Raw genomic sequence first — 55734 nt, forward strand, 5'->3', positions numbered from 1 at the left:
CGGGGGAGGGGTCAGTCGTCCGCAGCGCTCTTGGGTGCGAGCGTCTGGATCACGATCGCCGCTCCGACGAGCGCGGCCGCAAGCGGCATCGCGAGGCTGTGCACCAGCGTCGATACGTACCCGAACGCGTAGAGCGCGGGTTCCGCGTTCGCCCCCACCGTCCGCTGGAACCCGAGCACGATGTCCGTGCCGTAGGCGAGCCACAGCGCGCCCAGCCCGGCCAGACCAGCCGCCCACCACAGACACCGCTTCGCCGTCCGATGCATCGTTGCCCCCCAAGTCTTCTTTCCCCCGGATCAACGTAGCACCAGGTAGAGGAGCAGGTCAGGGAAATCCCTCACGCCGCGTCGGCGCTCGCCGATAGGGGCGGTGAGCACGGATCGCTCTTTCGCGCGCCACGGATCGGCCGACACGACCGCTACCGGAGGTGTGCCCATGAGCCCCATCGAATCCGTCGCCTCGATGCAGGTGCGCATGGCCCAGATCTCGACGCTCGTGTCGCCCACCTCCGCAGCCACGTCGCGCGCGGGGGCCACCGGGTCAGGCACGGGCGCAGAGTTCGCCTCCTCGCTTGCGAACGCCGTCGGCCTGTTCAGCGGTGGAGCGTCGGCCTCCGGCATGGGATCGCTGGCTGGTGCGACCTCTCCCTCCGGGATCGCCGCGATGCTCGGCGGTGGCAGCTTCCTGGGCGGCGTCAGCGGCTCGTCGCAGCTGTCCTCCCTCGCCTCGCTCTTCCCGACCTCACCTGTCGCCGACGCGCCGACGACGCGGACGCCGGAAGGCCCGACGGGCAAGGACCTCGTCGAAGCGGCGCGCGAGTATCTGGGCGTGAAGTACGTGTGGGGCGGCGAGTCGCTCTCCGAAGGCGGCCTCGACTGCTCCGGCCTCGTCCTGCGCTCGTTCACCGACCTCGGCGTGGACGGCATCCCCCGCGTCGCCCGCGACCAGGGAAAGATCGGCACCGCCGTCGAGTCCATGGACGACGCGAAGATCGGCGACCTCCTCATCTTCGATGGCGGATCCCACATCGGCATCTACATCGGCGACGGGCAGATGATCGACGCGCCCTACCGCGGCAGCTACGTGCAGGAGCGGAAGGTCTACGAGACTCCCACCGCGATCCGCCGCGTCCTCGGCTGACACGGCTTCCGAGCCGCCCAGTGAGCAGCGGCGCGCCGAGCGCCGGGCTGCGGGTAGGGCGACCGACCTTCCCGCCCGAGGGAGGCTTTGGCGGCACCCCTCACGGCTGAGACTCTCCTTCCGCGTGCTGGATGCGCGAGGCTGAGCGGGTGAAGCCGTGGGCGTTGACATCGGGAAGGTCGGGCATGGGCACTCGCACGTTCCGGAGCGACGCATGGCGCCGACGCGGGTTCATCCCAGCCTTGGCCGTGAGTGTGGTCGCACTCATCGCCCTGACCGCTTGCAGCGCCGGCCCCGAAGGTGTCACGGCCGCCGAGCCGACGACCGCGCCCGCATCGTCGGCCGCGACCCAGAACCCCTCCACGGACGACGAGGTCGTCGCCCCCACCCTCGAATGGGCGGGAAGCGCGAGTCCCGACGCCGACAATCACGCACAGCAGGAAGCGGAGAACACCATGCAGCTCACGATCAACGGCCGGAGCGTGCCCGTGACGCTCGAGGAGAACTCGTCGGTCGACGCGCTGCGCGAGCGACTCACCGACGGACCCGTCACTCTCGAGATGGCCGACTACGGCGGCATGGAGAAGGTGGGGCCGCTCGGCTTCGACCTGCCCACCAACAACGTCCGCATCACCACCGCGCCAGGCGACGTGATCCTCTACCAGGGCAGCGCGCTCGTCATCTACTACGGCCCCAACACCTGGAGCTTCACCCGGCTCGGCCGTCTTGAAGGTCTGTCGCAGGCCGAGCTCGAGAGCCTGCTGAACGCGGGCGGCGGCCCCATCACCGTCACCCTCTCGCTCGACTGAGACTGGACGCATTCCCGTCCCGGGTGGCTCTGCTGGGGCCCCTCCTGGGGGAGACTCGGATGCCTGCCGTCGTCGTTCTAGCGTCGGCATATGACTACTACCGAGCACCACGCACCCCGTGAGCTCGCGGAGGACGCCGTCCGCCGCTACGCCACCGCCATGTCCGCACGCGACGTCGACGCGCTGACCGCCCTCTTCGCGGCCGACGCGACCCGCGAGGACCCGATCGGCACGCCTGTCGCGACCGGAGCCGACGAGATCCGCAAGGCCTTCGCATCAGTCCTGCCGTCAGACGGGACGACCGTCGAGTTCGCGCGCGGAGACCTTCGCGGCGCAGGTCCTGCAGTCGCGTTCCCCTTCACGTACACCGCGACCCCGCCGCGAGGCCCCATCGCCCGCCAGCGCGGCATCGATGTGGTCACCGTGAACGAGGACGGGCTGATCCAGAGCCTCGTCGCCTACTGGGGCGCAGAGGACGCGGACTGACCCGGGTCAGGCGCGTGGAGGCGTCGGCCTGACGTCGGCGGTGCCGAGCTCGTCGTCCAGGCGATCTCGCCACGACGCGTCGGCCAGCCCCGCGCGATCCAGAAGGTCCCGCCAGTCCGACGCCGCATGCTCCAGCGCGTCGGCCAGCATCGAGCGATTGCCGCGCGCGACCAGCAGCACCGCCGCATGGACCCGTTCCGCATCGGTGTGGACATCCACCGGCAGTCGCTCGAGCGCGCTCAGCACCTGAGGCGCGGACGCACCGAAGTCGTCAGAGATGCGCTCGGAGACACGATCGGAGACGACAGGCATGCGGGCGATTCTCGCACGCCCTGCCGCCCCCGCCGCGCGTACGCTGGAGATGTCCGGAGCGACGGCTCCCACGCCCGTGCGAGCCGACCCGGCCCACCTCGGAGAAGAGGTGCATGGACATGAGCACAGCAGTCCCGCATCCCGCCGCACCGCATCACGCGCGCGGTTCGGCGATGCACAAGGCATGGTGGTCGCTCGGGCTCATCCCCGTCGGCCTGCTCGCCGCGTTCCTCGTGGGTGAGGCGATACCCGCCCTCCTCGGATACGACATCGCCAGCACCACCCCGCCCTGGTGGGTCATGGCCCTCGCGCTGCTCGGCTCGCTGATCGCGCTCGCACTGCCGTTGCCGATCACGTGGCGGTTCAGCCGCGCGGCCCGAGCCCAGGGCGAGCACGGGTCGAGGGAGCCGTTGATCGTCGCGGGTGCATTCGTCGGGATCTTCGCGGCGGTCACCCTCTTCAGCGGGCTGGTGCGGCTGGCGCTTGAGTAGTAGTCAGGGAGGAGACCGGCAATCCGTCTGGCTGCTGGTCCGCGCTTGCGCGTGCCCGTGCCCGCGTGTGCCGCTCCGGGGGACTGGCACCGTGCACAACTGACTGAGAATCGGGCACGAGAGGGTCAGTGACCTGGAGCCTTGCACGCTCCACTTCGCTTCTCCAGTCACTTCTGCACGCTCGAGCGTGCAAGCGCGTTCTTGACAAGCTAATGCGGTACCGGTTGCTTCGTCGGCTAGAAGTCTTCTAGGTCGAAAGTGAAGGTGAGTTCGCCAAGAATCACCGGCTCGTCGACATAGCTCTGGATCTCGAGGCCGATGACGTCATCGCCGCTGTTCCAGGCGATGAGACCCGCCACGATCTCGCCGCTACTGTCGCATGCCTTTGCCGACACAGGTAGCCGTGACAGCTGGACGTGGGACCGCTCGATTCGCACCGGTGAGAGGTCGAAGTCCGCGCATGTGCCGCACGAGCATGTGGTACGCGCTCGGGCCGTTGGTGCGACCTCACCGGTGTCGCCAGTGAGCCGGTTCCACGAGTCGAGCCACGCCTGCAGCAGCGCTCGCTCTTCGGCTGTGGGCTCTCGCCAGGTGCCCTTCTCCATGGCGAAAGGCTAGCTTGAGCGCTGCGTTGAGCCCACGCATCAACTGGTCCGGCAAGCCCGCTAGTTGTTAATCCACCCGGTTAGCTGTCGGCCGACCCAAACTCGGATTCGAGGCGTGAGGCCCAGTCCTCGTTCGCGAGTCCGCTGGCCGCGAGAATGTCCCGGTAGTCAGTCTCGGCAAGGTCCACAGCGTCGACGACCCTGTCGAGTTGCCCCCTTGCGGCGAGCACAACGGCGGCCTGGACGCGCTCATGGTCGACCGAGCCCATCAGGCGCATGGTGGAAAGCAGTTCGGTCACACCTTCCGCGTCTCGGCTGAAGTCCCGTGAAATGCGGCGTGAGATGCGCTGAGAGACATCGGTCATGATTCGCAGTCTTGCATAGCGGCGGCTTGGTCCGGCAAGCCCTCTGCGCTTCAAGGCACCCAAATTGTTCTATGCGGAGAGGCCCTCGCACGCCGTCTGTCCGGCATGCTGGACCTATGCGCCGATGGTTTGCACGATCAACCCGAAGTCGAGACTGGGACCGTAAGGTCGAAGCGGTTCGAGCAGAGAGTCTCGCTCGGGAGCGAGCGCTTGTTGGCCAGGAAGAGTTGGTCGCGCGTGTCGAAGAGTTGCTGTTTCGACATGACCCGATCGGAATCAACTTCGAGGAGAACACTGACGAGTATCGGGCTGAGGCACAGACCATTGTGATGCGCTTGCCCGAAGCGGCAGACGTCGATGACCTCCGCCGCATCGTCCACGAGGAGTTCGTCCGCTGGTTCGATGCTCAGGTTGCTGGGCCACCGGAGCGCTACGCTGCGATCGCGCGCGAGATATGGGCGCTCTCCGAAGGCACTGTGTCGGAGTAGAGCTCCGGTGCGGCCCAACGCGCGTGGCGCGTTCTTCACTTGAATCTGCAACGTAACTGGTCAGCCACCCAGACCCCTCCGGCCATTCGATAGCGGCTAGCCCCAGGCGGTTCCGGGTTCGGTCAAGCCCGATCACTCAGAGGCAACGTAACCATGTGCATGCGCGGCGAGCGCATCCCACAGCCCCGCGCTTGCGCACGGGCTTGACGGGTTCCGGGTTCGCCGGAGACTTGCCTGCTCGGGTGGCAGGATCTCGAAGGTGCCGAGCGGGGGCCGGGTGCGCCAGCGGCGCGAGCCGCGCGCCACCCGGCCTCGCCGGCCCTCTCACAGTGCGTACCGGGTGGGGGTGGATTAGCGCATAGTCGGCAAGCCGGCCTGAGTCACGCCCAAGGGCACTCAACTACCCGCCAGATGCGCGCACTTCCGAGAACGGGCACTGGCCATCCCGAAACAGCCGACGCGGGTGGTGACGCGGCGGTGGGTGACCCGCAAGGCGTGACACGCCGTGGAAAGCGACGGTGGGTGACCCCGGAGCGGCGAAACGGCGCTGAAAGCGGCGGTGAGTGACCCGCTTGGGGGAGAGGGCGTTAGAGCTCCGGCGCGATCGTCTCGCGGCCTTGCACGTAGACGCCGGCGATCGCCGGCTGGCGCAGGCCGACGAGGAGGGTGAACAGCTCTTCGAGCGTCGCCTGCTCCTCGTCATCTGAGCGGATGCCCATGGTGAGCATCCCGTCCAGCGGCTCCCACAGCGCCTTGTCGATCAGCAGGAAGTCCGCGTCCTTGCCCGGGTCGAAGTTGCCGAACGCATGCTCCATGTCGAGCGCCCGCGCGCCTGCGAGGGTCGCGGCGAACAGCAGCTCGGCGGGATGCAGCGCCGTGCCGTCGTCCCCGGGCTCCGAGATGTGGACCTTGTAGCAGTCGCCCGCGACGCGGGAGATCAGCCACTCGTCACCCGCGCCGATGTCGGTGCCGAGCGACACGTTCACTCCCGACGCGACGGTCGCCCGCCACGGCATCGTCCCCGAGCCCAGGAACAGCTGGGAGGTGGGGCAGTGCGCGATCGACGTGCCCGTCTCCGCCATGCGGGCGAGCTCCTCGGGCTGGCAGTGCACCGCGTGGGCGAGCGTCGACCGCCGGCCCAGCAGCGAGGAGCCGCCCACCTTGGAGCCCTCCTCGAACCGGCCGTCGTACGTGTCGAGGTACGTCTGTGTGCCGTAGGCGCCGAGGACGGCCGCGATCTCGCCGTCGCCCTTCCGGTTGTTCTCGTTGAGGTGCGAGTGGAAGTAGACGCCCTTGCCGCGCGCCTCGTCGTACAGCTCGCCCATGGCGGCGAGCGTCTGACGCGTGACGGACAAGGAGAAGCGGGGCACGATGCCCACCTGGACGCGTGCGGTGCGGGGGTCGCCGGTGTCGACGGCGTGCCAGCGGTCGATCTCGTCGGCCACCATCGAGATGGCCTCCTTCTCGCCGGTCAGCAGGGCCGACGCGGCGGCGGGGCCCACGGTCTGCACGCCACGGCCGGAGACGACGCGCAGGCCCGCCTTGAGCGTCTCCTCGTACAGCGCATCCTGAGCCACGGGGAAGGCCGAGCCGAAGACCATGGCTGCGGTCGTGCCGGCCGCGATGCGGCGCCGGGTGAAGTAGCGAGCGGCGCGGTGCGCGAAGTCGGGATCGGCGAACTGGCCCTCGGTGGGGAAGATGCAGTGCTCGAGCCATTCGAGCAGCTGGCCGCCGCCGTGCGCCGCCGTCGCGTACGACTGCGGGTAGTGCACGTGGCCGTCCACGAAGCCCGGCAGCAGGTAGTCCGCGCGGGTCACGGGAGCGTCGACGTGCTCCGCGGGCAACGAGGCGAAGTCTCCGATCCAGGCGACCCGGCCGTCGGCGTCGACCACGAGAGCGCCGTCGGGGAGGGAGACGAGGTGCGAGGCGACCTCCTGCTGTGCGGGAGTGCCTGCGATGTGGAAGATGTGTGCGCGGTAGACGCGCGTCCGCCCGGGCGCTGCGGGGCCTGAGGGGATCTGCATGCGGGGCTGCTCCTGCGAGTCGACGGACGGGTCCAGGGGTCCGGGTCGTGAGGGACGGCCCCGGTGCGCCCCAGGGGGCTCGGTCGCAGGGCCGCGGCCGAGTCGCGCAGGAACACGCTATGCGATGTTGATTTCCTCGACATTACGGGGGTGGCGGTGGGGTCTCTGCGGACGCTGCGACACGCCGAGGCCGCCGATCTGGCGCAGATTCGTGAGCCGTTTCGCGCGTCCCGAAACGACCCACGGGGAACGTACGCAGGGCCTCCGGCGTGTCGCCTGCGTGTCGTCGGCGTGTCGTCGGCGTGTCCTTCTCGGGGTCTGCCAGGGCTGGAGTCGCGTTTGTCAGACCCCGATGCAAGAATTCTTCTACGACACACCATGTTGTGTCGGTTGACGCGTCATCACCCCATATATAGTGTTGCTCGCCCCAAGGGACTCATCCTCGAAAGGAACCGCTCATGACGATCTCGGTCTACTCCAAGCCCCAGTGCGTGCAGTGCACGGCCACCAAGAAGGCGCTTGAGCGCGCTGAGATCGAGTTCGAGATCTTTGACGTCACCGAGGACCAGGACGCCTACAACACCGTCATGGACCTGGGCTACTTGCAGGCGCCCGTCGTCATCGCCGGCGACGAGCACTGGTCGGGCTTCCAGCCGGACCGCATCGCGGCCCTCGCCGAGCGGGTCGCCTCCTAGCGGAGCCCTTCGTCATGGCCTCGCTGGTCTACTTCTCCTCGACCTCGGAGAACACCAAGCGGTTCATCGACAAGCTCGGTGTCCCCGCCGACCGGATCCCGCTTCGGCCCAAGGACGAGCCCCTCACGGTGGACGAGCCCTACGTGCTCGTCTTGCCGACCTACGGTGGCGGCAACGAAGGGGGAGCCGTCCCCAAGCAGGTCATCAAGTTCCTGAACGACGAGCACAACCGCTCGCTGATCCGGGGTGTGATCAGCGCGGGCAACACCAACTTCGGCACGGCCTACTGCATCGCCGGCGACATCGTCGCCGCGAAGTGCCACGTGCCACACCTGTACAAGTTCGAACTCTTCGGAACTCAGGACGACGTCACCGCCGTCCGTGAGGGATTGGATGACCTGTGGAAGCAACTGTGATCGAGAAGCCCAGGACGGGCATGGACTATCACTCGCTCAACGCGATGCTGAACCTCTACGACACTGAGGGGAAGATCCAGTTCGACAAGGACCGCGAGGCGGCCCGCGAGTACTTCCTGCAGCACGTCAACCAGAACACCGTCTTCTTCCACTCCCTCAAGGAGCGGCTCGACTACCTGGTCGAGAAGAAGTACTACGAGCCCGAGATCCTGGACCAGTACGACTTCTCGTTCGTGCAGGACCTCACCGAGCGCGCGTACTCCAAGAAGTTCCGGTTCCCCACCTTCCTCGGCGCCTTCAAGTACTACACGTCGTACACGCTCAAGACGTTCGACGGGAAGCGCTACCTCGAGCGCTACGAGGACCGCGTCGTCATGGTCGCGCTCACCCTCGCCGCGGGCGACACCGAGCTCGCCACCAAGCTCGTCGACGAGATCATCGCCGGCCGCTTCCAGCCCGCCACCCCCACCTTCCTCAACGCCGGCAAGGCGCAGCGCGGCGAGTTCGTCTCCTGCTTCCTGCTCCGCATCGAGGACAACATGGAGTCCATCGGCCGCTCCATCAACTCCGCCCTGCAGCTGTCCAAGCGCGGCGGCGGTGTGGCCCTCTCGCTGTCCAACATCCGCGAGTCCGGCGCGCCCATCAAGCACATCGAGAACCAGTCGTCCGGCATCATCCCCGTGATGAAGCTGCTCGAGGACTCCTTCACCTACGCGAACCAGCTCGGCGCGCGTCAGGGTGCCGGCGCGGTGTACCTCTCCGCGCACCACCCCGACATCATGAAGTTCATGGACACCAAGCGTGAGAACGCGGACGAGAAGATCCGCATCAAGACTCTCTCGCTCGGCATCGTCGTGCCCGACATCACGTTCGAGCTCGCCAAGAACAACGAGGAGATGTACCTCTTCTCCCCGTACGACGTGGAGCGCGTCTACGGCGTCCCGTTCGGCGACATCTCGATCACCGAGAAGTACCACGAGATGGTCGACGACCCGCGGATCCGCAAGACCAAGATCGCAGCCCGCCACTTCTTCCAGACCGTGGCCGAGCTGCAGTTCGAGTCGGGCTACCCGTACATCGTGTTCGAGGACACGGTGAACAAGGCCAACCCGGTCCAGGGCCGCATCAACATGTCCAACCTGTGCTCCGAGATCCTCCAGGTCAACACGCCCTCCAAGTTCAACGAGGACCTGACCTATGCCGAGACCGGCAAGGACATCTCCTGCAACCTGGGCTCCATGAACATCGCAACCGCGATGGACGGTGGGAACCTCGAGCAGACCGTCGAGATCGCAGTCCGCGGCCTCACCGCCGTCTCCACGCAGTCCAGCATCGACTCGGTTCCGTCCATCAAGTACGGCAACGACCGCAGCCACGCGATCGGACTCGGCCAGATGAACCTCCACGGCTACCTGGGCCGCGAGCGGATCCACTACGGATCCGAGGAGGGCGTCGACTTCACCAACATCTACTTCTACACGGTGCTGTTCCACGCCATCCAGGCCTCGAACAAGATCGCGATGGAGCAGGGGACCGCGTTCGAGAACTTCGAGAACTCCAAGTACGCCACCGGCGAGTTCTTCGACAAGTACACGGACCAGGAGTGGAAGCCCGCCACCGAGCGCGTGGCCCAGCTGTTCGCCGATGCCGGCATCCACATCCCCACGCAGGACGACTGGCGCGAGCTCAAGGCCTCCGTCCAGGAGCACGGCATCTTCAACCAGAACCTGCAGGCCGTGCCGCCCACCGGATCGATCTCGTACATCAACAACTCCACGTCGTCGATCCACCCGATCGCGTCGCGTATCGAGATCCGCAAGGAAGGCAAGCTCGGCCGCGTCTACTACCCGGCGCCGTTCATGGACAACGACAACCTGGAGTACTTCCAGGACGCGTACGACATCGGCCCCGAGAAGATCATCGACACCTACGCGGCCGCCACGCAGCACGTGGACCAGGGTCTGTCGCTCACGCTCTTCTTCCCCGACACCGCCACCACGCGCGACATCAACCGCGCGCAGATCTACGCGTGGCGCAAGGGCATCAAGACGATCTACTACATCCGCATCCGCCAGATGGCGCTTGAGGGCACCGAGGTTGAGGGCTGCGTCAGCTGCATGCTGTGATGTGTGACCTCAAGGAAGCGAAGAAGGAACAGATATGAGTGAGAAGCTGACCCTCGTCAGCCACGTGGACGCGATCAACTGGAACCGCATCCCTGACGAGAAGGACGTCGAGGTGTGGAACCGCCTCACGGGTAACTTCTGGCTGCCCGAGAAGGTGCCGATCTCTGGTGACGTGCAGTCGTGGAACACGCTGACGCCCGAGGAGCAGACGCTCACCATGCGCGTGTTCACCGGCCTCACGCTCCTGGACACCATCCAGGGCACCGTCGGCGCCGTGTCGCTCATCCCCGATGCGCTCACGCCGCACGAGGAGGCCGTCTACACGAACATCGCGTTCATGGAGTCGGTGCACGCCAAGAGCTACTCGTCGATCTTCTCCACGCTCTGCTCCACGCCCGAGATCGACGCCGCGTTCCGCTGGTCCACCGAGAACCAGAACCTGCAGCGCAAGGCCAAGATCGTCATGGACTACTACCGTGGCGACGACCCGCTGAAGCGCAAGGTCGCCTCGACCCTGCTCGAGTCGTTCCTGTTCTACTCGGGCTTCTACCTGCCCATGTACTGGTCCTCGCGAGCCAAGCTCACGAACACTGCCGACTTGATCCGCCTCATCATCCGCGACGAGGCCGTGCACGGGTACTACATCGGCTACAAGTACCAGAAGGGCCTCGAGAAGGTCACCCCCGAGCGCCGCGAGGAGCTCAAGGCGTACACCTTCGACCTGCTCTACGACCTCTACGACAACGAGGTCCAGTACACGCAGGACCTCTACGACGGCGTCGGACTGACCGAGGACGTCAAGAAGTTCCTGCACTACAACGCCAACAAGGCCCTCATGAACCTGGGCTACGAGGCGCTGTTCCCCAACACCGTCACGGACGTCAACCCGGCCATCCTCTCGGCCCTGTCGCCCAACGCGGACGAGAACCACGACTTCTTCTCAGGCTCCGGCTCGTCCTACGTGATCGGAAAGCACGAGGAGACGACGGACGACGACTGGGAGTTCTAGTCGTCAGGTCCATCAGCACCCGAGGGCCCCGCACCGCAAGGTGTGGGGCCCTCGGCGTCTCTGCAGGTTGAGGGGGAGTAGAGGCGCGCCTAGGGTCGCGCGAGCAGCGTGCCCGTCACGCCCTCCGTCGCACCCTCGCCGTGCACCACGGTGCCGCCCAGCCACGTGGTCCGCGCGCGGCCGCGCAGCGTGTGCCCATCGAACGCGGTGACCGCGTTCTTGTGGTGCAGCTCCCCGGCGTGGATGACGCGCTCGTCGTTAGGGGCGAAGGCCACCAGGTCGGCGTCCTTCCCGACTGCGATGCCGCCCTTCGAGTCCAGGCCCGCCCAGGCAGCCGTCGACGCCGACATCCAGCCCAGCACGTCCGCCAGGCTGCGCTCGCGTGCCGACGCTCCGGTCCAGATCGCGCTGAGGCTCACCTCGAGGCCCGCGATGCCGCCCCACGCGAGCGCGAAGTCACCCTCGCCCGCGAGCTTCAGGTCGGCGGTCGCGGGGGAGTGATCCGAGGCGATGATGTCGATCGTGCCGTCGAACAGCGCCTCCCACAGCGCCTCCCGGTTCGCCTCGTCGCGGATCGGCGGGCAGCACTTGTACTGCGTCCCACCAGCAGGGATGTGGGCTGCGTCGAAGGTCAGGTAGTGGGGGCAGGTCTCCACGGTCAGCGGCAGCCCCTCCGCCTTGGCCGCGCGAATCTCTGGCAGCGCAGCCGCCGACGACAGGTGCAGGATGTGCGCCCGGACACCCGTCGCGCGCACGCCGTCGATGACCGCTTGAATGGCCGTCACCTCGGCCGCGTCCGGGCGGGTGGAGGCGAAGGCGACGGGATCCGTCCCGGGGATGCCGGCGTCGTCCAGGTGACGCGGGTCCTCCGCGTGCACGATGAGTCGACCGCCGAAGGACGCGATCTCCTCCATGGCTGCCCGGAGCTGAGAAGCGTCGAGCTCGGGGAACTCGTCCACGCCCGAGGGCGCGAGGAAGCACTTGAAGCCGAACACGCCCGCCTCGTGGAGCTCGCGCAGGTGCCCAAGGGACGACGGGATCGCCCCGCCCCAGAAACCGACGTCCACGCGCGCCTTGGCGGCCGCGACCGAGCGCTTGACCTCGAGCGCCTCCAGGGTCGTGGTGGGAGGGATCGAGTTCAAAGGCATGTCGATGATCGTCGTCACTCCGCCCGCTGCCGCCGCTGAGGTGGCGGACGCGAAGCCTTCCCACTCGGTGCGGCCCGGCTCGTTGACGTGCACATGCGTGTCCACCACACCGGGGATCAGCACCTCGTCGTCAGGGAGCGTCACGGTCGACTCAGCATCCCAGGACGCGTCGACAGCGCCGACGCCCACGATCACGCCGTCGGTGACGGCGACGGACGCGGGCCTCTCCTCTCCGTCGATGAGCGCGCGGGTGGCTCGGATGACCAGGTCGATGTCAGGCATGGAGGCTCCTTGAAGGGGTGGCGCGCGGTCCTACACTGGCTGGCAGTTCCCAGACCCGGAGGTGCGCGTGTTCGAGATCGCCCGCGAGATGCTCGCCGAGCTGGAGGCGGGCGCCCCGCTCGGTGTGGTCGTGGTGACGGCGGTGCACGGCTCGGCGCCCCGCGCCGTCGGCTCCGCGATGGCGGTGACGCGCGATGGCCGCGCGATCGGCTCGATCTCCGGCGGCTGCGTCGAGGGCGAGGCCTACGACCTCGCGACGCAGGTCCTCGCCGAGGGTGGGCTCGTGGATGTGGATCTTGGCGGCGAGGGAGACCTCTACGCGGCGGGACTCGCATGCGGTGGCTCGCTCGGCGTGGTCGCCTTCCGGCTGTCCGAGGATGACGGCGCGGTGGTGCAGGCCCTGCGCGAGTCGCTCGTGCCGAACGAACGGGTCGAGGTGCGCATCCCGCGCCATCCGGAACGCGCAGGAGGGCCGTTCTCCCTGGTACGGGAAGCTGCGCCCGCCATGGTGATCGTGGGCGCCGTGGATTTCTCGGGTGCTCTCGCGTCGGCTGCGAAGGCGCTCGGCTACCGCGTCACAGTGGTCGACGCGCGCCCCGTGTTCGCCACCCAGGCGCGGTTCCCCGAGGCGGACGAGGTGGTCGCGATGTGGCCGGATCGCTACCTCGCGGGAGTGGCTCTGGACGAGCGCGATGCCGTCTGCGTCCTGACCCACGAGGAGCGCTTCGACATCCCCACCCTCGAGATCGCGCTGCGATCCGAGGCCGGCTACGTCGGGGCGATGGGCTCGCGGCGCACGCATGAGCGACGCGTGGCCCGGCTCCGCGAGGCGGGGCTCGGCGAGGAGCAGATCGCTCGCCTGCGGTCGCCGATCGGACTCGACCTGGGTGGCTCGACTCCCTCGGAGACCGCCGTCTCGATCGTCGCGGAGATCCTGCGCGATCGCACCGAGGCGAGCGGAGCACCGCTGAGTCAGCGAGAGGGCGCGATTCACCCGTCCCAGCGGACGTGAGGTTCCTGTAGGAGACACTCGCGGCTCGAGAGCGGTCATGAGTCTCCTACAGGGCGCCGCTGGGGGCACGATCCGAGGCTGACGCGGCCAGCCGCCAGACGCGGTCGCGGCTCATGGGCGTCGAGTAGGGGCGTGCGCCCACCGCGCGCCTGATCGCGTTCGCGAGTGCGGGCGCGACCGGGTTGTAGGGCGACTCGGACATGGACTTGGCGCCGAAGGGGCCGAGCTCGTCGGAGGTCTTCGCGAAGTAGACCTCCGTCTCGGGCACATCGGCCATCTGAGGCACGCGATAGACACGGAACGCGGGGTTCTCCGGCGCGCCATCGTCCCCGATCATCACCTCTTCGTACAGGGCGGAGCCGATGCCCTGGGCCACGCCGCCCTCGATCTGGCCGCGGCACTGGGCGGGGTTGAGGACGACGCCCGCGTCGGCTGCCTGGATGGACTGGAGGATCTTCACGGAGCCGGTCTCGAGGTCCACAGCGACGCGGAAGGCCTGGACGTTGAACGCGAGCGAGCGGATCATGCCGTCGGTCGATCCTTCGCCTACCAGGCCTGATGCGGGGATCGGGTCGCCCGCGTCGAGGCGGTCACGGAGCTGGACCGCCGCGGCGTGCACCGCCTTTCCTGCAACGGTGATGCCGGTGGAACCGAAGGCTCCGGTGTCGTAGGTGGTCGCATCGGTGTCGGATGCCCGGAGCGACACGGACGCCACGGGAACTCCGAGCGCCTCGGCGGCGATCTGGGTGAGCACGGTGTGGGTGCCGTTGCCGAACTCGGCGGTGCCGGCGGCTACGAGGAACGTGCCGTCGGGCCAGGCGGTCACGGACGCGGTGGCGTGGTGGCCGCGCGGCGGGATCGTGGCGATCATGCTGAGGGCCATGCCCTCACCGACGCTCCAACCTTCGGGAGCCTCGACGCCGTTGCCGCGTGCGAGTGCCTCGTCGGCGAGGTCGAGGCACTGGTCGAGCCCGTAGGAGCCGAAGATGAGCCCGTCCTGGTGCTTGCGCTCGGTGACTCCGAGCGGGTCGCCCTCCTTGACGGCGTTGAGGCGGCGCATCTCGAACGGGTCGATCCCGAGCTCGAGTGCGAGCTCGTCGATCGCGGATTCGACGGCGAAGATCACCTGGCCGAGCCCGTAGCCGCGGAACGCGCCAGCGGGGGTGGTGTTCGTGTAGACGACCTCGGCGTCGAGTCGCTTGGCAGGGGAGCGGTACGCCTCGAGCGACTCGGCGCAGCCGTGGAACATCACGCCGATCGAGTGGTTGCCGTAGGCGCCGGTGTTGCTCAGCACCTGGATGTCCATGGCGGTGAGCATGCCGTCCGCGGTGGCCCCGAGGGTGGCGGTGACGCGGAAGGGGTGCCGGGTGGCGGTCCGGGTGAACTCCTCCTGGCGGGTCATCTCGTAGGCGACGGGGCGGCCGGTCTTCAGCACCGCGAGGGACACGAGGTCCTCGGTGAAGATCTCCTGCTTGCCGCCGAAGCCTCCGCCGACGCGCGCGGTGAAGACGCGGACGGACTCGGGGGCGCGGTCCAGGATGACGGCGAGCTCGTCGCGCACCAGGAACGGCACCTGCGAGCTGGTGCGGACGGTCAGCCGGCCCAGGTCGTCGATCCAGCCGATCGCTCCGTGCGTCTCGAGCTGCGCGTGGCTGACGCGGCCGTTGGACCACGTACCGGTGGCCACGGCCGACGCCTGGGCGAGGCCCTCGTCCACGTCGCCGTAGCCGCCCTTCCAGGACGCGATGAGGTTGCGCGAGGAGTCGAGCACGCCGTCATCCGGGGTGCGGTCCGGGTGGAGGGCCGGAGCGGCGCCGGAGCGCGCCTCCTCGGGGTCGAAGACGGCCGGAAACACCTGGTATTCGACGGTGATCGCCTCGACGGCGGCGTCGGCGATCGCGAGCGAGTCGGCGACGACGGCCGCCACGCGCTGACCCTTGAACCGGACCACGTCGTCGAGGATGCGTGTGTCCCGCGGGTCGTCCATGCGGTTGTCGTGACGCGCGGAGGAGAAGAGCGTGGCCGGCGCGTCCTCGTGGGTGAGGACGGCGTGGACGCCCGGCATCGCGAGCGCGGCGGAGGCGTCGATCGACACGATGCGCGCATGCGCGTGGGGTGAGCCGAGCACGCGGAGGTGGAGCGTGCCGTCGGGCACCTCGTCGAACGTGTAGGGCTCGCGTCCTTGGACCACCCGGGTGGCGGCGGGCGGTCGCGCGGAGCGGCCCACGCTGGAACCGGTCTCCTGAGACACGGACGAGTCGGCGGGCGCGGATCCGCAGATCCCGTCGCACGAGCCTCCGCAGCCCCCGCGCACCGAGTGCTCGACGGCCTCGCGGATCGGGCGATATCCGGTGCAGCGGCACAGTGAGCCCTTGAGCTTGCGGTCAAGGTCGGGCAGGTCGTCCTCGGTGAGGGACGACGCGGTGACCACCATGCCGGGAGTGCAGAAGCCGCACTGGAAGGCGAAGCGGTCGGCGAACTCCTGCTGCACCGGCGAGAGGTCGTCGCCAGGGGCGAGGCCTCCCGCGGTCGTGACCGCGCGTCCCTCGGCGCGGACGGCGGGGTAGAGGCACGAGTGGACCGGCTGGCCGTCGACGAGCACGGCGCACGCGCCGCAGTCCCCGGCGTCGCAGCCCTTCTTGACCTCCGTGGCCCCGTGATCGCGCAGATACGTGCGCAGGCACTGGCCCGGCGCGGCCTCGCCCTCGACGGGGGAGCCGTCCACCTCGATCCTCATGCGTGGTCCTCCTCGAGGTCGGCGATCACTCGCGTGGCGAGCACGCCGGCGACATGCTGTCGCCAGTCGGCGCTGCCGAGAGCGTCGTCGTAGTAGCCGTCGGCGGCGCGCACCTGGGCGGCCACCGCGTCGGCGTCGGGCATGGACGGGAAGCGCAGCACGACCGGCGTGAGGGTCGCGGCCGTGACGACAACGGTCACCGCCCCGTCCTCGTCGCGCCTTCCTGTGACGACGGCGCCGGAGCGTCCCAGCTCGGCGAGCGCGATCTTGTGAAGCGAGGTGCGTGCCCCCATCGCGTGCGCAGGGATGTCGACGGCGCGCACCACGTCTCCGGGCTGCAACGTGTTCGTGCCGTTGCCCGTCGGCAGCGCGGCGACCGGCTCGTGGCGGACGGACCCGTCGGCGGCCCAGATCTCGGCGGTGCCGTCGAGAGTGGCGCACGCCGCGAGCATCGCGGCCGCGGCGAATGATCGGCAGATGTTGCCGACGACGGTGGCCTCGTTCCAGATCTTGAAGCTCGCGAGCAGCGCGTTCGCGGCGTCGTCGAAGAACGGCTGGGCGGCCCACCCGTCGACCTGAGGCTCGGCGAGGAGCCTCGCGATCGTGCAGGTCGCGCCGATGCGCAGGCCGGCCTCTGACACCTCGACGGCGTCCCACGGCATGGAAGTGAGATCCACGAGTCCGGTGACGTCCCGGTTCGGCTCCGAGAACACCCACGTGCCTCCCGCGAGGAACGTCTCTCCGGGAGCGAGCGCGAGGTCGTCGCGGGTGGTGGCCCGGCGGTATCCGGTGACCGCGGTCAGGTCCATCGCTCCTCCTTCGCTAGTGCGTCGACGGTCCCTGCGGCGGTCGGATCGCACTGGCTGTGGAGAGCTGCCGGCGGGGACGGAAGGGCCAGTCAAGCATGGCCAGATGTCACGATTGTGTCTCGGCAATCTGATTTAACCGGGATGAAACACAACCGCGCGTGTTGATGAAATCTACAGTCCCTACGTTGACTTTTGTGCCGCCCCAGGGACGGTTCCGCATGCTGTGGATCCGAGGTTCGGAACCGTCCTGGAACTGCTCGCGGCACGCGTCAGTCCTCGTGTCAAGGACGCGCCACTACAGGGAGAGAACACATGTCCTTCAGCATCAAGCGCACCGCTGTCGTCGCAGCGGCCGCCGTCGCGGCGCTCACGCTCGCCGCCTGCTCGTCCGGCTCCGCAGACGAGGAGCCCACCGCCTCCGAGACCGGTGAGGAGTCGATGGAGGCCGCCGACTACGGCGACCTGACCCTCCAGCTGTCCTGGATCAAGAACGAGGAGTTCTCGGGCGAGTTCTTCGCGGACTCGAACGGCTACTTCACCGATGCGGGCTTCTCGTCCGTCGACATGGTCTCCGGCCCGTCGACCGGCGCCGCCGAGCTGCTGTCCGGCACCGCCGACGTCGCGCTGTCCGACGCCGTGTCCATCGGCTCCGCAGTGGCGGCCGAGGGCGCCCCGCTCAAGATCATCGGCGCCACCTACCAGGCCAACCCGTTCACCGTGCTCTCGCTGGCCGACGGCGGCAACATCATGACCGCCGAGGACATGATCGGGAAGCGCATCGGTGTCCAGGACTCGAACACCTCGCTGTTCATGGCGCTGCTCGCCGCCAACGGCATCTCTGAGGACGAGCTCGAGATCGTGCCGGTCCAGTACGACCCGGCGCCGCTCACCAACGGCGAGGTCGACGGCTTCATCGCCTACCTCACCAACGAGTCCCTCATCCTCGAGGCCGCCGGCTACGACACCGTGAACCTGCCCTTCGCCGAGAACGGTCTGCCGTTCGTCGCCGAGACCTTCACGGTCACCGACGAGACCATCGCCGAGGACCGCGAGATGCTCAAGGCCTTCCTGGTCGCCGAGATCATGGGATGGACCGACGCGGTGAACGACCCCGCCGAGGGCGCTCGCCTCGCCTACGAGGTGTACGGCGCTGACCTGGGCCTCGAGCCCGAGGTGTCCGAGGCCGGCGCGATCGTCCAGGCCGAGCAGCTCGTCGTCTCCGACGAGACCGTCACCAACGGCCTGTTCACCATCTCCGACTCGCTCCAGGCGGAGACCCTCGCGTCGCTCGCCGGCGCGGGCATCGAGCTCGAGGCGTCGGACCTGTTCGACATGAGCCTGCTCGACGAGGTCTACGCCGAGCACCCCGAGCTGATCGCCTACGCAGGCTGATCAGTCCGAGGAGCTCAGACGTGACGAACGTCGACAGCACCGGTGCCCGGGGCGAGACCGCCCCGGGCACCGGCCTGCAGATCACCGACCTCACCAAGGTCTTCCACTCGCGTGGCAAGACCACGACCGCCCTCCAGGACGCCACGCTCCACACGGACCAGGGCTCGTTCCTGGCCCTCCTGGGACCGTCCGGCTGCGGCAAGTCGACCATCCTTCGCATCCTCGCCGGGCTCGAGGAGCCCACGAGCGGCAGCACCCGGGTCGACGGGCGCACGCCCGCCGACCTGCGCGCCTACAACGAGCTCGGCATCGCCTTCCAGGACTCCGCGCTCCTGCCGTGGCGGTCGGTGTACGCCAACATCAAGCTGCCCTTCGAGGTCGCCGGGAAGCCGGTCGACCACGACTACATCGAGGAGCTGATCGAGCTCGTCGGGCTCAAGGGATTCGAGAAGGCCAAGCCCGCCCACCTGTCGGGCGGCATGCGTCAGCGAGTCTCGATCGCGCGTGCGCTCGTCCTCAAGCCCTCCGTGCTGCTGCTCGACGAGCCGTTCGGCGCGCTGGACGACATGACGCGCCAGCGTCTCAACCTCGAGCTGATGCGCATCCTCGCGGCGAAGCCCGCGACCACCCTGCTCGTCACCCACGGCATCACCGAGGCGATCTTCCTCGCGGATCAGGTCGCCGTCATGAGCCCCCGGCCGGGTCGGGTCAAGGAGGTCATGCAGATCGACCTCCCCCGTCCGCGCACGCCCGACATCCAGCGCAGCCCCGAGTTCCACGCCTACGTGGATCGCGCCTCCGACCTGCTGTTCGGAGACGGCGGCGCGGCCACCGAGGACGACTGATGCGCAGGCTTCCGTCGTGGGCCACCGCGGTGCTCAGCGCCGTCGGACTGCTCGCCGCGTGGTGGATCTCGTCGCTGACGATCTTCGCCAACGTCGGGTCCGGCAACACCCAGGCGATCCCCACGCCGGTCCAGGTGATCCAGGACTTCGGCGAGATCGGGCTGGGGTTCTACTGGACCCACTTCTCGGTCACGCTCCATGAGGCGGCCCTGGGCTACCTGTGGGGCAACGGCCTCGCGCTGGCGCTCGCCGCGCTCGTCATGGTGATCCCGCGGCTCGAAGGCGTCGTGTCGCAGCTCGCAGTCATCACGTACTGCATCCCGATCGTCGCGATCGGTCCGCTCCTCGTGCTCATCTTCGAGGTGCCCGACCGCGGCGAGCCCTCCGGCACCGCCGTCTTCATGGCCGCGCTCAGCGTCTTCTTCACCACCGTCGTCGGCTCGCTTCTCGGCCTGCATGCCGCCGACAAGGCCAGCCTCGACCTCGTCTCGGTCTACGGCGGAAACGCCTGGATGCAGCTGCGCAAGGTCCGCGTCGTGGCCGCCCTTCCCGCCGTGCTCACCGCGCTGCAGATCGCGGTGCCCGCGGCCTTCCTGGGCGCTGTGCTCGGCGAGTACTTCGGCAAGGTCGAGACGGGCATCGGAGTCGCGATGGTCATCGCCCAGCAGGCCCTCAACTCGCCGCGAGTGTGGGGCATCGCGCTCATGTCCGGCCTGATCGCCCTCGTGCTCTACCTGGGCGTCGGCCTCCTCACGCGTCTCGCGACGCCCTGGTCGAAGGGAGCGGCCGCATGAGCCCGCAGATGAGCGCCGCCGTCGCGGACAGCCCGGGTGCGGCTGGGCCTCAGAGCCAGATGCTCGCCGACAAGGTCCGCCGCGACGCGCGCGCCTCGACCCTCAAGGCGCTCGGCGCCTCGCTCCTCACCTTCCTCCTCACCCTGGTGGGCGTCACCGTCCTGTGGCAGCTCGCGCTGTGGGCGTCAGACCTGTCGCCCTACGTCGCCAAGGGTCCGGTGGACGTGTGGAACTTCTTCTTCGTGGAGGAGGCCGCGGCGGAGAACCGCGCCGAGATCCTCGGCAACCTCGCGGTGACGCTCGGCGACGCCGTGATCGGCTTCGCGGCAGGACTCCTCATCGCGCTCCTGGGCGCCATCGGGTTCCGGCTCTCGCGTGGATTCGAGCAGGCGATGATGCCGATCGCGCTGCTGCTGCGCTCGGTGCCGCTTGTCGCGTTCGCGCCGATCATCATCATGATCTTCGGACGCGAGTTCGCGACCGTCGCGGTCATGGGAGGCATCGTCGTCCTGTTCCCGGCGCTCGTGAACATCGCCTTCGGGCTCCAGCAGTCGTCCCAGCAGACCCTCGAGGTGGTGCAGGTCTACGGCGGCGGCCCGATCAAGCAGCTCACGAAGGTCGCGCTGCCCGCGTCGCTGCCGGCGTTCTTCGCGGCGGTGCGCGTCTCGGTTCCTGGCGCGATCACGGGTGCCCTGCTCGCCGAATGGCTCGCGACCGGCTCCGGCATCGGCGGTGTGATCAACGGGTATGCCACGTCGGCCAAGTTCGACGAGCTGTGGGCGTCGGTGGTCGTCGTCACGCTCACCTCGCTCGTGCTCTACAACCTGGTCGCGATCCTCGAGAACACCGTGCTCGCCCGCATGGGCATGCACCCGACGAAGCGCCTCTGAGCCCATGGTGCACGGCGTCCCCGGCCCGGAGAGCGCAGAGGCCGCGCTGAGGTTCGGCGCTCATGTGAGGGAGCTGCGGCGCGCCCGCGGGCTGACCCTCGTTCAGCTGGCTGAGGCGACGGGGCTGTCCCACCCGTTCCTCAGTCAGGTCGAACGAGGGCTTGCGAACTTCTCGCTGCCCTCGCTGCGTCGCATCGCGGTCGCGCTCGAGACGAGCCCTGTGGAGCTGATCGCCGCGTCGGAGGCCGGCCATGGCGATGCGGCTCCACCGCCCGTGGAGATGCACCGCGTCGCGGCGGCTGACGACGCGGTGTCCGACTTCGCTCAGGACCGGGCGGTGCCCTTGGCGCACGGCACGCGGCCGTTCCTGCCCATGGCGATCGTGTGCGACCGCACCGACCGCGGCGAGGTGTTCACGCACGCCGAGGACGAGTGGGTGACCGTGCTCGAGGGGACGCTTCACCTGGAGCTCGACGGCGACGTGCAGGTGCTCGGGCCAGGCGACGCCGCCTACTACGCCGGGGGAGTGGCGCACCGCTGGTGGATCGAGGACGCTCCCGCGCGACTGATCGCAGTCAAGCAGCAGTCGGTCGGCTAGTCCCCGGCGAGCCGCGCCGCGGCCGCGGTGACGCGCTGAGCGATCGATCCCTCGTCCGTCCGGGTGAGCAGGCCGTCCCGCACCACCTCGCGTCCTTGCACCAGCATGAGGCGCACCGTGGGCAGCGACCCGAGCGTGAGGGCCGCCACGGGATCGGCGATGCCGGCGTGCTCGACCGCGGTGAGATCCCAGGCGACCACGTCGGCCAGCTTGCCGGGCTCGAGCGAGCCGATCTCGTCCTCGCGGCCCAGCACGCGTGCGCCGCCCATGGTGGCCATGCGCAGCGAGTCGCGGCCCGGCATGGCGGTGGCGCCGTCCCGCAGCCGCGCGACGAGCGCCGCCTGACGGATCTCGGATCCGAGCGTGCCGTCCTCATTGGAGGCCGCTCCGTCCACACCGAGGCCCACCGCCACGCCCGCGTCGAGCATCGCGCGCACGGGAGCGATGCCGGCGGCCAGGCGGGCGTTGGAGGAGGGGCAGTGGGCCACTCCGGTGCCCGTCGCGGCGAACGTGGCGATGTCGGCGTCGGACAGGTGGACGCAGTGGGCCATCCACACGTCGGGCCCAAGCCAGCCGACCGACTCGAGGTATTCGGTGGGGCTCATGCCGAACCGTTCGCGGCAGAACGCGTCCTCCTCGACCGTCTCGGAGCCGTGCGTGTGCAGGCGGACGTCGAGGCTGCGCGCGAGGGGAGCGGACTCGCGAAGAAGGTCGGTGGTGACGGAGAATGGCGAGCACGGCGCGATGGCCACGCGGACCATCGAGTCGAAGGACCTGTCGTGAAGATGCAGCACTGCGTCCTCGGAGGCTCGCAAGGCGTCGTCTGTCGACTCGACGGCGAAGTCGGGGGGAAGCCCGCCGTCGCTCGCGCCCAGGTCCATCGAGCCTCGCGTGAGCTGGAGACGGAGGCCGATCTCCCGCGCCTCGTGGGCGATGGATCCCAGGATGTCCCCCGAGCCGCGGGGGAAGATGTAGTGGTGGTCGCCGACCGTGGTGCAGCCCGACCGTGCGAGCGTCGCCATCGCGCCCGCGGCGCCTGCACCCACGGTGTCCGCCGTGATGCGCGCCCAGGTGGGGTAGAGCGCGACGAGCCAGTCGAACAGGATCGAGTCCTGCGCCCAGCCTCGCGTGAGCCACTGGTAGAGGTGGTGGTGGGTGTTCACGAGCCCTGGGGTGACCAGCATCCCGGTGGCGTCGATCCGCTCGGCGGCGGCGTCACGCAGGCCCGACGGCGCAGGGCCAGGGCCGACAGCGGTGATCCGCCCGTCGCGGATCGCGAGATGGCCTGGCGCGTGCTCGGTGCCGGCGGCGTCCACCGTGACGATGTGCCCGCCCTCGATCAGCGTCAGTCCGGCCATCCGTGCACTCCCTCCGTGCGGCCGGTCGGCCACGGCACCAGGCTACTCGTGGCCGGTGCCCTGAGGCCGGTGCGTGTGCTCCCGCTGCGGTGTCGGGGGGACGTGATGGAATGTGTCCGTGAACGACGCGATCGCCGATGCCACCCGTGCCCGCTCCCGCCACGCTGAGCTCGTGCAGGAGGTCGAGGAGCACCGCGCGCGCTACTACGGTGACGACGCCCCCACGATCTCCGACGCTGAGTACGACGCGCTCGAACGTGAGCTGAAGGACCTCGAGGCGCGGCATCCCGAGCTCGTCGAGCCCGACTCGCCCACGCAGAAGGTCGGAAGCGCGGGCGTCGAGACCGGCTTCGCCTCGGTCCGTCACCGCGAGCGCATGATGAGCCTGGACAACGCGTTCTCCTTGGAGGACGTGGAGGCGTGGCTCGCGCGCGTCGGCAGGGAGGCCGGCGATCAGCAGATCGTCTGCGAGCCCAAGATCGACGGGCTGTCGCTCTCGCTCACATACGAGGACGGCAGGCTCGTCCGCGGGGTCACGCGAGGCGACGGGACCACGGGCGAGGACGTCACGGCGAACGTGCTCACCATCGAAGGGATCCCGCGTCAGCTGCGCGGGCCCGACGCGGGCGGTGCGCCGGTCCCGAGCGTCGTGGAGATCCGCGGCGAGGTCTACATGCCCGTCAGGGAGTTCGAGCGGCTCAACGAGCGCCTTCTGGCTGAGGGGAAGCCTCCCTATGCGAATCCGCGGAACACCGCCGCGGGCTCGCTCCGCCAGAAGGACCCCGCGGTGACGGCCACCAGGCCGCTTGCGCTCACCACCTACGCCCTCGGAGCGCTTGAATGGGGAGACACGCCCGCAGATGAGCGGCTTAAGACGCAGTTCGGCATCTACAAGGTCCTCGCGGACTGGGGACTCCCCATCACCGAGCATGCGAGTCTGCTGCGCGGCGCGTCCGCGATCGCCGACGCGCTCACGGACCTCGAGAAGAACCGGCACAGGCTCATCCACGAGATCGACGGGGCCGTGCTCAAGGTCGACGACAGGGCCGTCCAGTCCGAGCTCGGCTCCACGAGCCGCGCCCCCAGGTGGGCGCTCGCCTACAAGTTCCCGCCGGAGGAGGTGCACACCCGACTCGTGGAGATCAGGATCGGCGTCGGTCGGACGGGCCGCGCCACCCCGTACGCCGTGATGGAGCCCGTGAAGGTCGCGGGCAGCACGGTGAGGCAGGCGACGCTCCACAACCAGGACGTCGTGCGCGCCAAGGGCGTGAGGATCGGCGACGTCGTCGTGCTGCGCAAGGCGGGAGACGTCATCCCCGAGATCGTCGGGCCCGTCGCCGCGCTCGCTGATGACGGCTATCCGCGCGAGGACTTCGTCATGCCGGAGGCGTGCCCCGAGTGCGGCACGCCCCTGCGGCCCATGAAGGAGGGCGACGCCGACCTTCGCTGCCCGAACGCGCAGACCTGCCCCGCGCAGGTGCGTGGACGCGTCGAGCACATCGGCTCGCGGGGAGGCCTCGACATCGAGGCGCTCGGGGAGGTCACCGCCGCGGCGCTGACCCAGCCGCTGCGACCCGCCGAGCCGCCGCTGAGGACTGAGGCAGGCCTGTTCGACCTCACGCTCGAGGACCTGATGCCCATCGAGGTCGTGGTGCGTGACGCCGAGACCGGCCTTCCGAAGGAGGACGAGGACGGCGAGGTCCGGCTCCGCACGCCGTTCCAGCGTGTCGAGCTCTCCTACCCGCCCGAGGCGGAGGGCATGTCGCCCGCCGAGCGCCGCAAGGCCGGGCACACCAAGAGCGTGCGGACCGTGCACCCGTCGGCGCAGGCGCTCACCCTGCTCGAGGAGCTCGAGAAGGCGAAGTCGAAGGAGCTGTGGCGCGTCCTCGTGTCGCTCAACATCCGCCACGTCGGCCCCGTCGCGAGCCGTGCGCTCGCCACCGCCTTCGGCTCGATGGAGGCGATCCGTGCCGCCACCACGGAGGAGCTCGCCGCTGTCGAAGGCGTCGGGCAGATAATCGCCGAGTCCGTGATCGAGTGGTTCCAGGTCGACTGGCACCGCGACATCGTCGACCGGTGGGCCACCGCAGGGGTGAGGATGTCGGAGCAGCGCGACGAGAGCATCCCCCAGACTCTTGAGGGACTCACGATCGTGGCCACCGGCTCACTCGAAGGCTTCACCAGGGATGGCATCAAGGAGGCGATCATCTCCCGGGGAGGCAAGGCGGCGTCATCCGTCTCCAAGAAGACCGACTACGTGATCGTCGGAGCGAACGCCGGATCCAAGGCTTCCAAGGCCGAGGAGCTCGGCGTTCCGATCCTCGACGAGGCCCAGTTCGTGGCACTGTGCGACGGCACGCCGCCCGCATGAGGCCCCCGTCCGGGTCCGGCCACCGGACAGACCGGCACATCGCCGGACATACCCGCCCCCGTGTCGACGTGGCGCATGCGGACGCCGGGCGCCCGGCGCTAATGTGGGTCTCGCGGCGCGGCTCACAGCGCTCGACGCGCGCGTCAGGAGGGTGACGATGGGCAACGAGGACAGGGCCTCGAGGCGACGCTACGTCGCTGGGCCGATCCGGTGGTGGCTCCTCGCGCTGGGCCTTGTGCTCACGCTGACCGCGGTCACGTACGGGTTCGCCGCCTCCGTCGCCTCATCCACCGACACCCAGGCGCGTCGGGCGCTCGACGCCGCGGGACTCGACCAGGTCCTCGTCGACGACGTCCAGTACCGCGATGTGGCGCTGCGGGGCCCCTCCGACGTTCAGGACGCGGCGACCGAGACGGTCTCCAGCCTCGAGCTCGTGCACACGGTCGACTACACGGTCGACGAGTCCCTCGCGCCCACTCCTTCGCCTGAGCCGACGCCCACCGAGACCGCCGAGCCCTCGCCCAGCCCGAGCGAGTCCGCCTCGCCCTCGCCGAGCGCCACGCCGTCCGAGACCGAGACTCCGGCCCCGCCGCTGCCCGAGCTGCCGTCCGTCTACTTCGAGGCGTTCTCCGCCGACCTCACCACCCGTGCGAGGGCCGAGCTCGACGGCATCGCCGACACGATCCTCGACGCGCTCGAGACCAACCCCGGCCTCACAGTCCAGATCGATGGCTACAGCGACTCGCTCGGCACCGATGAGGAGAACCAGGCCCTCACGCTCGAGCGTGCGGAGAACGTGCGGGACTACCTGGCCCAGGCCGACGTGCCGCGCAGCATCATGGAGACCACCGGGCACGGCGAGGCCTCGCCTGTCGCCTCGAACAGCACGGAGTCGGGCCGTGCGCTGAACCGACGCGTCGAGATCACGCTCACGGAGGGATGACGATCATGACCGCAGTGCTCCAGGAGGCATGGCTCTGGCTCCTCCTCGCCTTCGTCCTCGGCCTCGTCATCGGCTACTTCCTCAGGCGCTACACGATCGGCGACGACCCTGCCGAGGCTGACGAGGCAACTGCGGCGGCGCCCGCCGCGCAAGAGCCCGAGCCTGAGCCTGAGCCTGAGCCTGAGCCTGAGCCTGAGCCCGAGCCCAGCGGTTCCGAGGCCGTAGCCGAAAGCGAGCAGGAGCCCGCCCCGACTCAGGAGCGGCGTGCGGAGCGCAAGGAGGCGTCCGACTCCGGCGCATTCGAGACGGCGACGGTGACGCTCGCCGAGCTGTCCGCGTCCGCTCCCTCCCCGGCCGAGCCAGGTTCCGGCGACGGCGACGGGGAGGACGCCTCGGCGCCCTCGGCGGACTCCCCTGAGGAGGAGCTGCGCGAAGGTCCCCACTTCGACGAGAACGTCCATGCCGAGCACGTCGATGCGGGTGATGTCTACATGCCGGTGCTCGAGCCGCTGCGCGTCCCGCACGGTCGGCGCGAGGCCGCGTCGCTCTCCGCTGCGTCCGCCGCCTCCGCCCAGGAGCCCGCGCCTCAGGTCGATGCGGCCGCGCCCGCCACAGAGTCGGAGGGCGACGCCATCGCGTCCGTCATCGACGAGGAAGGCGCCGAGGCGGCGGTCCGCGACGCTGAGAAGGGCAAGCCCAAGCGCCGCTCACGCCGGTCCTCCTGACCGTCGGACGGCGCCGTCGGCGGGCCACAGGACGCCGACCGGGCGTTTCCGTACACTGGCGACTGACAACGCAGTCCTCGTGCCTCGACGACCCCGGAGGGAGGCGACCGCATGACCTACACGGTCCGTGCAGTCGAACCGGACGAGACCTCACGTCTCGCGGAGATCGGAGCGCTCACCGCGCTCGCATACCTGTCTGACGGCCTGATCGACCAGTCTCACCCGTATGTCCCGCAACTACGAGACGCGCAGACGCGCGCCTCCGAGGCGATCCTGCTCATGCTCGCCGACGGCGAGCGCGGAGAGGGCTCGGCCGTGGGCACGATCACGCTGGTACCGCCGGGCAGCCGCTTCACCGAGCTGGCGCAGGACGGCGAGTACGAGCTGCGGATGCTCGCGGTGTCCCCCCTCGAGCGGGGGCGAGGCCTCGGGCGCGCGCTCGCCCAGGCCGCGCTCGACATGGCCGTGGAGCGGGGGGCCTCGCGCGTGGTGCTGTCCACGCTGGACACCATGCACGCCGCGCATCGCCTGTACGAGGCGATGGGCTTCGTCCGACGCGAGGACCTCGACTGGGTGGCCGACGACACGACGGCCGAGCGGATGACGCCCGAGGAGGCCGCACGCCGCGCAGACGACGTCACGGCGCCGCCTGTGACGCACCGCTTGCTCGGCTACTCCTGGGAGCCGTGAGCAGGGACGCCACCGCGCCCGCGAGACGCCCCCACGGCCCTCCGATCCGCCACTAGACTGGCGGCCATGTCATCCCTCGAACGCTCTGACGTGGCGCGGCTGGCCGCGCTCGCGCGCATCGACATGACGGACGACGACCTGGACCGCCTGTCCGGTCAGCTGTCCGCCATCGTCGACGCCGTGGCCAAGGTCGCCGAGGTCGCAGGCACCGACGTGCCCGCCACCTCCCACCCCATCCCGATGTCGAATGTGCACCGCCCGGACGAGGTGAGGCCCTCGCTGCCGCAGGACCGTGCGCTCGCCGCCGCTCCCGAGGCTGAGGACGGCCGCTTCCGCGTCCCGCAGATCCTGGGGGAGGAGGCATGACCACCGTGGACTGGACCCGCAAGACCGCAGCCCAGATGGCCGCCGCCCTGAAGGCCGGCGAGGTGACGAGCGTCGAGCTCACGCAGGCGCACCTCGACCGCATCGCTGCCGTCGACGGCCCTGTGCACGCGTTCCTGCACCTCGACCCCGAGGGCGCGCTCGAGACCGCCCGCAAGGTGGACGAGGACCGCGCCGCAGGCGTCGAGCTGCCCGCGCTCGCGGGTGTGCCCGTCGCGGTGAAGGACGTGCTCGTCACCGAAGGCCTGCCGACCACGGCAGGCTCCAGGATCCTCGAGGGCTGGATCCCGCCGTACGACTCGACGGTGTCCGCGAACCTCAAGGCCGCGCGCATGCCGATCCTGGGCAAGACCAACATGGACGAGTTCGCCATGGGCTCGTCCACCGAGCACTCCGGCTACGGTCCCACGCACAACCCGTGGGATCTGGACCGCATCCCCGGCGGCTCCGGCGGTGGCTCGGCTGCGGCGCTCGCAGCCTTCGAGGCCCCGCTCGCGATCGGCTCGGACACGGGTGGCTCCATCCGCCAGCCCGCGTCGGTGACCGCGACCGTGGGCGTCAAGCCCACCTACGGCGGCGTGTCCCGCTACGGCGCGATCGCGCTCGCCTCCTCGCTCGACCAGCTGGGCCCGTGCGGCCGCACCGTGCTGGACACGGCGATGCTCCACGAGGTCATGGGTGGCCACGACGAGAAGGACGCGACCAGCCTCGACGAGCCGGTGCCGGCGTGCGTCGACGCCGCGATGCAGGGCGCGACCAAGGACCTCACGGGTGTGAAGGTCGGCGTCATCAAGGAGCTCTCCGGTTCATCCGACGACGGTGGCGAGGGCTACCAGGCAGGGGTGAAGCAGCGCTTCGAGGAGAGCCTCGAGCGGCTCAAGGCGATGGGCGCCGAGATCGTCGAGGTCTCGTGCCCGTCCTTCGAGTACGCGCTCGCCGCGTACTACCTGATCCTCCCGTCGGAGGCATCGTCGAACCTTGCCAAGTTCGACTCCGTCCGCTTCGGCCTCCGCGTCGAGAAGGACACGGTGGAGAAGACGATGCTTGCGACCCGCGCCGAGGGCTTCGGCGACGAGGCGAAGCGCCGCATCATCCTCGGCACCTATGCGCTCTCCGCCGGCTACTACGACGCCTACTACGGCTCGGCCCAGAAGGTCCGCACGCTGATCCAGCGTGACTTCGCGGCGGCCTTCGAGCAGGCCGACGTGCTGGTCTCGCCCACGACGCCCACGACGCCGTTCAAGTTGGGCGAGCGTCTCGACGATCCGCTGGCGATGTACCTCAACGACGTGGCGACGATCCCCGCGAACCTTGCGGGCATCCCGGGCATGTCGCTTCCCTCGGGCCTCGCGCCTGAGGACGGGCTGCCCGTCGGGTTCCAGATCCTCGCGCCTGCGCACGAGGACGCCCGCCTGTACCGCGTCGGCGCCGCCCTTGAGGCGTCGCTGACCGAGGAGTGGGGTGGCGCGTTGAGCGCGCAGGCCCCCGAGCTGGAGGTGGCAGGATGACCGCGGCGCGCGTCAGCTACGACGAGGCGATGGAGGACTTCGACCCGGTCTTCGGCATCGAGGTCCACGTCGAGCTCAACACGAAGACCAAGATGTTCTGCGGCTGCGCCAACGAGTTCGGCGCCGAGCCGAACACGCAGGTGTGCCCCGTGTGCCTGGGACTTCCCGGCTCGATGCCGGTGACGAACGAGAAGGCCGTCGAGTCCGCGATCCGTCTGGGTCTCGCGCTCGGCTGCTCGATCCGTGAGTCCAGCCGCTTCGCCCGGAAGAACTACTTCTACCCGGACCTCGCGAAGGACTACCAGATCTCGCAGTATGACGAGCCGACCTGCTACGAGGGCTCGCTGGACGTCGTCCTTGACGACGGGACCGTCGTGGAGATCGGGATCGAGCGCGCCCACATGGAGGAGGACGCCGGGAAGAACACCCACGTGGGTGGCTCCGGCGGCATCCAGGGCGCCTCGCACTCGCTCGTCGACTACAACCGCGGCGGCGTGCCACTTGTGGAGATCGTGACCAAGCCGATCACCGGCATGGGGGAGCGGACGGCGGAGGTCGCCCGCGCCTACGTGGCCACGATCCGTGACATCGTGCGTGCGCTCGGCATCTCGGACGGCCGCATGGACCAGGGCTCGGTGCGTGCGGACGTGAACCTGTCGCTGCGCGCGAAGGCTCCGGCAGGCGAGGATCAGGACGCGGTGCCGTTCGGCAAGCGCTCCGAGACGAAGAACGTGAACTCGCTGCGTGCGATCGAGCGTGCCATCCACTTCGAGGCGGGCCGCCAGGCTGCGCTGCTGTCCGACGGCAAGCCCGTGGTCCAGGAGACCCGTCACTGGCACGAGGACACCGAGGAGACGACGCCGGGTCGCTCCAAGGAGGAGGCCGAGGACTACCGGTACTTCCCGGAGCCCGACCTGCTGCCCGTCGAGCCGTCGCGCGAGTGGGTCGAGGAGCTGCGGGGCACCATCCCCGAGCACCCCGCCAAGCAGCGTGCGCGCCTCAAGGACGAGTGGGGCTTCTCCGACCTCGAGATGCGCGACGTGGTCGCCGCGGATGCGGTGCCCGTGCTGATCGCCACCGTCGAGGCGGGCGCTACGCCGCAGGCGGCGCGCAAGTGGTGGATGGGCGAGCTCGCTCGCGTCGCCAACGACCAGGGCGTCTCGCTCGACGAGCTCTCGGTCACGCCGGCCGAGGTGGCGGAGCTCCAGTCGCTCGTCGACTCGGGTCGCATCAACGACAAGCTGGCCCGTCAGGCGCTCCAGGGCGTGCTCGCGGGCGAAGGGTCGCCGACGGCGGTCGTCGAGGCGCGAGGTCTCGAGGTCGTCTCCGATGACTCGGCGCTCGAGAAGGCCGTGGACGAGGCGCTCGCCGCTCAGCCGGATGTGCTGCAGAAGATCCAGGACGGCAAGGTCCAGGCGGCCGGCGCGATCGTCGGGGCGGTCATGAAGGCCACGCGTGGACAGGCAGACGCAGGTCGCGTGCGGGAGATCATCCTGCAGCGCGCAGGCGTCGAGGGCTGACCCGTCCCATGCGAGCGGGTCACTCAGCGTCGCTTCCAGCGCCGCTGCCCGGCTTCCGGGTCGCTCAGCGCCGGACGCCGAGGATGATCCGCACGTGACTGCACCGCTCACGACCGAGCCCCTCGCCTTCGCAGAAGGCGAGGGGCTCGTCTGCGCTCTCACCGTGGACGATGGCCCGAGCGCTGAGGACACGCCCGCGCTGCTCGACGGTCTCGCGGCGCGAGGCGTGCGCGCTGTCTTCGCGGTGATCGGGGAGCAGATCCAGGCGCCGGGTGGTGCCGCGCTGCTGCGCCGGATCGTGGCCGAGGGTCATGTGCTCTGCAACCACAGCACGTCGTTCGCGGACATGGGGGCCTGGGACGCCGACGCTGTCCGCGCCGACATGCGCCGCAACCTCGAGATCATCCGGGAGGCGCTGGGCGATCCCCACGCCGACGTGCCGTACTGGCGCGCGCCCAACGGCTCGTGGGGCGTCACCGCGCAGGTCGCCGTCGAGCTCGGCATGCAGCCGCTTGCGGTCGTCAACGTCATCTTCGATTGGGAGGACCAGGACCCCGAGCTGCTCTCCGCGCGGCTCCGCGACGCGATGAGGCCCGGCGAGGTGGTGCTGGTCCACGACGGTCCTGAGGGACGCGCCGGCACGGTCGAGGCTGTGCTGCGGGTGATCGACGAGCGGCGCGCGGAGGGCTGGCGATTCACCCTGCCCGCGGCGCGAACGGTTCGGTAGCGAAGAGGGTCAGGCGACGGCGGGCCCGAGGCGCGCCTGCGCCTGCGTGTGTCCGCCTCGCGGCACCATCACCGCCGATTCCTGCCCGCCCGCAGTGAGTCGGTAGCCGCCCGCGAAGCCGTGGACATGGAGCTCTCCGGCGGAGTTGGCACGCATCGTGGTGGGTTTCATCCACCACTCGCCCTTGATAAGCCTCAGCAATGCATCGTACGAGGGCTTCGCGCTGCCGTCAGCGCGCACGAGCCCGGCGGGCGCGCCCAGCCAGGCGCCCTCGTCGGTCAATCCCCAGTAGGTGAGCGACTCCACGGCGGAATGCGAGACGACGGTCCTGTAGTGCCGCACGATCTCCTCGGCCTGACGCCCCTCGCCTTCGGGCGTGGAGGGCCAGGAGGGCACCTGGAAGTCGTTGAGGTCCACGATCTCGGGCGGCATCAGGTCGCCTGAGACGAGCGTCGTCTCCGTCATCTGCACCGGGAGCCCGAATCGCCCGAACCGCTCGAGGATCTCCCAGACCTGCTCCTCCCCACGGAACCCCTGATGCATGTGCGTCTGGACGCCGATCGCGTCGATCGTGACTCCCGCCTCCAGGCACTCCTCGATCAGGTGCTCGTAGTCGGCGGACAGGTCGAAGTCGTTGAGCACCAGGCGAGCGTCGGGATTGCCCGCGCGCGCCGAGTCGAAGGCGAGCCTGACCATCTCGACCCGCCCGCGGAGGCGCGCGAGGTTCGTGACGGCGTTCTCCTCAGCGGTGAAGACGGGCAGGATGACGGCCTCGTTGATGGCGTCCCAAAGGTCCACCGCACCAGCGAAGTCCCTGGTCTCCCGCGCGATGCGAGCACGCATGACGCGCTCGGCCTCCTCGGGCGGCAGGTCGAGAAGCCAGGTGGGCGCGAGCGTGTGCCACAGCAGCGGGTGGCCCTTGACGGCGACGCCCCTGCCCGCGAACCACTGCGCGGCGGCGAGCATCCGGGCGGTGTGCGGGCGCCCCGGGGCTGGCTCGAACCCCCGCCAGTAGAAGGGGAGCGTGGTCGTGTTGAACAGGTCCAGGTAGAGGTCTGCGAGATGCCGGGCGGAGGACAGGCTCGCGCCGCCGAACACCTCGGTGCGATCGTCGTCGTCGCCGTTCGCCAGCCCGATCAGGTCGAACCCGATGTTGCCGAACCCGAAGGAATGGCTGGTCTGCTCGACGACGACGTCCGTGTCCCGCAGTGGTGAGCCGTCCGCCGCCCTCACCGTCACGGAGGCGATGCCGCGGCGGTGCTCCAGGTCGCCGACGCTCACGAGCCGGCCTCCCTCACGAGACGGTCACGCTCACGCGCCGACGACGCGCGCCGAGCTGAGCCTCGCGTCGGCTCCGGTGATCGGGTGGACGTCGCCGGTGAGCTCGAGGACGGTCTGGGCCTCCCGGTCCCGCGCGGTGCCGGTCCACAGCTCCACCGTCCCGGGCTCGACGACGCGTGTGTAGGAGCGATCCGAGAAGGCGAGTCGCGTCGTGGGGACCGTGAGCTCGACGGTGACGGAGCCGCCCGCGGGGACCTGGACCCTCGCGAACCCGAGCAGCTGGGCGACGGGGCGCGTGACGGACGCGAGCACGTCGCGACCGTAGAGCTGGACCACCTCGTCGCCGTCCCTGTCTCCCGTGTTGGCGACGGTCACGCGGGCCACGATCGCGCCGTCGGTCGGGGCGTCGTCGGCGGTGAGATCGGTGTGCGTGAACGACGTGTAGGACAGGCCGTGCCCGAACGAGGCGGCAGGCGCGCTGGAGAGGTTGGTGACGTCGCTGTCGCCTCCCAGGTGGGGGTGCAGGTAGGTGTAGGGCTGCGCGCCGGACGAGCGGGGGAGCGAGAACGGCAGCCTGCCGGACGGGTTCACCCGGCCGGTGAGCACGCTGGTGACCGCGGCGGCGCCCTCCTCGCCGGGGAAGAAGGTCTGGACGACGGCGGCGCACCGGTCGAGCGCCCAGCTCACCGCGTACGGTCGGCCGGTCATGAGGACGAGGACGACGGGGGTGCCCGTCGCGAGCACCGCCTCCACGAGCTCGCGCTGGACGCCCGGGAGCTCGAGGTCGTCGCGGTCGCAGCCCTCGCCCGAGGTGCCTCGACCGAACAGGCCGGCGTGATCGCCCATGACCATGATCGCGACGTCGGACTCTGAGGCAAGAGTGACAGCCTCATCGAACCCGGAGCGGTCGTCATCGTCGACGGCGCACCCGCGCGCAGGCGTCACGGTGCCTGCGAGCGCGGCGTCGAGCGCCTCGAGCACCGTGGGCGCCTCGAATCCGAGCTCCACGCCGGGCCGCTGCGCGAGCACGTGGTTCGCGAAGGAGTAGCAGCCGAAGAGCGCGGCGAAGCGGTCGGCGTTCGGGCCGATGACGCTGACGCGGGCGGTGGCGTCGGTCGGGTCGAGCGGGAGCGTGCCGTCGTTCGCGACGAGCACGACGGACTCCTCGGCGAGCCGGCGTGCGACATCGCGGTGGGCGGGGGAGTCGAGGTCGACGCCCGTGGGCGAGGGGCCCTCGAACGTCTCGTCCAGGAGCCCGAGCCTCTCCTTCTGCGCGAGCGCACGGGCGACCGCGCGATCCACGAGGGACTCAGGGACGGCTCCGGACTCGACGGCGGCCTTGAGCGGCGCAAGGTAGGCGTCGCCCGTCGGCAGCTCGATGTCGACACCCGCTGCGAGCGCCTGGGCGGCGGCGTCTCCGAGGTCGGCGGCGATGCCGTGCAGCAGCTGGAGGAAGGCGACGCCGAAGTAGTCGGCCACGACCACTCCGTCGAATCCCCACTCGTCACGGAGGACTCCGGTGAGGAGCGCGTCGTCCGCGGCGACGGGAAGCCCGTCGATCTCCGCGTACGAATGCATGACCGAGTGCACGCCGCCGTCGCGGACAGCCATCTCGAAGGGCACGAGCAGCTGGTCCTGGAGCTCGCGTCGGCCCGCGTGGACGGGGGCGAAGTTGCGTCCCGACTGGGAGGCCGAGTACCCGACGAAGTGCTTGAGGGTGGCATCCACCCCTGCTGACTGGATGCCCTTGACGTAGCCGGTGCCGATCGCGCCCACGAGGTACGGGTCCTCGGCGATGCACTCCTCGACGCGCCCCCAGCGGGGGTCGCGGACCACGTCGAGCACGGGGGCCAGCCCCTGGTGGATGCCCAGCTCGTGCATGGACCGCCCGATCAGCGCGCCCATCTCCTCGACGAGCTCAGGGTCGAAGCTCGCGCCCCATGACGGGGGCGCGGGGAAGGTCGCGGCCTTCCATGAGGACAGGCCGGTGAGGCACTCCTCATGGACGAGCGCGGGGATGCCGAGCGGCGTGCCGGTGACGAGCGAGCGTTGGCGCTGCCACAGGTAGGCGGCGCGCTCATCGGTGTCGACGGGGTTGGTGCCGTACACGCGGGTGAGGTGGCCGAGCCCGTGCTCCATGGCGTCGTCGAGCCGTCCGGTGCTCGACAGCTCCCCTTGCAGGGGCGCGACGGAGTCGCCTTCCTCGCCCTCCCAGAAGCCGACGATCTGGGCGAGCTTCTCGTCGAGGGTCATGCGCGACATCAGAGCCTGCACCTTGGTGGAGCGTGCGGTCGTGTCGTCGATGGCGGTCATTCGTCTCCTCCTGAGGAAGGCGCTGCGGTGCGTGAGGTGAAGCGGTAGTCGAGCACGCGGGCGCCGGCGCGGGTCGCGGAGGGGCCGGCGGTCAGGCCGACGAATCCTGCGGTGCGGGCGGCGCACATGTGCGTGAGGGGGACTCGGGCGAGGACGGTTCCGTCGACGTCGACGGTCGCCTCGGTGCCCGCAAGGTTGAGGGTGATCAGGGCGCGGTCGGCGGCGCCTCCGCGTGCCTCCTCGTGGACCGCGCCGCCTTCGAGGACGCGGACCGTCGCGGTGCCTCCGACGATGTCCACGCGGAGGCAGTCGTCGTCGGAGTGGCGCAGCAGCAGGCCGGCCCCGTCGCTGACGAGCGCCTCGATCGTGGCGTCGAGCGTGGTGACGCGGTGGAGCAGGGCGCCGGGGGCGGTGAAGGTGAGCCCATCGTCGCCTGGAGAGGCGACCTGCTGCGGCAGCCGGCGCGCGGCGATCCAGCGGACGTCGAGGCCGCGGGTGAAGGTGTCGTGGAAGCTGTGGGGCCGTCGCACGGGGTGTCCCGCCGGAGTCGGTGGGTCGAGCTCCAGCATGCCGACGCTGGGCGCGAGCACGGGCCAGCCCTCCTCCCAGGTGACGGGCGCGAGGAAGGTCTCGCGGCCGAGGAGGTCGGCGCCGTCCACGGGGCGGCTCGCCAGGAGGAGCGCCCACGTGGAGCCGTCGGCGAGCTCGACAAGGTCCGCGTGCCCGACGTTGGTGACGGGGAAGTCCGAGCCCAGATGGCGGTGGGTGAGCACGGGGTTGCCTGGATTGCCGACGTAGGGGCCGGTGACGTCGTCGGCCCTGGCGACGCACACCGCATGGTGGTGCGCGGTGCCGCCCTCCGCGGCGAGCAGCAGGTACCCGTCGTCCCTGCCGTACAGGTGCGGTCCCTCCGCCCAGATCGCTCCCTTGAGCGCTCCGGTCCAGATCACGGTCTCCGCACCGACGGGTGTCAGCGTGGCTGTGTCGAAGCGGCGCACCCAGACCTCGGTCTGATCATGATGCGTGGGCTCGGCGGCGAGCCGGGTGCCCATGCACCACGCGTCGTCCCCGTCGAAGAGCAGCGACGGGTCGATGCCCGCGACGCCGTCCCACCACACCGGGTCCGACCACGGCCCCGCGGGGTCGTCGGCGACGCACACGAAGTGCCCCTCGCGGGAGTCACCGCCGACGACGGTGCAGACCACGTAGAAGCGCTCGCCGTCGTGTCGGATCGTCGGGGCGTACAGCCCGCGCGAGTCGGCCACGCCGCTCAGGTCGAGCATGCCTTCGCGATCGATGACATGCCCGACCGGCTCCCACGTCACCAGGTCCTTCGAGCGGTGCACGGGCAGGCCCGGCAGGTACTCGAAGGTGGAGGTGACGAGGTACGTCCACTCGCCCACCCGGCAGACGGAGGGGTCGGGGTGGAAGCCCGGCAGCACGGGATTCGTGCCCCCGGGATGCCATGCGGAGGTCATGGTCAGCCCTTCACCGCACCCGAGAGGCCCGACACGATGTGGCGTTCCATCATCGTGAAGAAGATCAGCGCGGGCAGCATCGCCAGGGAGGTGAAGGCGAGCACGGCCGCCGTGTCCTGCGAGTACTGCGTGGAGAACACCTGCACTCCCAGCGGCAGCGTGAACGACGACGGGTCCCCGCCGAGCATCAGCAGCGGCAGCAGATAGGCGTTCCAGCTCGTGACGAACGCGAGCACTCCGACCGTCACCAGCCCGGGCCCAGACAATGGCAGGAGGATCCTCCAGAAGAAGCCGAAGCGGGTCGCGCCGTCGATGAAGGAGGCCTCCTCGAGCTCGTTCGGGATCGCCTTGAGGAACGGCACCAGGATGATCACGGTCATCGGCAGCGCGAACGCGACCTGCGGGATCAGGACGCTGAGCAGCGAGCCGTCCAGCCCCATGTTCCGCAGCATCAGGTACAGCGGCAGGATCGCCACGGTGAGCGGGAACAGCAGCCCTGCGGTGAAGAGCGAGTACAGGGCCTGGCGGCCGCGGAACTCGTAGCGTGCGATCACGAACGCGGCCATCACGCCCAGCAGGACCACGCCGAGCGTGGTGCCGAGCGAGACGAGCGTCGAGTTGAGGACCTGCTGCCAGAAGGCGCCCGAGGTGAGCACGGTCCGGTAGTTGTCGAGCGTCGCGGGGTCGGGGAGGCCGGCGGGGTCGTTGTTCAGCTGGGCGGTGGTGCGGAAGCCTCCCAGGATCACGTAGCCCACAGGGGCGACGGCCACACCGACGACCACGAGCGCGATCAGGTAGACGAACGGCTGGCTCCAGCGGACCTTGCGGCGCTGCTGGGCGGTGCCGGCGTCGGGTGAGGAGGTGCGTGACGAGGTGACGGTCATGATCAGGACGCTCCTGTCGTGACGGCGCCTTCGAGGTCCCTGCGCATGACGGTGCGCTGGTAGACGAGGGCGATGGCCAGCGAGATGAAGAAGAGGATGACGGCCACGGCGCTTCCGTAGCCCAGCTGGGAGCGCTGGAAGCCGAACTGCATCATGTAGGTCGCCATGGTGGAGGTGGCGTTCGCGGGCCCGCCGCCCGTGAGGATCCAGACCATGTCGAACAGCTGGAGCGAGCCGATGATCGACAGGAACGCCCAGATGCGGATGGTGGGTCCCAGCAGGGGGATCGTGATGTGGCGCTGGATCTGCCACCAGGTGGCGCCGTCGATCTGTGCGGCCTCGGTGAGCTCGGGCGGGACTCCTTGCAGTCCGGCGAGGAAGAGCACGATCGCGAGCCCGATGTACTTCCAGGAGAGGATCGCGAACAGGGTCCACATCGCGATGCTCGTGTCGGCGAGCCACAGCTGGGCGGCCGAGCCCAGGCCGAGCGATTCGAGCATGGAGTCGAACGCGCCGTCGGGCTGCAGGATGAGCCGCCAGGCGAGCGCCGCGATGACCTCGCTCAGCACGTACGGCACGAAGATGGCGAGCCGAAGGAACGTGCGCCCGCGCATCGGGCGGTTGAGCAGCAGCGCGATGCCGATGGCGAGCGGCCCCTGCACGAGCAGCGACGCCACCATGATGATCAGGTTGTGGACGATCGAGTTGAGGAAGACCGAGTCGGTGAGCGCCCTCGCGTAGTTGTCGAACCCGATGAAGTCCTCGAGGGGGCCGTAGCCGTTCCAGTTGAAGACGCTGTAGTAGGCCGCGAGGCCCACGGGCACGAACACGAAGGTCAGGTAGACGAGCAGCGCCGGGCCGGCGAAGACCGTGATCTCGATCCACTTGCGCCAGGACGCCCGACGCGGGGCGGCGGGGGCCGGGCCCGCGGAGATCTCCGCAGGCCCGGCCTCGATGGTGGTGACTGCCATGGCTACTGGTTCGCCGCCGCGTCCTGCATGCCCTGGACGATGTCCTCGGGGCTTGCCTGGCCGGCGAACATGTTCGTGATGCCGTCGTTCATGGCACCGCCGACGTTCGGACCGTAGGCCGTGTCGAGCCACATCTGGGTGTAGGTGGCGGAGTTACGTCCCTCGAGCACCTGCGCGAGGATCGGGTCCACCGCATCCTCCGAGCCCATCGTCACCGGCACGCCGGCTCCGGTCTCGCCGAAGGCGATCTGGTTGTCGACCGAGGAGATGAACCTCAGCAGGTCGACGCACTCGGGCGGAGCGCCTGCGGAGCAGGAGAATCCGTCTCCGCCGCCCAGCACCGCGGTGGGGTCGCCTGCCGAGCCTGGGATGGACGGGAAGTTGAACCAGCCGAGGAACTCGGGGATCTCGCCGGACTCGGTGAGGCCTCCCATGACGCCCGGGTTCCAGTGGCCCATGAGCTCCATCGCGGCGTTGCCGTTGGCGAGCAGACCGGCCGAGGATCCTGCGCCCTGCTGGGCGGAGGTGGCGAGGTAGCCCTCCTGGAACGGCTCCGAGTCGAGGAACTCCTGGAGCATGGTGCCGGCGTCCACGAAGCATGGGTCGTCGAACACGAGGTTCGCCTGAGCGGCCTCGAGCGTGGCAGGAGAGCAGGCCTTGAGCGCGAAGTTGTACCAGTAGTGCGCGGCGGGCCACGAGTCGCCTGCGCCGACGGCGATGGGCGTGATGTCGGCGGCCTTGAGCGCGTCGATCGCGTCGTACAGGTCGTCGAGCGTCTCGGGCGTCTCGGTGATGCCCGCCTGGTCGAAGAGCTCCGTGTTGTACCAGAAGCCCTCGATGCCGAACGAGAACGGGAGGCCGTAGGTCTTGCCGTCGATCTGCCAGGGGCTGACGGCGGCGATGCCGTCGACGATGTCGGCGACATCGTCGGTGACGTCCATGATGTAGCCGGCCTCGACCTGGGCGGCGAGCTCGCCCGCGCCCCACTGCTGGAAGAGGTCCGGCGGGTCGTTGGACCGCAGGGCGTTCGGGATGAGCGTCCGCTGCAGCTCCTCGTTCTGGTACGCCTGCACGTCCACTGTGACGTTCGGGTTCTCCGCCATGAAGGCGTCGGCGACGGACTGCCAGTAACCGTTGAGAGGCTCTCCTGTGCCGTTGTGCCACCACGTGAGGGTGACCTGGGCGTCCCCGCCTCCGTCGCTGCCGCTGGCAGCCGGGTCCTCGGATTCGCCCGAGCAGGCGGCGAGGAGCAGTGCCGTGGAGGTGAGCGCGGCGATGCCTGCCGCGAGGCGTCGTGAATGCGCCATGGTGTTCCTTTCAGTCTTCTTTGACGTGAACCGGCAACCCCGAGTCTCGACGGGGGACCGGGTGTCGTCAAACGTTTTCAATAACGTTTTCGTTTTCGTGACATCACCGTTATAGTTCGAGTCATGGAAGCTGAGGGAAGGGTCAAGCTCGCCGACGTCGCCGCGCTCGCCGGGGTGTCGATCGCGACCGTCTCGAAGGTGGTCAACGGTCGCTACGGCGTCGGATCGCACACCATCGCGCGCGTGCAGCGGGCCGTCGACGAGCTGGGCTATGTGCCGAACCTCTCGGCCTCGGGTCTGCGAAGCAAGAGCACCGGAGTGCTCGGCTTCCTCGTGGCCGACTTCGAGCCCTACGCCGCGGAGCTCCTCAAGGGCGCCGCGCGCGCGGCGCATGGCTCCGACTACGAGCTGCTCGCGCACGCGGGAGGCTGGTCCCAAGGGTGGGAGCGCAAGTCGCTCGGCCGGCTCGGCGGGACGCTCGTCGATGGCGCCGTCATGGCCACGCCCACCGTCCAGCACGCCGCGACCTCGGTGCCCGTCGTCGCCGTCGACCCTCACTACGGCCCCAACCAGGGGCCCACCATCGACTCCGACAGCTTCGCCGGGGCGCGCGAGGGGACCGCCCACCTCATCGGGCTCGGCCACCGCCGCATCGGCTTCATCGGAGGGCGCAAGGACCTCGGCACGTCGCGGTTGCGCGAGGCCGGCTTCCGCGCCGCGATGGAGGATGCGGGCCTGCCCGTGGACGACTCGCTCGTGGTCTACGCACGCTACGAGCCCAAGCTCGCAGGCGAGGCGGCGCGCGCGCTGCTCGCGCAGCCTGAGCCGCCCACCGCCCTCTTCGTCTCCAACGACGTGATGGCGCTGCGCGTGATCGAGGTCGCGGAGGAGAACGGGGTGCTGGTGCCCGAGCGCCTCTCGGTGATCGGCTTCGACGACGTGCCCGAGGCGTCGATGCTGCCCAGGGGGCTCACCACGGTGCGCCAGCCGCTCCAGGCGATGGGCTTCGCCGCCATGGAGATGCTGCTGAGGATCCTCGCCGGCCGTGACGGCGCCGACCATGTGCGCATGCCGACCGAGCTCGTGGTGCGCGGCACGACCGCGCAGGCGCCCTGACCTCCGCAAGGGTCTTGACCTTCCAGCGGGATGGAATCTCTAGCCTGGTGGCGTTGACGCAACCAGGAGGTTCTCATGACTCACGACATGGCGCACGGCGCCAGCTCCGCGCAGGACGCGGAGGAGCGCACGGAGCAGTCAGGGCACGGTGAGCATGCCGGTCGCGATGACCGCGGCGACCACGACAGCGGTCACGACGCCCACGGCGACCACGGCGGCGCCCACGCGGGCCACACCGATCACTCAGGCCACGCCGAGATGTTCCGGCGCTACTTCTGGGGCAACCTGATCCTCGCGGTGCCCGTCATCGCGTTCTCCACCACGGTCGAGGGGTGGTTCGGCTACGACCTGCCGCTGAGCGGCTGGATCCCGCCGATCCTGGGAACGGTCATCTTCGCGTGGGGCGGCCGCCCGTTCCTGAGCATGGCCTGGCGGGATGAGATCCGTGACCGACGCCCGGGCATGATGACGCTGATCTCGCTCGCGATCACGGTCGCGTTCGGAGCCTCCGTGGCGACGACGCTCGGCTTCGCCGACCTCGACTTCTGGTGGGAGCTCGCGACGCTGATCGTGGTGATGCTGCTGGGCCACTGGCAGGAGATGAAGGCGGTCGGGCAGGCGCAGGGCGCGCTTCAGGCGCTCGCGGAGCTGCTTCCCGACGACGCCGAGCGCGTGACGGACAGCGGCACCGAGCATGTCTCGGTGTCGGATCTTGCCGAGGGCGACACCGTCGTGGTGCGCCCAGGGGGTCGCGTTCCGGCGGACGGTGACATCGCCTCCGGCGAGGCCAGCATGGACGAGTCGATGGTGACGGGGGAGTCGGCGCCCGTGAGGCGAGGCGAGGGCGACCGCGTGGTCGCCGGCACCGTCGCCACCGACGGGTCGCTGCGCGTGACCGTCACGGCGATCGGCGACGACACGGCGCTCGCGGGCATCCAGCGCATGGTGACCGAGGCTCAGGAGTCGCGCTCGGGGACGCGCAGGCTTGCGGATCGTGCCGCCGCCTGGCTCTTCTACATCGCACTCGCTGCGGCCGTGCTGACGTTCTTGGTGCACCTTGTGATGGGCGAGCCCGGAACGGGCCTGGTCCGCGCCGTCTCGGTGCTCGTGGTGGCCTGCCCTCACGCGCTCGGACTGGCGATCCCGCTCGTGGTCGCGATCTCGACGTCCGTCTCCGCCAAGCAGGGAATCCTGATCAAGGATGCCGGCGCGCTCGAGCAGATGCGCCAGATCGACGCCGTGCTGTTCGACAAGACCGGCACGCTGACCGAGGGGACGCACAGGCTGACCGACACCGCCGTCGTCGACGGCTGGGACGAGGCACGCATGCTGGCGCTCGCCGCGGCCGTCGAGTCCGACTCGGAGCACCCCGTCGGACGCGCGGTGGTGGAGGCGGCGCATGAGGCCGAGGCGGAGGTGCCGGCGGCCTCGGACGTGGAGACGCTGCCAGGGCGCGGAGTGCGCGCGACGGTTGACGGTGACCGGGTGGCCGTGGGCGGCCCCGCCCTGCTCGAGGAGCTCGGCGTCTCGGAGCCCGAGGGGCTCTCTGAGGCCGCTCAGGGCTGGCGCGAGGGCGGTGGCGCCGTGCTGTACGTGATCGTCGGGGACGAGGTGGTCGGTGCTTTCACCACGGCCGACCCGATCCGCGAGGAGTCGCGTGCGGCGGTCGATGCGCTCCATGCGCGCGGAGTGTCCGTGGCGCTCCTCACCGGCGACTCGCGCGCGGTGGCGGACTCGGTCGCAGGCGAGCTCGGCATCGACGAGGTCTTCGCGGAGGTGCTGCCTGAGGACAAGGACAAGGCGGTGGGTGACCTGCAGGACAAGGGACGCCGCGTCGCGATGGTCGGCGACGGCGTGAACGACGCCCCTGCGCTCGCCCGCGCCGATGTGGGGGTGGCGATCGGCGCCGGCACGGATGTGGCGATGGAGGCCGCGGGGCTGGTGCTCGCGTCGTCCGATCCGAGGGGCGTGCTCGGCGCGATCGCGCTGTCCAAGGCGACGTATCGCAAGATGCGTCAGAACCTGGCGTGGGCGACGGGCTACAACGTGATCGCCATCCCGGTGGCGGCGGGTGTGCTGGCTCCGATCGGCATCACCATGCCGCCCGCGATCGCGGCGGTGGCGATGAGCCTGTCGACGATCATCGTCGCGGCGAACGCCCAGCTGCTGCGTCGTGTGAGCCTTGCACCGGACCAGGTGGCCTGACGCGCGAGACGCGCCGAGGCCCGGCCTGCACGTCCCCTCGGGTGAGGGGTGTCGCGCGGGCCGGGCCTCGGCGTCGTGGAGCGGCTGGCGTCAGGCGGGGTTGCCGATTCCGCCCACGCACGAGGCGCCGAGCTCCGGCGTCTGCTCGCCGAGCACGTACTTCGCGAGGAACGTCTCGAGGCGCTCGTCGCTGGTGTCGTCGAGCTCGAGCTGGACGCCCCAGGCGGTGAGGACGATCGGCGCGGCGAGCTCCTCGAAGGGGCTCAGCACCGTGAAGTCGTACGGCGCGACGGCGTCCTCGAGGGCGGCCACCTCGGACTCGGCGAGGCCGGGCATGTAGGTCACCCAGACGGCGCCGTGCTCAAGCGAGTGCACGGCGTTGAAGGTGGGGACCGGCTCGTTGTAGACGCCGCAGTTGAGCCAGACCGGGTCGTGCTCGCCGCCGGTGGGCGGGAGCAGGGTGCCGGGGGCCGACGCCACGGGCTCGGGCAGCGCGGGCACGTGGTTCGCGCTCTGGTCGGGAGTCTCCTCGACGCCCGGGATGGGGGACTCGGCGGCCTCAGCGATCTCGGCCTGATCCTGTGCGGCGCCACCGATCACGACGCCGGCGCCCACGACGAGGCCGGCGACGACGACGCCGACCACGCCCCAGGTGACGACGCGGGTGCGACGCGCCTTGCGCTCCTGCTCCGCGCGGGCCTTCGCAAGCGCGGCCTGCGCCTGCCAGCTCTGCTTCTTCTTTGCCATGGAGACCTCCGGGGTCGGTCGTGGCCGGCGGGGGCTGCCGGCCGATGATGCCACCATGGTAAATGGTTAAACGTACAAGTAAAATTCGTGGAGGGTGAAGGGTTCACTCAGCGTCAGGAAACACCGTGGCCCGCGACCGTCACCTGCGTGGGGCGGCGAGGCAGCGCGTCGGCGCCCCACGCAGGTGACGTCAGCCCTCCGCGAGCTTCTCCAGCAGAAGGACCTGCGCGACGATCATCCGCTCGATCTCCTCGGGGTCCACGCTCTCGTCGGACGCGTGGATGCGCGCCTGCGCCGTGTCCTCGGGCCCCCACAGCACGAACTCAGCGCTGGGGGAGGCATCCTCGAGGGTCTGCAGCAGGGGGATCGAGCCTCCAGAGCCGGCCTCGTCGCACGCCTTGCCGAACGCCTCGGCCATCGCCGCGCGGGCGGCGGCGTAGCCCGGGCCGTCAGTCCTGACGCGGTACGGGGGTGCCGCCTTCATGGGAGTGACCTCCACCTGGGCGCCCCACGGCGCGTGCGACTCGAGGTGCGCGACCAGCGCCGCGAGCTCCTTCTTCGGGTCGCTGCCAGGGACGATGCGCATCGAGATCTTGGCGCTCGCCTGAGGGTGGATCACGTTGGAGGAGTCGGCGATGCTCGTGGTGTCGATGCCGATCGCGTTGATCGAGGGCTTGGCCCACAGCCGGTCCGCGACGGTGCCGGTGCCGATCAGATCGACGCCAGGCAGCATGTCGGCCATGGCGCGGAAGTCGTCCTCGCTCAGGTCCGCGCCCTCCCACGGACCCTTGGTGACGCCGTCGATCGCCACGTCGCCCGCGTCGTCCTGGAGGGTGGTGAGCAGGCGTGCGAGGGCCATCATCGCGTCGGGCGCGGCGCCGCCGAAGACGCCGGAATGCAGCGGGTGCTCAAGGGTGCGGACCGTCACCGTGCACGAGACGTCTCCGCGAAGCGCGGTCGTCATCACCGGGTCGCCCACGCGGATGTTGCCCATGTCGCAGATCACGAACAGGTCGCACTCGAACAGCTCAGGGTTCGTCTCCACGAACTCCTCAAGGTTGCTCTCCGTCTCCTCCATGCCCTCGAGGATCAGACGCAGCGTCACCGGCGGCTTCCCACCGAAGTAGCGCATCATCCCCAGGTGGGTGACCAGGCCGCTCTTGTCGTCCGACGCGCCACGGCCGTAGATGCGGCCGTCCTCCTTGCGGGTGGGGGTCCACGGGTCGGACGTCCACCCCTGCGACTCGAGGGCGGGCTGCACGTCGTAGTGGGCGTAGAGGACGACGGTGGGCGCCCCCTCAGGTCCAGGGATCTCCCCGTAGATCGGCGGGTAGCCGGACGGCACGTCCATGAAGCGCGCATCGGTGAAGCCCGCCATCCGGAACTTCTCGAGCGTCCGCTCCGCCATGCGGTGCACCGGCTCCGCGTCGTAGCCGGGGAACGAGATCGACGGGATCGCGATGAGCTCCTCGAGGTCCGCGACGACGCTCGGCATGAGGGCGTGGACGGTGGCCTTGACGTCGGGTGAGGTCATGGTGGTGCCTTTCGTGAGTCGGGTGGCGCGCAGGGCGCAGGTCAGAAGAACGCTCCGATGATCGAACCTACCGCCACCGTCGTGACGCAGAGGATCAGCATCGGCACGAAGAAGCTGTGGTCCAGCAGCTTGCTGCCGAGCCGTGTGGAGCCGGTCTGGTCGAAGTTCGCGGCCGCGATCTGGGGGCCGTTCGCAGGTAGCGTGTACACGCCTCCGAGCGCCCCCGCCCACATGCCCGTCGCGACGCCGACCGGCAGCCCTGCGGCGAGCCCGATCGGCACGATGGTGCGCGTCGCCGTCGACTGGCTCGTGGTCATGGCCGCCACGAGGAACACGGCGACCGCGAAGATGAAGCGGAAGTCGGTCACCCAGCCGCCGACGGTGGTGACGATGTACTCCTCGTGCGCCTGGATGAACGTCGCGGTGAGCCACGCGATGCCGAACAGGGCGATCGCGGCCGTCATGCCCGCCTTGAACACCGACTGGTCGGGCACCGACGCGACCTTCGGCCTGCCGATCAGGATGATCAGCGCTCCGATCACGAGCATCACCAGCACGATCGTCGTCGTCATGTCCACGCCCGCCGGGCGAAGGTCGGGGAAGATGCCGAACAGCACGATCGCCAGCACTCCCAGGAGGAACACGACCGCCGAGTTCCTTCCCTGCGCCGTGTACGTGAGCTGAGCGGCGGCGGAGGTGCCGTCGCCCCTGTGCTCGCGAGGCGCGAGCCTCCCGTCCGCGATGCGGGCCTGGATCTCCGGGTCGTCGTCCACGTCCTTGCCCATGCGGTTCACCACGAGCGACGTCACGACGATGCCGACGACGCATGCCGGGAAGGTGATCGCCAGGATGCTCGCGAGTCCCAGGTCGTACGGTGCCACGTCGGTGAGGGTGAGCATCGCCGCCATCGCGGCTGACACGGGCGAGGCGGCGAGCGCGATCCCGGATTGCACCACCGTCACGGTGAGCGGCTTCGACGGGCGGATCCCGTTCTTGTAGGCGACGTCGTACACGACCGGCAGGAGCGGGTAGACGATGTTCCCGGTGCCGGCGCCCGCAGTGAACAGGAATGCCGTGAGCGGCGCGATCAGGGTGATCTGCTTGGGCCGCTTCTCGATCACCCTCGCCGCGACCGCGACCATCCAGTCGATGCCGCCGGCCGCCTGCATGAGCGCGGCGCTCGTGACCACGCCCAGGATGATCGCCATGGCGGCGCCCGGCGCGGCGCCTGGCGCCTCTCCGAAGCCGAAGACCAGCACGAAGGTGCCGACGCCGCCCCAGATGCCGACGCCGACGCCGCTCGCACGGGTGCCGAGCACGATCGCGCCGAGCACGACGACGGCTTCGAGCAGGAAGGTGATGCTCATGTCGCGACCCCCAAAGCGTGGGTCGCCATGGACCCCCTGAGCCGACGATACGCGCGGTCCTGGCCGTCGCGCCTGGTGAGAAGGGGCGTGGAGGGGTGAGCGGCCGGGTGGTCCGTGTCCCGGTGCCGACGGGCGCTGCCGCGCGCCGGCGATGCCGCGGCGTCAGCCCAGGTGGAGGATCCGCTGGACGGCGACCAGGACGCCCACGGAGATCGCGGCGGCCGTGATGCCGACCACGACTCCCACCGCGCGCACGGTCCATGCGATCGCGGCGCCCACGGCGCGCAGCCATGCGAGCGGCCCCTTGCGCACACCGGAGGCGGGCAGAGCGTCGTCGGCCGTCGCCGTGTCGTGGGGCGCGTCACCCGTGGGAGCGGTGAAGCGCGGGGGAGTCCCGTCCTCGAGCCGCAGGCGCGAGCTGCTGCGGGGAGGCAGGGTGACGTACTTCTCCTGCAGGCTGATCTGGCTCATGTGAGGTTCCTTCCGAAGCGGTGATATCGGAAGGCTCTCGCGTGCGCGTGTCAGCGCACATCGGCCTGACGGAGTGTTCGGTGTACGGCATCCGCCGTAGGGGGCACCCTGAGGGTGTGTCGGGGGTGCGCCTGGGAGAGTGAGGAGACGGTCAGGCCGAGTAGGTGCCTGCGGCGACGCGGTAGCGCTCGAGGATGAGCGGCCTGTGGTCGACGGGAGGCGCTGCGACGACCTCGATGGGCCACTCGGGCCGAGCCCCGGTGAGCGCCCAGGCGGCCTGGACCGCCGCGCCTGCGGCGACGTACTCGCCAGGCGTGGGGATCTCGACCGGCACGCCGAACACCTGGGCTGCGATGGCCTGGACAGCCGGGTTCTGGGCGGCGCCGCCGACGAGTAGCAGGCGCCTCGCCTCGACGCCCTGCGCGAGGATCGCCTCGACGCCGTCGGCCAGGGCGCACAGCATGCCCTCGACTGCGGCGCGTGCGAGGTTCTCCCGCGTGGTGGAGAGAAGGGTGAGCCCGAAGAGCGTGGCGGTGGCGTCGGGAAGGTTCGGGGTGCGCTCGCCCTCGAAGTAGGGCACGAGCACCGCGCCGCCTGCGCCCGGCTGCGCCTCGAGGGCGAGTCGGCCGAGCTCGTCGTGGTCGACGCCCAGCACTCGCGCGAAGGCGTCCAGGACGCGGGCGGCGTTGAGGGTGCACACGAGCGGCAGGTACTCGCCCGACGCGGAGGCGAAGCCGGCGACGATTCCCGACGGGTCCTCGCTGGTGCGCTCGGTGACGGCGAAGACGGTGCCCGAGGTGCCGAGCGAGACGACCACGTCACCGGAGACGGCGCCGAGCCCCAGGCCCGCGGCGGCGTTGTCGCCCGCGCCGGGGCCCACGACGACGTCGGCCAGAAGGGAGCCGTCGGCGGCGGCGGTGTCGACGATCCCGGTGCCGGCTCTCTCCCCGGCGCCGAGCACCCGCGGCACCACGGCGTCGTGGCCGAGCGCGGCGATGAGGAGGTCGCGGTCGTACTCGCCGGTGGCGGGGTTCCAGTAGCCGGTGCCGGAGACGTCGGAGCGGTCGGTCGTCAGCTCCTCAAGGACGGGGCCGAGCGGCGACTGGTCCTCGGGGCCGAAGCCGCGCAGGCGCCAGGTCAGCCAGTCGTGGGGGAGCGCGACGGCGGCGACGCTCGCGGCGTTCTCGGGCTCGGCGTCACGCAGCCAGCGGAGCTTGGTCGAGGTGAAGGAGGCGACGGGCACGAGGCCCGTGCGGGCGGCGAGGGCGTCCGCGCCGAACTCGGAGATGAGGTCCGCGGCGGCGCCGGAGGAGCGGGTGTCGTTCCAGAGCAGGGCATCGCGCACCACGTACCCCTCGGCGTCGAGCGCGACCATGCCGTGCTGCTGGCCCCCGATCGAGACGGCCGCGACGTCCGCGAGCCCGCCCGCGTCCGCGATGGCGGTGACGAGCGCGTCCCACCATGCCTGCGGGTCCACCGACGTGCCGTCAGGGTGCGAGGCGCGTCCGGTGCGGACGACTGCTCCGGTCTCGAGGTCGCGCACGACCACCTTGCAGCTCTGGGTCGAGGAGTCGACTCCGGCGACGAGGGTCATCGCGGGTCCTTTCGGGAGGAGGGGAGGTCGTCAGTTTCCTGCAGGGGATATCTGGGGTGGAGAAGCAGGTCGGGCCCCGGCTGGAGAGGCGCCGGGGCCCGACCCGTGCCGGGGCGCGCCATGAAGGAGGACGCGCGCCCCGGGGCAGGGGTGGCTAGCCGCGGGCGCCCATGAGGTGCTCGGAGGCGAGCTGCTGGAGGCGGACGAAGCCGTAGCCCTTGCCGTTGAAGTGCGCCTCGGCGTCGTAGTCCTCGAAGGCGCTGCGGTCGGCGAGCAGGTCGGCGGTGGTCTCACCCTCGGCAAGGGTGGTGGTGCCGAGCTCGTAGACCTTGGCTGCCTCGAGCGCCTCCTGGACCTCGGGGTCGGCACGGAAGGCCTGGGCGCGCTCCTTGAGCAGCAGGTACATGCTCATGTTCGCCTTCACGGACTCCCACACGCCGGTCTCGTCCTCGGTGCGCGAGGGCTTGTAGTCGAAGTGGCGGGGGCCGTCGTACTTGGGGCCGCCGTTCGCGGAGCCGTGCTCGAGCAGGTCCACGAGCGAGAAGGCGTTGTGCAGGTCGCCGTGGCCGAAGACGAGGTCCTGGTCGTACTTGATGCCGCGCTGACCGTTGAGGTCGATGTGGAACAGCTTGCCGTGGTCGAGCGCCTGCGCGATGCCCGCGGTGAAGTTCAGGCCGGCCATCTGCTCGTGGCCCACCTCGGGGTTGAGGCCGACGAGCTCGGGGTGGTCGAGCGTGTTGATGAACGCCATCGCGTGGCCGACGGTGGGCAGCAGGATGTCGCCGCGGGGCTCGTTCGGCTTCGGCTCGATCGCGAACTTGATGTTGTAGCCCTTGTCGAGCACGTACTGGGCGAGCAGGTTCGCGGCCTCGCGGTAGCGGTCGAGCGCGGAGTTGATGTCCTTGGCACTGTCGTACTCGGCGCCCTCACGGCCGCCCCACATCACGAAGGTCTCGGCGCCGAGCTCGGCGGCGAGGTCGATGTTGCGCAGCACCTTGCGCAGGGCGAAGCGGCGCACGGAGCGGTCGTTGGAGGTGAAGCCGCCGTCCTTGAAGACGGGGTGCGAGAAGAGGTTGGTGGTGACCATCTCGATGACGATGCCGGTGTCGGCGCACGCCTGCTTGAGGTCGTCGATCGCCTTCTGGCGCTGGGCGTCGGTGGAGCCGAACGGGAACAGGTCGTCGTCGTGGAAGGTCATTCCCCAGGCACCGAGCTCCTTGAGCTTGTGCACCGCCTTGACGGTGTCCAGCGGGGCGCGCGTGGGACCACCGAAGGGGTCCGCCGCGGTCCATCCGAAGGTCCACAGTCCGAAGGAGAACCTGTCCTCGGGGGTGGGGGTGGGCGCCATGGTCGTGCTCCGATCTTCGTCGATCAATAGTTGATGCTGTAAACTTAAACATCGAGGGGGTCCCGTGTCAAACGGTGAGCCCTAGGATCGACGAAGCCGCCGACGCCCGTCCCCGCGGCCCCGACGCGCAGGAAGGACCACGAGGTGACCGACGCAGAGCTCGCTCCCACCACGGCTCCCGGCGTCATGCCCGCCACGCCCGCCGCGCTCCCCGGAGGCGTGCTCGTCCCGGGCCACGGTTCCGGTCCCGAGGACACGCGACGCCACAACCTCTCGGCCATCCTCACCGCGGTCCACCATCGCCCGGGGGTCACCCGCGCCGAGCTCACCCGCCTCACCGGGCTCAACCGCTCCACGGTCCTCAAGGTCGTCGCCGAGCTCGTCGAGGGCGAGCTCGTGCACGAGGTCTCGCCCTCCGAGCACACAGGTCGCGGACGGCCGAGCGCCCACGTCTATCCCGCGCGCGACGTCGCCGCCCTCGCGGTCTACCCCGACCTCGACGCTGTCACCGTCGGAGTCATCGGCCTGGGAGGCTCGCTCCTCGGCCGGCTTCGACGCTCCACCGGCGGCCACGCGCGACCCGACGAGATCATCGCTCTGGTGGGCGAGCTCGTCTCGGAGCTCCTCGCCTCGCTTCAGGAGCCCGTCGTCATCGTCGGCGCAGGATGTGCCGTCCCTGGCCTGGTCCGCGCGGCCGACGGCGTGGTCGTCGACGCGCCTCACATGGACTGGCACGACGTCCCGTTCGGGGCGATGCTCTCCGAGGCGCTCGGGCTGCCCGTCCAGGTGCGGAACGACGCGCGCGTCGCCACGGTCGCGGAAGCGGTCTTCGGCGCCGGGCGCGGAATCGCGGACCTCGTGTACCTCAACGGCTCGTACTCCGGCATCGGCGGGGGAGCGATCTCGAGCGGCGCGACGCTGCGCGGTCGTGACGGCTACGGCGGCGAGTTCGGGCACACCCGTGTGGACGGCGGCCGGGAGCATTGTCACTGCGGACGCACCGGGTGCCTCGAGACGGAGGTCAACCTGAGGCGTCTCATGGCCGCGCTGGGCAAGGACGAGGTCGACCTGCCCGACCTGGACAAGGAGATCGCCGACGCCCGGGGGCGTCCGGAGGTGGAGGCCGAGCTCGACCGTCAGATCGGCATTCTCGCGGGAGCGATCGGCGACCTCGCCTCGATCTTCAACCCCTCCGTCGTCGTGCTGGGTGGAGCGCTCGGCTCCCTCGTGGCCGCAGAGCCCGAACGGGTCGCCGCCGCCGTCGCCGCGGACTCCTTCGCACCCATGTCCGGCGGCCTTCAGATCGTGCGTGCCGCGCTTGGGTCGCGGGTCCACCTGGTCGGCGCGGCCGAGGTGTTCATGCTCGCCTACCTGCGCGACCCTGCGCAGCTCGCCGAACGCGTCGCAGCGCTCAGGCGCGCCGCCTGACTCATCGCCGCGCGAGCATCGCGCCTGGTGCAGGTAGACGAGGGCCCAGGTGCCGCGTGCGAGTGGATCGCCGCCCCGCCCGTGCCAGACTTGCCGCATGATCACCGTCGCCGTGCCTGACCAGGAAGTCGCCGACGCCCTCGGGCAGATGGGTGACGACGTACGAGTCGTCCAGTGGAGCCCCAAGGAGTCCGACGCGCCCGAGGCCGAGCGCGACAGGATCGACCTCGTCTGCCTGCCCCACCTTCACGGCGGTCGGCGCGTGTACGGACGCATGGGCCAATGCCGGAACCTCAAGGTGATCCAGATCCCGAGCGCCGGGTACGAGCACGTCGCGGGGCTCGTCCCGGACGGCGTCGTGCTCGCCAATGCGCGAGGGGTGCACGACACCCGGGTCGCCGAGATGACTGTCGGCCTCGCGCTCGCGTCCCGACGGCGGCTGCCGCAGTTCATCGATGCGCAGCGCAGGGGAGTGTGGGAGCAGGATCCGTGGACGCCCGCGCTCGCGGACTCGCGTGCGCTGATCGTCGGCTACGGCTCTATCGGCGCGGCCATCGCCTCGCGCTTCAGGGCCTTCGAGATGCACGTCGAGGGAGTGGCGCGCTCGGCGCGGATCGCGCCCGACGGCACCACGGTGCATGCCGTCTCCGATCTGCAGTCGCTTCTGCCCGACTTCGACCTGGTCGTGATCGTCACGCCCCATGACGAGACGACGGACAGGCTGGTGGACGCCGAGTTCCTCGCAGCGATGCCCGACGGCGCGCTGCTCATCAACGTGGGCCGCGGCAGGGTGGTGGACACTGAGGCGCTGCTCGCAGAGCTGGAGTCAGGGAGGCTGCACGCGGCGCTCGACGTGACGGACCCTGAGCCGCTCCCGGAGGGCCACCCGCTCTGGACGGCGCCCCACTGCCTGATCACCCCGCACATCGCGGGGTTCGAGGTGCTGACGAATCGGCGGTACACGGATCTGGTGCACCGTCAGGTCGAGGCGCTTCGGGAGGGGCGACCTCCGGTCAATGCGGTGATGACCGGCACAGCCGCGCGCTGACGGCTCCGCGTGGGCCGCGCTGCGGGACGGGCAGCGGAACCTGCGTCAGGAGGCGGCCTTCGCCTGCTCGGCGGCGTCGCGCCACGCGATCCAGGCGGCGACGATGTCGCAGATCTCCTCGCGGTACTCCTCGGCCTCGGCGATCGACGCGATCTTCATGACCCTGCCCGCCTTGCCGCTGCCTTCGAGGTGCGGGTACTTCCCGGGGATCAGGGCGCCATGGTGGAACATGAGCGTCGCGTGGTTGCGGGAGTTGGGGAAGAACGACGCCAGATTCCCCTTGTAGGTGAAGGTGGGCGTCTTCCACTTGATGCATTCTTCGATGCGATCGTCGGCGGACAGCAGGATGAGGCGGACCCGCTGCACGACATCACGCATCGGGTTGTCGTAGTGGGCCAGCCAGCTGTCCACCTCGTCATATGCCATGACACCAAAGTAACGGCATCTTCCAGCGAATGTGAGTCACGCCACAGAGATTTCGCGAGGAATGGTGTAGGCGAATGCGCCGATCATCCCTTTGATGCGCCTTTTCCGCGCTTCATATGAGCGAGCGAGACCTCGCGTTCAGCCTTGTGGTCCACCATGGGCATCGGATAGCCGGGCGTGTCGAGCTCTGGGATCCAGCGGCGCACGTAGCGCCGGTCGGGATCGAACTTGGCCGCCTGCGTCTCGGGGTTGAAGATCCGGAAGAAGGGCGCCGCGTCGCGGCCCGTGCCCGCGACCCACTGCCAGTTGAGCTGGTTCTGCGAGTGGTCGTAGTCCAGCAGCGCCTTGCGGAAGTGGTCGGCGCCTCGCTGCCACGGCAGGTGGAGGTCCTTCACCAGGAAGCTCGCGACGACCATCCGTACCCGGTTGTGCATCTGGCCGGTCGCGGCGAGCTGGCGCATGCCGGCGTCCACGAGCGGGAACCCCGTCTCGCCTCGTCGCCATGCGCCGAACGACTCGTCGGCCTCACGTCCCGTCGTCCATGCGTCGTCCGGAAGCGCGGGCGTCAGCGACTCCTTCTGTCCCCGCGGGTGATGGTGGAGCACGTCGGCGTGGAACTCACGCCATGCGACCTCGGACTCGAAGGTGCGCGCTGCGTCGTGGCGCACCTTCTCCGTAGCGGCCAGGATCGTGCGCGGATGCACCTGGCCATAGGCGAGGGGTACCGACAGGTGGGAGGTCGAGTCCAGGTCGGGGCGGTCGCGCTCGTCCTTGTAGCGGGCGAGGTCGCCTTCGACGAACGCGCGCAGATCGTCCAGGATCTGGGTCTCGCGGAACTCGTGACGGGCCTCGAGGGGGTCCTCAGCGTCGCCGTGCGCCGCCTCCTGGTCGAGCGAGACGTCCGAGTCGAGAGGTCGGAGGGCCTCGACATCCGCCGCAGCGGCGGGGGCGCGCCAGCCGTGCTCGCGCCAGGCGTGGGAGAACGGGGTGAAGACCTGATAGGGCGATCCGTCGCCCTTGACCACGCGACCGGGCGCCACCGCGTAGGGGCTGCCCACGAACCGCAGCTCTCTGCCGTCGGCCTCCAGCGCCGCCTTGACCTCGTCCTGCTCGCGCACCCCGGCCGGGCTGAACTCGCGCTGCGCCCAGACGACGCGGGCATCGGACTCCTGCGCCGCCGCGAGCAGCAGCTCGGCTGCGGGGCCCCGGCGCACCGCGAGGGCGCCACCCGAGTCCTCGCGCAGGCTCCACAGGACGCGCGCAAGGTGCGCGCGGCGGCGGCCTGACCAGAAGTGGAGCGCCGGCCCCCAGGGGAAGACCATCGCTGCGGGGCTGTCGGCCTGAGCCTCGAGCAGTGCAGGGTTGTCATGGAGGCGCAGGTCGCGTCGGGCCCACCAGAGAGTCATGTCCTCTTCAAGGCTCGGGTCGCCCTGCGCATTCCTTCGGCTGCTCCGGGTCGTGCGTGTGACGCCTCGGGAATGCACGAAGGTCCCCGCCGATCGCGTCGGCGGGGACCTTCGTGTGCGGCGCGCCAGTGACGCGCGCCGGGTCTCCGTGCCGTCCGGGGGTTCGGGCGGCGCGGGGATGTCTTACGCGGAGACGGTCTCCGTGGCGAACTTGGAGACGTGCGCCGCAGCGGCCTCGGCGAAGCCACGCAGGACGGCGGCAGCGGCCTCGTCCTGGAGCGATCCGTCAGCGGCGAAAGCGTCGGGGTTGTAGTGGAAGAAGGTCTCCGGCTGGCCCATGGTGGGCGCGTTGAAGTGCGCGAGGATGTTGCGCAGGTGCTGCTGCGCCATGGCGGTGCCGGCGGCGGAGATCGACGCGCCCATGACGGCGACGGGCTTGCCGGTGAAGGAGTTCTGGCCCCACGGGCGGGCGGCCCAGTCGAGCGCGTTCTTGAGCACGCCGGGGATCGAGCGCGAGTACTCGGGGGTGACGATGATGACGCCGTCGACGGCCTCGATCGAGTCCTTCCAGGCGCGGCCCACGGCGGGGAAGTCGCCGTCGAGCTCGTAGTTGTAGATGGGGAGCTCGGAGAGGTCGAGGAACTCGGCCTCGTAGCCCTCGGGGAGCATGGTGGCGACGGCCTGTGCGACCTTGCGGTTGATGGAGCCCTCGGCGATGGAGCCGACGATGAAACCGATACGAGGCATGGCTGTTCCTCCTTCTGAAAGGTGAATGGGATGGGCGCGGCGTCCGCGCCGCTATCCACGTCAACTTATATGACTATTCAACTATTCCAGATAGTTGAGGATTCAATCAAATCGGAGCGGAGGCTCCGGCTCGAGTCGCGAGCGGGATGCCCACCTCAGGGCTCTGCGGGACCGACGGCGCAGGGCGCGCCATCCCCGCAAGGGGGCTCGGCGGCGCTATGAGCGCAGGCGAGGGCTCGCGCCCCGACGCCCGCATCTCATGGACCGCATGGCCCACCGCGGCGCGCAGGAACTCCTCGACATCATGGAAGAGCTCCACGTCGCTGCAGGTGCCGTCGTCCGTCAGGCTGCCGTCCGGCACCTC

At 69.8% G+C, this 55734-nt stretch carries 52 protein-coding genes (1 of these 52 running past the window's edge); 27 read left to right on the forward strand and 25 right to left on the reverse strand.

Features of this window, described 5'->3' with window-relative positions; translation table 11 throughout:
- Positions 1-11 precede the first annotated feature (11 nt).
- The gene (locus QQX04_RS02375; protein ID WP_301125868.1) at positions 12-266 is read right to left on the reverse strand and encodes a hypothetical protein; all 255 of its coding nucleotides are present in this window, start codon (positions 264-266) and stop codon (positions 12-14) included.
- A 169-nt stretch (positions 267-435) separates the two neighbouring features.
- Between QQX04_RS02375 and QQX04_RS02380 the strand changes: the two genes are divergently transcribed.
- The 3 genes from QQX04_RS02380 (at position 436) to QQX04_RS02390 (ending at position 2435) form a co-directional block, all read left to right on the forward strand.
- Positions 436-1140 carry a C40 family peptidase gene (locus QQX04_RS02380; protein ID WP_301125870.1) on the forward strand — a complete coding sequence of 235 codons (705 nt, stop codon included), beginning with the start codon at positions 436-438 and terminating at the stop codon, positions 1138-1140.
- A gap of 248 nt (positions 1141-1388) precedes the next feature.
- Positions 1389-1949, forward strand: coding sequence for a cyclophilin-like fold protein (locus QQX04_RS02385; RefSeq protein WP_301125872.1), 561 nt, complete (start codon positions 1389-1391; stop codon positions 1947-1949).
- 90 nt (positions 1950-2039) lie between these two features.
- Positions 2040-2435 (forward strand): nuclear transport factor 2 family protein, encoded by a 396-nt coding sequence (locus tag QQX04_RS02390; protein ID WP_301125874.1) that lies wholly within the window; start codon positions 2040-2042, stop codon positions 2433-2435.
- A gap of 6 nt (positions 2436-2441) precedes the next feature.
- On the opposite strand, the gene QQX04_RS02395 is transcribed toward QQX04_RS02390, so the two are convergent.
- A complete protein-coding gene (locus QQX04_RS02395; RefSeq protein ID WP_301125876.1) occupies positions 2442-2747 on the reverse strand; it encodes a hypothetical protein in 306 nt (101 codons plus the stop codon).
- A 119-nt stretch (positions 2748-2866) separates the two neighbouring features.
- Between QQX04_RS02395 and QQX04_RS02400 the strand changes: the two genes are divergently transcribed.
- Positions 2867-3238 (forward strand): hypothetical protein, encoded by a 372-nt coding sequence (locus QQX04_RS02400; protein WP_301125878.1) that lies wholly within the window; start codon positions 2867-2869, stop codon positions 3236-3238.
- A 236-nt stretch (positions 3239-3474) separates the two neighbouring features.
- On the opposite strand, the gene QQX04_RS02405 is transcribed toward QQX04_RS02400, so the two are convergent.
- Both QQX04_RS02405 and QQX04_RS02410 read right to left on the reverse strand, forming a co-directional pair.
- Complete coding sequence (locus QQX04_RS02405; RefSeq protein ID WP_301125880.1) at positions 3475-3843, reverse strand: hypothetical protein; 369 nt, start codon at positions 3841-3843, stop codon at positions 3475-3477.
- 80 nt (positions 3844-3923) lie between these two features.
- The gene (locus QQX04_RS02410) at positions 3924-4208 is read right to left on the reverse strand and encodes a hypothetical protein (protein ID WP_301125882.1); all 285 of its coding nucleotides are present in this window, start codon (positions 4206-4208) and stop codon (positions 3924-3926) included.
- Positions 4209-4324: 116 nt separating this feature from the next.
- On the opposite strand from QQX04_RS02410, the gene QQX04_RS02415 reads away from it, so the two are divergent.
- On the forward strand, positions 4325-4696 hold the full coding sequence (locus tag QQX04_RS02415; protein ID WP_301125884.1) for a hypothetical protein: 372 nt from the start codon (positions 4325-4327) through the stop codon (positions 4694-4696).
- 587 nt (positions 4697-5283) lie between these two features.
- Here QQX04_RS02415 and QQX04_RS02420 read toward each other — a convergent pair.
- Positions 5284-6720: an amidohydrolase family protein gene (locus QQX04_RS02420; protein WP_301125886.1), complete on the reverse strand. Its 1437-nt coding sequence runs from the start codon at positions 6718-6720 to the stop codon at positions 5284-5286.
- Positions 6721-7178: 458 nt separating this feature from the next.
- On the opposite strand from QQX04_RS02420, the gene nrdH reads away from it, so the two are divergent.
- The 4 genes from nrdH to nrdF are packed head-to-tail and all read left to right on the forward strand — an operon-like array spanning position 7179 to position 10966.
- Entirely contained in the window at positions 7179-7415 is a 237-nt protein-coding gene (nrdH, locus tag QQX04_RS02425) for a glutaredoxin-like protein NrdH (protein ID WP_301125888.1), read from the forward strand.
- A 14-nt stretch (positions 7416-7429) separates the two neighbouring features.
- Complete coding sequence (gene nrdI, locus QQX04_RS02430; RefSeq protein ID WP_301125889.1) at positions 7430-7831, forward strand: class Ib ribonucleoside-diphosphate reductase assembly flavoprotein NrdI; 402 nt, start codon at positions 7430-7432, stop codon at positions 7829-7831.
- Positions 7832-7851: 20 nt separating this feature from the next.
- Entirely contained in the window at positions 7852-9957 is a 2106-nt protein-coding gene (gene nrdE, locus QQX04_RS02435) for a class 1b ribonucleoside-diphosphate reductase subunit alpha (RefSeq protein WP_301126023.1), read from the forward strand.
- Between the two features lie 34 nt (positions 9958-9991).
- Complete coding sequence (nrdF, locus tag QQX04_RS02440) at positions 9992-10966, forward strand: class 1b ribonucleoside-diphosphate reductase subunit beta (RefSeq protein ID WP_301125891.1); 975 nt, start codon at positions 9992-9994, stop codon at positions 10964-10966.
- 89 nt (positions 10967-11055) lie between these two features.
- On the opposite strand, the gene allB is transcribed toward nrdF, so the two are convergent.
- Entirely contained in the window at positions 11056-12396 is a 1341-nt protein-coding gene (gene allB / locus QQX04_RS02445) for an allantoinase AllB (RefSeq protein WP_301125897.1), read from the reverse strand.
- A 67-nt stretch (positions 12397-12463) separates the two neighbouring features.
- Here allB and QQX04_RS02450 point away from each other — a divergent pair, with 67 nt between their 5' ends.
- Positions 12464-13408 carry an XdhC family protein gene (locus QQX04_RS02450; protein WP_301125899.1) on the forward strand — a complete coding sequence of 315 codons (945 nt, stop codon included), beginning with the start codon at positions 12464-12466 and terminating at the stop codon, positions 13406-13408.
- A gap of 46 nt (positions 13409-13454) precedes the next feature.
- On the opposite strand, the gene QQX04_RS02455 is transcribed toward QQX04_RS02450, so the two are convergent.
- Complete coding sequence (locus tag QQX04_RS02455; RefSeq protein WP_301125901.1) at positions 13455-16145, reverse strand: molybdopterin-dependent oxidoreductase; 2691 nt, start codon at positions 16143-16145, stop codon at positions 13455-13457.
- Positions 16142-16954, reverse strand: a complete 813-nt coding sequence (locus QQX04_RS02460; RefSeq protein ID WP_301125903.1) for an FAD binding domain-containing protein — start codon at positions 16952-16954, stop codon at positions 16142-16144. Before QQX04_RS02460 ends, QQX04_RS02455 begins: the two co-directional genes overlap by 4 nt.
- Positions 16955-17266: 312 nt before the next feature.
- Here QQX04_RS02460 and QQX04_RS02465 point away from each other — a divergent pair, with 312 nt between their 5' ends.
- From QQX04_RS02465 to QQX04_RS02485, 5 genes are read left to right on the forward strand one after another with little or no spacing between them, the layout of a single operon-like run.
- Positions 17267-18346: an ABC transporter substrate-binding protein gene (locus QQX04_RS02465; protein WP_301125905.1), complete on the forward strand. Its 1080-nt coding sequence runs from the start codon at positions 17267-17269 to the stop codon at positions 18344-18346.
- 20 nt (positions 18347-18366) lie between these two features.
- Positions 18367-19191: an ABC transporter ATP-binding protein gene (locus QQX04_RS02470; protein WP_301125907.1), complete on the forward strand. Its 825-nt coding sequence runs from the start codon at positions 18367-18369 to the stop codon at positions 19189-19191.
- On the forward strand, positions 19191-19985 hold the full coding sequence (locus QQX04_RS02475; protein WP_301125908.1) for an ABC transporter permease: 795 nt from the start codon (positions 19191-19193) through the stop codon (positions 19983-19985). Before QQX04_RS02470 ends, QQX04_RS02475 begins: the two co-directional genes overlap by 1 nt.
- Positions 19982-20875 (forward strand): ABC transporter permease, encoded by an 894-nt coding sequence (locus QQX04_RS02480; protein WP_301125910.1) that lies wholly within the window; start codon positions 19982-19984, stop codon positions 20873-20875. The genes QQX04_RS02475 and QQX04_RS02480 overlap by 4 nt, the downstream gene beginning before the upstream one ends.
- A 4-nt stretch (positions 20876-20879) precedes the next feature.
- On the forward strand, positions 20880-21473 hold the full coding sequence (locus QQX04_RS02485) for a helix-turn-helix domain-containing protein (RefSeq protein ID WP_301125912.1): 594 nt from the start codon (positions 20880-20882) through the stop codon (positions 21471-21473).
- Here QQX04_RS02485 and QQX04_RS02490 read toward each other — a convergent pair.
- A complete protein-coding gene (locus QQX04_RS02490) occupies positions 21470-22831 on the reverse strand; it encodes an 8-oxoguanine deaminase (protein ID WP_301125914.1) in 1362 nt (453 codons plus the stop codon). The two genes, QQX04_RS02485 and QQX04_RS02490, sit on opposite strands and share 4 nt — an antisense overlap.
- A 118-nt stretch (positions 22832-22949) precedes the next feature.
- Between QQX04_RS02490 and ligA the strand changes: the two genes are divergently transcribed.
- The 8 genes from ligA to QQX04_RS02530 all read left to right on the forward strand — a co-directional run bounded on the left by ligA (position 22950) and on the right by QQX04_RS02530 (position 31699).
- Positions 22950-25202, forward strand: coding sequence for an NAD-dependent DNA ligase LigA (ligA, locus tag QQX04_RS02495; protein ID WP_301125916.1), 2253 nt, complete (start codon positions 22950-22952; stop codon positions 25200-25202).
- A gap of 157 nt (positions 25203-25359) precedes the next feature.
- Positions 25360-26145, forward strand: coding sequence for an OmpA family protein (locus QQX04_RS02500; RefSeq protein WP_301125918.1), 786 nt, complete (start codon positions 25360-25362; stop codon positions 26143-26145).
- 5 nt (positions 26146-26150) lie between these two features.
- The gene (locus tag QQX04_RS02505; RefSeq protein WP_301125919.1) at positions 26151-26870 is read left to right on the forward strand and encodes a hypothetical protein; all 720 of its coding nucleotides are present in this window, start codon (positions 26151-26153) and stop codon (positions 26868-26870) included.
- 111 nt (positions 26871-26981) lie between these two features.
- Entirely contained in the window at positions 26982-27560 is a 579-nt protein-coding gene (locus QQX04_RS02510) for a GNAT family N-acetyltransferase (RefSeq protein WP_301125921.1), read from the forward strand.
- A gap of 66 nt (positions 27561-27626) precedes the next feature.
- The gene (gene gatC, locus QQX04_RS02515; protein WP_301125922.1) at positions 27627-27926 is read left to right on the forward strand and encodes an Asp-tRNA(Asn)/Glu-tRNA(Gln) amidotransferase subunit GatC; all 300 of its coding nucleotides are present in this window, start codon (positions 27627-27629) and stop codon (positions 27924-27926) included.
- Positions 27923-29452: an Asp-tRNA(Asn)/Glu-tRNA(Gln) amidotransferase subunit GatA gene (gene gatA, locus QQX04_RS02520; RefSeq protein WP_301125923.1), complete on the forward strand. Its 1530-nt coding sequence runs from the start codon at positions 27923-27925 to the stop codon at positions 29450-29452. Before gatC ends, gatA begins: the two co-directional genes overlap by 4 nt.
- Positions 29449-30972 (forward strand): Asp-tRNA(Asn)/Glu-tRNA(Gln) amidotransferase subunit GatB, encoded by a 1524-nt coding sequence (gene gatB / locus QQX04_RS02525; protein ID WP_301125924.1) that lies wholly within the window; start codon positions 29449-29451, stop codon positions 30970-30972. Before gatA ends, gatB begins: the two co-directional genes overlap by 4 nt.
- A gap of 94 nt (positions 30973-31066) precedes the next feature.
- A complete protein-coding gene (locus tag QQX04_RS02530; protein ID WP_301125925.1) occupies positions 31067-31699 on the forward strand; it encodes a polysaccharide deacetylase family protein in 633 nt (210 codons plus the stop codon).
- Positions 31700-31708: 9 nt separating this feature from the next.
- Here the strand turns inward: QQX04_RS02530 and QQX04_RS02535 are convergent, their stop codons facing one another.
- From QQX04_RS02535 to QQX04_RS02560, 6 genes are read right to left on the reverse strand one after another with little or no spacing between them, the layout of a single operon-like run.
- The gene (locus QQX04_RS02535) at positions 31709-32980 is read right to left on the reverse strand and encodes an endo-1,4-beta-xylanase (RefSeq protein ID WP_301125926.1); all 1272 of its coding nucleotides are present in this window, start codon (positions 32978-32980) and stop codon (positions 31709-31711) included.
- Between the two features lie 30 nt (positions 32981-33010).
- A complete protein-coding gene (locus tag QQX04_RS02540; protein WP_301125927.1) occupies positions 33011-35293 on the reverse strand; it encodes a beta-xylosidase/alpha-l-arabinosidase in 2283 nt (760 codons plus the stop codon).
- On the reverse strand, positions 35290-36771 hold the full coding sequence (locus tag QQX04_RS02545) for a glycoside hydrolase family 43 protein (protein ID WP_301125928.1): 1482 nt from the start codon (positions 36769-36771) through the stop codon (positions 35290-35292). Before QQX04_RS02545 ends, QQX04_RS02540 begins: the two co-directional genes overlap by 4 nt.
- Positions 36772-36773: 2 nt before the next feature.
- On the reverse strand, positions 36774-37655 hold the full coding sequence (locus tag QQX04_RS02550; protein ID WP_301125930.1) for a carbohydrate ABC transporter permease: 882 nt from the start codon (positions 37653-37655) through the stop codon (positions 36774-36776).
- Between the two features lie 2 nt (positions 37656-37657).
- Positions 37658-38626 (reverse strand): carbohydrate ABC transporter permease, encoded by a 969-nt coding sequence (locus QQX04_RS02555; protein WP_301125932.1) that lies wholly within the window; start codon positions 38624-38626, stop codon positions 37658-37660.
- Between the two features lie 2 nt (positions 38627-38628).
- Positions 38629-39933: an ABC transporter substrate-binding protein gene (locus QQX04_RS02560; RefSeq protein ID WP_301125934.1), complete on the reverse strand. Its 1305-nt coding sequence runs from the start codon at positions 39931-39933 to the stop codon at positions 38629-38631.
- Positions 39934-40056: 123 nt separating this feature from the next.
- On the opposite strand from QQX04_RS02560, the gene QQX04_RS02565 reads away from it, so the two are divergent.
- Positions 40057-41049 carry a LacI family DNA-binding transcriptional regulator gene (locus QQX04_RS02565; protein WP_301125936.1) on the forward strand — a complete coding sequence of 331 codons (993 nt, stop codon included), beginning with the start codon at positions 40057-40059 and terminating at the stop codon, positions 41047-41049.
- 75 nt (positions 41050-41124) lie between these two features.
- Positions 41125-43254 carry a heavy metal translocating P-type ATPase gene (locus tag QQX04_RS02570; protein ID WP_301125938.1) on the forward strand — a complete coding sequence of 710 codons (2130 nt, stop codon included), beginning with the start codon at positions 41125-41127 and terminating at the stop codon, positions 43252-43254.
- A 90-nt stretch (positions 43255-43344) separates the two neighbouring features.
- Here the strand turns inward: QQX04_RS02570 and QQX04_RS02575 are convergent, their stop codons facing one another.
- The 6 genes from QQX04_RS02575 to xylA form a co-directional block, all read right to left on the reverse strand.
- Positions 43345-44001: a thioredoxin-like domain-containing protein gene (locus tag QQX04_RS02575; RefSeq protein WP_301125940.1), complete on the reverse strand. Its 657-nt coding sequence runs from the start codon at positions 43999-44001 to the stop codon at positions 43345-43347.
- A 190-nt stretch (positions 44002-44191) separates the two neighbouring features.
- The gene (locus QQX04_RS02580) at positions 44192-45535 is read right to left on the reverse strand and encodes a M20/M25/M40 family metallo-hydrolase (protein WP_301125942.1); all 1344 of its coding nucleotides are present in this window, start codon (positions 45533-45535) and stop codon (positions 44192-44194) included.
- 41 nt (positions 45536-45576) lie between these two features.
- Positions 45577-46902, reverse strand: coding sequence for an anaerobic C4-dicarboxylate transporter family protein (locus tag QQX04_RS02585; protein WP_301125944.1), 1326 nt, complete (start codon positions 46900-46902; stop codon positions 45577-45579).
- Positions 46903-47064: 162 nt separating this feature from the next.
- A complete protein-coding gene (locus QQX04_RS02590; protein WP_301125946.1) occupies positions 47065-47373 on the reverse strand; it encodes a hypothetical protein in 309 nt (102 codons plus the stop codon).
- 151 nt (positions 47374-47524) lie between these two features.
- Positions 47525-48967, reverse strand: coding sequence for a xylulokinase (xylB, locus tag QQX04_RS02595; RefSeq protein ID WP_301125948.1), 1443 nt, complete (start codon positions 48965-48967; stop codon positions 47525-47527).
- A gap of 154 nt (positions 48968-49121) precedes the next feature.
- A complete protein-coding gene (gene xylA / locus QQX04_RS02600) occupies positions 49122-50315 on the reverse strand; it encodes a xylose isomerase (protein WP_301125950.1) in 1194 nt (397 codons plus the stop codon).
- Between the two features lie 144 nt (positions 50316-50459).
- Here xylA and QQX04_RS02605 point away from each other — a divergent pair, with 144 nt between their 5' ends.
- Both QQX04_RS02605 and QQX04_RS02610 read left to right on the forward strand, forming a co-directional pair.
- The gene (locus QQX04_RS02605; RefSeq protein ID WP_301125952.1) at positions 50460-51743 is read left to right on the forward strand and encodes an ROK family transcriptional regulator; all 1284 of its coding nucleotides are present in this window, start codon (positions 50460-50462) and stop codon (positions 51741-51743) included.
- Between the two features lie 97 nt (positions 51744-51840).
- Positions 51841-52791, forward strand: coding sequence for a 2-hydroxyacid dehydrogenase (locus QQX04_RS02610; RefSeq protein WP_301125954.1), 951 nt, complete (start codon positions 51841-51843; stop codon positions 52789-52791).
- A 45-nt stretch (positions 52792-52836) separates the two neighbouring features.
- Here the strand turns inward: QQX04_RS02610 and QQX04_RS02615 are convergent, their stop codons facing one another.
- The 4 genes from QQX04_RS02615 to QQX04_RS02630 all read right to left on the reverse strand — a co-directional run.
- Complete coding sequence (locus tag QQX04_RS02615) at positions 52837-53217, reverse strand: DUF1801 domain-containing protein (RefSeq protein ID WP_301125956.1); 381 nt, start codon at positions 53215-53217, stop codon at positions 52837-52839.
- Between the two features lie 83 nt (positions 53218-53300).
- The gene (locus QQX04_RS02620; RefSeq protein ID WP_301125958.1) at positions 53301-54623 is read right to left on the reverse strand and encodes a cryptochrome/photolyase family protein; all 1323 of its coding nucleotides are present in this window, start codon (positions 54621-54623) and stop codon (positions 53301-53303) included.
- Between the two features lie 183 nt (positions 54624-54806).
- A complete protein-coding gene (locus QQX04_RS02625; protein ID WP_301125960.1) occupies positions 54807-55370 on the reverse strand; it encodes an NADPH-dependent FMN reductase in 564 nt (187 codons plus the stop codon).
- A gap of 106 nt (positions 55371-55476) precedes the next feature.
- Positions 55477-55734: the final stretch of an NADPH-dependent FMN reductase gene (locus QQX04_RS02630; RefSeq protein WP_301125962.1), read on the reverse strand. It continues 435 nt past the right edge of the window; only the last 258 of its 693 coding nucleotides appear in the window; the start codon falls outside the window, past its right edge; the stop codon is at positions 55477-55479.

Origin of the sequence: Demequina zhanjiangensis (assembly GCF_030418315.1) — a bacterium.
Taxonomy (GTDB): Bacteria; Actinomycetota; Actinomycetes; order Actinomycetales; family Demequinaceae; genus Demequina; species Demequina zhanjiangensis.

Coding starts and splice junctions, on each gene's coding strand:
- QQX04_RS02485 (WP_301125912.1), top strand. CDS start 20,880: ATGGTGCACGGCGTCCCCGGCCCGGAGAGCGCAGAGGCCGCGCTGAGG.
- QQX04_RS02540 (WP_301125927.1), bottom strand. CDS start 35,293: ATGACCGCCATCGACGACACGACCGCACGCTCCACCAAGGTGCAGGCT.
- QQX04_RS02570 (WP_301125938.1), top strand. CDS start 41,125: ATGACTCACGACATGGCGCACGGCGCCAGCTCCGCGCAGGACGCGGAG.
- QQX04_RS02375 (WP_301125868.1), bottom strand. CDS start 266: ATGCATCGGACGGCGAAGCGGTGTCTGTGGTGGGCGGCTGGTCTGGCC.
- allB (WP_301125897.1), bottom strand. CDS start 12,396: ATGCCTGACATCGACCTGGTCATCCGAGCCACCCGCGCGCTCATCGAC.
- QQX04_RS02455 (WP_301125901.1), bottom strand. CDS start 16,145: ATGAGGATCGAGGTGGACGGCTCCCCCGTCGAGGGCGAGGCCGCGCCG.
- QQX04_RS02380 (WP_301125870.1), top strand. CDS start 436: ATGAGCCCCATCGAATCCGTCGCCTCGATGCAGGTGCGCATGGCCCAG.
- QQX04_RS02390 (WP_301125874.1), top strand. CDS start 2,040: ATGACTACTACCGAGCACCACGCACCCCGTGAGCTCGCGGAGGACGCC.
- QQX04_RS02465 (WP_301125905.1), top strand. CDS start 17,267: ATGTCCTTCAGCATCAAGCGCACCGCTGTCGTCGCAGCGGCCGCCGTC.
- QQX04_RS02510 (WP_301125921.1), top strand. CDS start 26,982: ATGACCTACACGGTCCGTGCAGTCGAACCGGACGAGACCTCACGTCTC.
- QQX04_RS02625 (WP_301125960.1), bottom strand. CDS start 55,370: ATGCCTCGTATCGGTTTCATCGTCGGCTCCATCGCCGAGGGCTCCATC.
- xylB (WP_301125948.1), bottom strand. CDS start 48,967: ATGACCCTCGTCGCCGGAGTCGACTCCTCGACCCAGAGCTGCAAGGTG.
- QQX04_RS02555 (WP_301125932.1), bottom strand. CDS start 38,626: ATGGCAGTCACCACCATCGAGGCCGGGCCTGCGGAGATCTCCGCGGGC.
- QQX04_RS02580 (WP_301125942.1), bottom strand. CDS start 45,535: ATGACCTCACCCGACGTCAAGGCCACCGTCCACGCCCTCATGCCGAGC.
- QQX04_RS02590 (WP_301125946.1), bottom strand. CDS start 47,373: ATGAGCCAGATCAGCCTGCAGGAGAAGTACGTCACCCTGCCTCCCCGC.
- QQX04_RS02610 (WP_301125954.1), top strand. CDS start 51,841: ATGATCACCGTCGCCGTGCCTGACCAGGAAGTCGCCGACGCCCTCGGG.
- QQX04_RS02505 (WP_301125919.1), top strand. CDS start 26,151: ATGACCGCAGTGCTCCAGGAGGCATGGCTCTGGCTCCTCCTCGCCTTC.
- QQX04_RS02415 (WP_301125884.1), top strand. CDS start 4,325: ATGCGCCGATGGTTTGCACGATCAACCCGAAGTCGAGACTGGGACCGT.
- QQX04_RS02490 (WP_301125914.1), bottom strand. CDS start 22,831: ATGGCCGGACTGACGCTGATCGAGGGCGGGCACATCGTCACGGTGGAC.
- gatC (WP_301125922.1), top strand. CDS start 27,627: ATGTCATCCCTCGAACGCTCTGACGTGGCGCGGCTGGCCGCGCTCGCG.
- QQX04_RS02400 (WP_301125878.1), top strand. CDS start 2,867: ATGAGCACAGCAGTCCCGCATCCCGCCGCACCGCATCACGCGCGCGGT.
- QQX04_RS02480 (WP_301125910.1), top strand. CDS start 19,982: ATGAGCCCGCAGATGAGCGCCGCCGTCGCGGACAGCCCGGGTGCGGCT.
- gatB (WP_301125924.1), top strand. CDS start 29,449: ATGACCGCGGCGCGCGTCAGCTACGACGAGGCGATGGAGGACTTCGAC.
- QQX04_RS02460 (WP_301125903.1), bottom strand. CDS start 16,954: ATGGACCTGACCGCGGTCACCGGATACCGCCGGGCCACCACCCGCGAC.
- QQX04_RS02620 (WP_301125958.1), bottom strand. CDS start 54,623: ATGACTCTCTGGTGGGCCCGACGCGACCTGCGCCTCCATGACAACCCT.
- QQX04_RS02615 (WP_301125956.1), bottom strand. CDS start 53,217: ATGGCATATGACGAGGTGGACAGCTGGCTGGCCCACTACGACAACCCG.
- QQX04_RS02410 (WP_301125882.1), bottom strand. CDS start 4,208: ATGACCGATGTCTCTCAGCGCATCTCACGCCGCATTTCACGGGACTTC.
- nrdE (WP_301126023.1), top strand. CDS start 7,852: ATGGACTATCACTCGCTCAACGCGATGCTGAACCTCTACGACACTGAG.
- nrdH (WP_301125888.1), top strand. CDS start 7,179: ATGACGATCTCGGTCTACTCCAAGCCCCAGTGCGTGCAGTGCACGGCC.
- QQX04_RS02420 (WP_301125886.1), bottom strand. CDS start 6,720: ATGCAGATCCCCTCAGGCCCCGCAGCGCCCGGGCGGACGCGCGTCTAC.
- nrdF (WP_301125891.1), top strand. CDS start 9,992: ATGAGTGAGAAGCTGACCCTCGTCAGCCACGTGGACGCGATCAACTGG.
- QQX04_RS02395 (WP_301125876.1), bottom strand. CDS start 2,747: ATGCCTGTCGTCTCCGATCGTGTCTCCGAGCGCATCTCTGACGACTTC.
- QQX04_RS02475 (WP_301125908.1), top strand. CDS start 19,191: ATGCGCAGGCTTCCGTCGTGGGCCACCGCGGTGCTCAGCGCCGTCGGA.
- nrdI (WP_301125889.1), top strand. CDS start 7,430: ATGGCCTCGCTGGTCTACTTCTCCTCGACCTCGGAGAACACCAAGCGG.
- QQX04_RS02405 (WP_301125880.1), bottom strand. CDS start 3,843: ATGGAGAAGGGCACCTGGCGAGAGCCCACAGCCGAAGAGCGAGCGCTG.
- xylA (WP_301125950.1), bottom strand. CDS start 50,315: ATGGCGCCCACCCCCACCCCCGAGGACAGGTTCTCCTTCGGACTGTGG.
- gatA (WP_301125923.1), top strand. CDS start 27,923: ATGACCACCGTGGACTGGACCCGCAAGACCGCAGCCCAGATGGCCGCC.
- QQX04_RS02560 (WP_301125934.1), bottom strand. CDS start 39,933: ATGGCGCATTCACGACGCCTCGCGGCAGGCATCGCCGCGCTCACCTCC.
- QQX04_RS02565 (WP_301125936.1), top strand. CDS start 40,057: ATGGAAGCTGAGGGAAGGGTCAAGCTCGCCGACGTCGCCGCGCTCGCC.
- QQX04_RS02585 (WP_301125944.1), bottom strand. CDS start 46,902: ATGAGCATCACCTTCCTGCTCGAAGCCGTCGTCGTGCTCGGCGCGATC.
- QQX04_RS02550 (WP_301125930.1), bottom strand. CDS start 37,655: ATGACCGTCACCTCGTCACGCACCTCCTCACCCGACGCCGGCACCGCC.
- QQX04_RS02545 (WP_301125928.1), bottom strand. CDS start 36,771: ATGACCTCCGCATGGCATCCCGGGGGCACGAATCCCGTGCTGCCGGGC.
- QQX04_RS02500 (WP_301125918.1), top strand. CDS start 25,360: ATGGGCAACGAGGACAGGGCCTCGAGGCGACGCTACGTCGCTGGGCCG.
- QQX04_RS02575 (WP_301125940.1), bottom strand. CDS start 44,001: ATGGCAAAGAAGAAGCAGAGCTGGCAGGCGCAGGCCGCGCTTGCGAAG.